At 47.7% G+C, this 57,671-nt stretch carries 52 protein-coding genes (2 of these 52 running past the window's edge); all 52 read left to right on the forward strand.

What is annotated here, in order from left to right; translation table 11 throughout:
• On the forward strand, window positions 1-673 hold the 3' portion of the coding sequence (gene flhB, locus HNR77_RS02055; RefSeq protein ID WP_184180278.1) for a flagellar biosynthesis protein FlhB. 437 nt of this gene lie to the left of the window's left edge; the window shows 673 of its 1,110 coding nt (coding positions 438-1,110); its start codon lies beyond the left edge, outside the window; its stop codon occupies window positions 671-673.
• Window positions 674-697: 24 nt separating this feature from the next.
• Window positions 698-2,731 carry a flagellar biosynthesis protein FlhA gene (gene flhA, locus HNR77_RS02060; RefSeq protein WP_184180280.1) on the forward strand — a complete coding sequence of 678 codons (2,034 nt, stop codon included), beginning with the start codon at window positions 698-700 and terminating at the stop codon, window positions 2,729-2,731.
• Window positions 2,728-4,092 carry a flagellar biosynthesis GTPase FlhF gene (flhF, locus tag HNR77_RS02065; protein ID WP_184180283.1) on the forward strand — a complete coding sequence of 455 codons (1,365 nt, stop codon included), beginning with the start codon at window positions 2,728-2,730 and terminating at the stop codon, window positions 4,090-4,092. Before flhA ends, flhF begins: the two co-directional genes overlap by 4 nt.
• The gene (locus HNR77_RS02070) at window positions 4,089-4,976 is read left to right on the forward strand and encodes a MinD/ParA family protein (protein ID WP_184180286.1); all 888 of its coding nucleotides are present in this window, start codon (window positions 4,089-4,091) and stop codon (window positions 4,974-4,976) included. The genes flhF and HNR77_RS02070 overlap by 4 nt, the downstream gene beginning before the upstream one ends.
• Before the next feature lie 32 nt (window positions 4,977-5,008).
• Window positions 5,009-6,448: a chemotaxis protein CheB gene (locus tag HNR77_RS02075; RefSeq protein ID WP_184180288.1), complete on the forward strand. Its 1,440-nt coding sequence runs from the start codon at window positions 5,009-5,011 to the stop codon at window positions 6,446-6,448.
• A 32-nt stretch (window positions 6,449-6,480) separates the two neighbouring features.
• Window positions 6,481-8,565, forward strand: a complete 2,085-nt coding sequence (locus HNR77_RS02080; RefSeq protein WP_184180290.1) for a chemotaxis protein CheA — start codon at window positions 6,481-6,483, stop codon at window positions 8,563-8,565.
• Between the two features lie 42 nt (window positions 8,566-8,607).
• Window positions 8,608-9,069 carry a chemotaxis protein CheW gene (locus HNR77_RS02085; RefSeq protein WP_184180292.1) on the forward strand — a complete coding sequence of 154 codons (462 nt, stop codon included), beginning with the start codon at window positions 8,608-8,610 and terminating at the stop codon, window positions 9,067-9,069.
• A 37-nt stretch (window positions 9,070-9,106) separates the two neighbouring features.
• Window positions 9,107-9,700: a chemotaxis protein CheC gene (locus tag HNR77_RS02090; protein WP_184180471.1), complete on the forward strand. Its 594-nt coding sequence runs from the start codon at window positions 9,107-9,109 to the stop codon at window positions 9,698-9,700.
• Entirely contained in the window at window positions 9,693-10,190 is a 498-nt protein-coding gene (locus HNR77_RS02095) for a chemotaxis protein CheD (protein WP_145402773.1), read from the forward strand. The genes HNR77_RS02090 and HNR77_RS02095 overlap by 8 nt, the downstream gene beginning before the upstream one ends.
• A gap of 3 nt (window positions 10,191-10,193) precedes the next feature.
• Window positions 10,194-10,634, forward strand: coding sequence for a hypothetical protein (locus HNR77_RS02100; protein WP_184180294.1), 441 nt, complete (start codon window positions 10,194-10,196; stop codon window positions 10,632-10,634).
• A gap of 15 nt (window positions 10,635-10,649) precedes the next feature.
• Window positions 10,650-11,438 (forward strand): FliA/WhiG family RNA polymerase sigma factor, encoded by a 789-nt coding sequence (locus HNR77_RS02105; RefSeq protein ID WP_111270027.1) that lies wholly within the window; start codon window positions 10,650-10,652, stop codon window positions 11,436-11,438.
• A 60-nt stretch (window positions 11,439-11,498) separates the two neighbouring features.
• Window positions 11,499-12,908 (forward strand): flagellar assembly protein A, encoded by a 1,410-nt coding sequence (locus HNR77_RS02110; protein WP_397365939.1) that lies wholly within the window; start codon window positions 11,499-11,501, stop codon window positions 12,906-12,908.
• Window positions 12,909-12,960: 52 nt separating this feature from the next.
• Entirely contained in the window at window positions 12,961-13,275 is a 315-nt protein-coding gene (locus HNR77_RS02115; protein WP_184180296.1) for a hypothetical protein, read from the forward strand.
• A gap of 66 nt (window positions 13,276-13,341) precedes the next feature.
• Complete coding sequence (locus HNR77_RS02120) at window positions 13,342-13,929, forward strand: DUF6115 domain-containing protein (protein WP_184180298.1); 588 nt, start codon at window positions 13,342-13,344, stop codon at window positions 13,927-13,929.
• A gap of 3 nt (window positions 13,930-13,932) precedes the next feature.
• Window positions 13,933-14,559: an endolytic transglycosylase MltG gene (locus HNR77_RS02125; protein WP_184180300.1), complete on the forward strand. Its 627-nt coding sequence runs from the start codon at window positions 13,933-13,935 to the stop codon at window positions 14,557-14,559.
• Between the two features lie 216 nt (window positions 14,560-14,775).
• A complete protein-coding gene (gene rpsB, locus HNR77_RS02130; RefSeq protein WP_024630243.1) occupies window positions 14,776-15,474 on the forward strand; it encodes a 30S ribosomal protein S2 in 699 nt (232 codons plus the stop codon).
• Between the two features lie 117 nt (window positions 15,475-15,591).
• Entirely contained in the window at window positions 15,592-16,242 is a 651-nt protein-coding gene (gene tsf, locus HNR77_RS02135; RefSeq protein ID WP_110893107.1) for a translation elongation factor Ts, read from the forward strand.
• A 232-nt stretch (window positions 16,243-16,474) separates the two neighbouring features.
• The gene (pyrH, locus tag HNR77_RS02140) at window positions 16,475-17,203 is read left to right on the forward strand and encodes a UMP kinase (RefSeq protein WP_111270032.1); all 729 of its coding nucleotides are present in this window, start codon (window positions 16,475-16,477) and stop codon (window positions 17,201-17,203) included.
• Window positions 17,203-17,757 (forward strand): ribosome recycling factor, encoded by a 555-nt coding sequence (gene frr, locus HNR77_RS02145; RefSeq protein WP_111270033.1) that lies wholly within the window; start codon window positions 17,203-17,205, stop codon window positions 17,755-17,757. The genes pyrH and frr overlap by 1 nt, the downstream gene beginning before the upstream one ends.
• An 89-nt stretch (window positions 17,758-17,846) precedes the next feature.
• The gene (locus HNR77_RS02150; protein WP_145402770.1) at window positions 17,847-18,614 is read left to right on the forward strand and encodes an undecaprenyl pyrophosphate synthase; all 768 of its coding nucleotides are present in this window, start codon (window positions 17,847-17,849) and stop codon (window positions 18,612-18,614) included.
• A 16-nt stretch (window positions 18,615-18,630) separates the two neighbouring features.
• Window positions 18,631-19,425, forward strand: coding sequence for a phosphatidate cytidylyltransferase (locus HNR77_RS02155; RefSeq protein ID WP_184180302.1), 795 nt, complete (start codon window positions 18,631-18,633; stop codon window positions 19,423-19,425).
• 90 nt (window positions 19,426-19,515) lie between these two features.
• Window positions 19,516-20,655: a 1-deoxy-D-xylulose-5-phosphate reductoisomerase gene (locus HNR77_RS02160; protein WP_184180304.1), complete on the forward strand. Its 1,140-nt coding sequence runs from the start codon at window positions 19,516-19,518 to the stop codon at window positions 20,653-20,655.
• A 114-nt stretch (window positions 20,656-20,769) separates the two neighbouring features.
• On the forward strand, window positions 20,770-22,041 hold the full coding sequence (gene rseP / locus HNR77_RS02165) for an RIP metalloprotease RseP (RefSeq protein ID WP_184180306.1): 1,272 nt from the start codon (window positions 20,770-20,772) through the stop codon (window positions 22,039-22,041).
• A gap of 62 nt (window positions 22,042-22,103) precedes the next feature.
• Entirely contained in the window at window positions 22,104-23,558 is a 1,455-nt protein-coding gene (proS, locus tag HNR77_RS02170) for a proline--tRNA ligase (RefSeq protein WP_184180308.1), read from the forward strand.
• Window positions 23,559-23,726: 168 nt separating this feature from the next.
• On the forward strand, window positions 23,727-28,049 hold the full coding sequence (locus HNR77_RS02175) for a PolC-type DNA polymerase III (protein WP_184180310.1): 4,323 nt from the start codon (window positions 23,727-23,729) through the stop codon (window positions 28,047-28,049).
• Window positions 28,050-28,308: 259 nt separating this feature from the next.
• Window positions 28,309-28,770, forward strand: coding sequence for a ribosome maturation factor RimP (gene rimP / locus HNR77_RS02180; protein WP_184180312.1), 462 nt, complete (start codon window positions 28,309-28,311; stop codon window positions 28,768-28,770).
• A gap of 123 nt (window positions 28,771-28,893) precedes the next feature.
• A complete protein-coding gene (nusA, locus tag HNR77_RS02185) occupies window positions 28,894-29,991 on the forward strand; it encodes a transcription termination factor NusA (protein WP_090923835.1) in 1,098 nt (365 codons plus the stop codon).
• Between the two features lie 25 nt (window positions 29,992-30,016).
• A complete protein-coding gene (rnpM, locus tag HNR77_RS02190) occupies window positions 30,017-30,325 on the forward strand; it encodes an RNase P modulator RnpM (protein WP_110893089.1) in 309 nt (102 codons plus the stop codon).
• A complete protein-coding gene (locus HNR77_RS02195; protein ID WP_184180475.1) occupies window positions 30,318-30,647 on the forward strand; it encodes a L7Ae/L30e/S12e/Gadd45 family ribosomal protein in 330 nt (109 codons plus the stop codon). Before rnpM ends, HNR77_RS02195 begins: the two co-directional genes overlap by 8 nt.
• Window positions 30,640-33,219: a translation initiation factor IF-2 gene (infB, locus tag HNR77_RS02200; protein WP_184180314.1), complete on the forward strand. Its 2,580-nt coding sequence runs from the start codon at window positions 30,640-30,642 to the stop codon at window positions 33,217-33,219. The genes HNR77_RS02195 and infB overlap by 8 nt, the downstream gene beginning before the upstream one ends.
• 25 nt (window positions 33,220-33,244) lie before the next feature.
• Window positions 33,245-33,610: a 30S ribosome-binding factor RbfA gene (gene rbfA / locus HNR77_RS02205; RefSeq protein WP_090923831.1), complete on the forward strand. Its 366-nt coding sequence runs from the start codon at window positions 33,245-33,247 to the stop codon at window positions 33,608-33,610.
• Between the two features lie 19 nt (window positions 33,611-33,629).
• Window positions 33,630-34,607, forward strand: coding sequence for a DHH family phosphoesterase (locus HNR77_RS02210; protein WP_184180316.1), 978 nt, complete (start codon window positions 33,630-33,632; stop codon window positions 34,605-34,607).
• Window positions 34,601-35,524: a tRNA pseudouridine(55) synthase TruB gene (truB, locus tag HNR77_RS02215; RefSeq protein ID WP_184180318.1), complete on the forward strand. Its 924-nt coding sequence runs from the start codon at window positions 34,601-34,603 to the stop codon at window positions 35,522-35,524. Before HNR77_RS02210 ends, truB begins: the two co-directional genes overlap by 7 nt.
• 70 nt (window positions 35,525-35,594) lie before the next feature.
• Window positions 35,595-36,533, forward strand: a complete 939-nt coding sequence (locus HNR77_RS02220) for a bifunctional riboflavin kinase/FAD synthetase (protein WP_397365946.1) — start codon at window positions 35,595-35,597, stop codon at window positions 36,531-36,533.
• A 185-nt stretch (window positions 36,534-36,718) separates the two neighbouring features.
• The gene (rpsO, locus tag HNR77_RS02225) at window positions 36,719-36,988 is read left to right on the forward strand and encodes a 30S ribosomal protein S15 (RefSeq protein ID WP_056700672.1); all 270 of its coding nucleotides are present in this window, start codon (window positions 36,719-36,721) and stop codon (window positions 36,986-36,988) included.
• Window positions 36,989-37,248: 260 nt separating this feature from the next.
• The gene (pnp, locus tag HNR77_RS02230; RefSeq protein ID WP_111270046.1) at window positions 37,249-39,351 is read left to right on the forward strand and encodes a polyribonucleotide nucleotidyltransferase; all 2,103 of its coding nucleotides are present in this window, start codon (window positions 37,249-37,251) and stop codon (window positions 39,349-39,351) included.
• 181 nt (window positions 39,352-39,532) lie between these two features.
• The gene (locus HNR77_RS02235; RefSeq protein ID WP_311768555.1) at window positions 39,533-40,528 is read left to right on the forward strand and encodes a polysaccharide deacetylase family protein; all 996 of its coding nucleotides are present in this window, start codon (window positions 39,533-39,535) and stop codon (window positions 40,526-40,528) included.
• 101 nt (window positions 40,529-40,629) lie between these two features.
• Window positions 40,630-41,910, forward strand: a complete 1,281-nt coding sequence (locus tag HNR77_RS02240) for a M16 family metallopeptidase (RefSeq protein ID WP_184180322.1) — start codon at window positions 40,630-40,632, stop codon at window positions 41,908-41,910.
• Window positions 41,867-42,319, forward strand: a complete 453-nt coding sequence (gene dut, locus HNR77_RS02245) for a dUTP diphosphatase (RefSeq protein ID WP_184180324.1) — start codon at window positions 41,867-41,869, stop codon at window positions 42,317-42,319. Before HNR77_RS02240 ends, dut begins: the two co-directional genes overlap by 44 nt.
• Before the next feature lie 150 nt (window positions 42,320-42,469).
• Window positions 42,470-43,369 (forward strand): dipicolinate synthase subunit DpsA, encoded by a 900-nt coding sequence (gene dpsA, locus HNR77_RS02250; protein WP_184180326.1) that lies wholly within the window; start codon window positions 42,470-42,472, stop codon window positions 43,367-43,369.
• Window positions 43,366-43,962: a dipicolinate synthase subunit B gene (locus HNR77_RS02255; RefSeq protein ID WP_110893066.1), complete on the forward strand. Its 597-nt coding sequence runs from the start codon at window positions 43,366-43,368 to the stop codon at window positions 43,960-43,962. Before dpsA ends, HNR77_RS02255 begins: the two co-directional genes overlap by 4 nt.
• 231 nt (window positions 43,963-44,193) lie before the next feature.
• On the forward strand, window positions 44,194-45,411 hold the full coding sequence (dapG, locus tag HNR77_RS02260; RefSeq protein ID WP_111270050.1) for an aspartate kinase: 1,218 nt from the start codon (window positions 44,194-44,196) through the stop codon (window positions 45,409-45,411).
• Window positions 45,412-45,459: 48 nt separating this feature from the next.
• Window positions 45,460-46,338: a 4-hydroxy-tetrahydrodipicolinate synthase gene (dapA, locus tag HNR77_RS02265; protein WP_184180328.1), complete on the forward strand. Its 879-nt coding sequence runs from the start codon at window positions 45,460-45,462 to the stop codon at window positions 46,336-46,338.
• Window positions 46,339-46,850: 512 nt separating this feature from the next.
• Window positions 46,851-48,500 carry a ribonuclease J gene (locus tag HNR77_RS02270; protein WP_397365979.1) on the forward strand — a complete coding sequence of 550 codons (1,650 nt, stop codon included), beginning with the start codon at window positions 46,851-46,853 and terminating at the stop codon, window positions 48,498-48,500.
• 226 nt (window positions 48,501-48,726) lie between these two features.
• Window positions 48,727-49,500 carry a ClpP family protease gene (locus tag HNR77_RS02275; RefSeq protein ID WP_311768556.1) on the forward strand — a complete coding sequence of 258 codons (774 nt, stop codon included), beginning with the start codon at window positions 48,727-48,729 and terminating at the stop codon, window positions 49,498-49,500.
• A complete protein-coding gene (locus HNR77_RS02280; RefSeq protein ID WP_111270053.1) occupies window positions 49,497-49,730 on the forward strand; it encodes a YlzJ-like family protein in 234 nt (77 codons plus the stop codon). The genes HNR77_RS02275 and HNR77_RS02280 overlap by 4 nt, the downstream gene beginning before the upstream one ends.
• 90 nt (window positions 49,731-49,820) lie before the next feature.
• Window positions 49,821-52,598 carry an FtsK/SpoIIIE family DNA translocase gene (locus tag HNR77_RS02285; protein WP_184180330.1) on the forward strand — a complete coding sequence of 926 codons (2,778 nt, stop codon included), beginning with the start codon at window positions 49,821-49,823 and terminating at the stop codon, window positions 52,596-52,598.
• A 368-nt stretch (window positions 52,599-52,966) separates the two neighbouring features.
• Window positions 52,967-53,797, forward strand: a complete 831-nt coding sequence (sleB, locus tag HNR77_RS02290; RefSeq protein ID WP_184180332.1) for a spore cortex-lytic enzyme — start codon at window positions 52,967-52,969, stop codon at window positions 53,795-53,797.
• 137 nt (window positions 53,798-53,934) lie between these two features.
• Window positions 53,935-55,215, forward strand: coding sequence for an EF-P 5-aminopentanol modification-associated protein YfmF (gene yfmF, locus HNR77_RS02295; RefSeq protein ID WP_184180334.1), 1,281 nt, complete (start codon window positions 53,935-53,937; stop codon window positions 55,213-55,215).
• Window positions 55,216-55,217: 2 nt separating this feature from the next.
• Window positions 55,218-56,498, forward strand: coding sequence for an EF-P 5-aminopentanol modification-associated protein YfmH (gene yfmH / locus HNR77_RS02300; RefSeq protein ID WP_184180336.1), 1,281 nt, complete (start codon window positions 55,218-55,220; stop codon window positions 56,496-56,498).
• Between the two features lie 103 nt (window positions 56,499-56,601).
• On the forward strand, window positions 56,602-57,366 hold the full coding sequence (gene ymfI / locus HNR77_RS02305; RefSeq protein ID WP_184180338.1) for an elongation factor P 5-aminopentanone reductase: 765 nt from the start codon (window positions 56,602-56,604) through the stop codon (window positions 57,364-57,366).
• Between the two features lie 194 nt (window positions 57,367-57,560).
• Window positions 57,561-57,671, forward strand: partial view of a DUF3243 domain-containing protein gene (locus HNR77_RS02310; RefSeq protein WP_145402751.1) — the 5' portion only. 153 nt of this gene lie beyond the right edge of the window; the window shows 111 of its 264 coding nt (coding positions 1-111); the start codon lies at window positions 57,561-57,563; the stop codon falls past the right edge of the window.

Consider the following 57,671-nt stretch of genomic DNA (forward strand, 5'->3'; position numbering starts at 1 on the left):
AGGGTTTAAAAACATATTTTCAATGCGTTCATTGGTGGAATTTGCTAAGTCAGTGTTGAAAATGACGATTATTGGTTATTTGGTTTACAGTACCATTATCCAATATAAGTCGGATATAGCGGCACTTTCTCATTTTTCCCTTGATGCTATTCTTCATTTCGCCGCTTCAATAACCTTGAACCTCGGTGTTAAAATTGCTGTTGCTTTAATGGTATTGGCTATTTTTGACTACATCTACCAAAAGTATGATCATGAAAAAAAACTACGTATGTCCAAGCAAGATATCAAGGACGAGTACAAGAAAATGGAAGGCGATCCGCTGATCAAAGGTAAAATCCGGGAGCGTCAGCGTCGTATGGCTATGCAGCGTATGATGCAGGAAGTACCGAATGCAGACGTAATCATCACGAACCCGACTCACTTTGCCGTAGCGCTGAAGTATGAAGGGTCTGAGATGGAGGCTCCGCAAATTATTGCGAAAGGTCAGGATTACGTTGCCCTGCGTATCAAAGAAATTGCTAAAGAGCACGGTGTGATTACGATGGAAAACAAACCGCTGGCACGGGCATTGTTCCAGAGAGCCGAGATTGGCGACGCCATACCGGCCGATTTGTTTCAAGCGGTAGCTGAAGTGCTGGCTTACGTATATAAATTAAAGGGCAGAGTGAAATAAAAGGGATCGGAGGCCGTACATTCATTGAAAACAAAAGATTTAGCTGTCCTTGCGGGTATTATCGGCATAGTGTTGATGATGATTCTTCCGATCCCGGCCTGGTTACTGGATATGCTGCTTGTTGTCAACATTTCCATTGCCTTGATGATACTGCTTGTTGCGATGAACAGCAAAGAAGCGTTGCAGTTTTCTATATTTCCGGCTTTACTGCTCATTACTACTTTATTCCGCCTAGCACTGAATATCTCGACTACCAAGCTGATATTGGGCAAGGGAGAAGCGGGAGCGGTTGTAGCAACCTTCGGAAGCTGGATTGCGGGTGGAGAAATTGCGATAGGGTTTATCGTATTTTTGATTCTGGTTGTGGTTCAGTTTATCGTTATCACCAAAGGGTCTGAGCGCGTTGCTGAAGTAGCAGCAAGATTTACCCTCGATGCCATGCCAGGGAAACAAATGAGTATCGATGCTGACTTGAATGCCGGACTGATCAATGAGCAGCAGGCTCGAGAGCGTCGATCCAAAATTGAACGCGAAGCCGACTTTTACGGAGCGATGGATGGTGCAAGTAAATTCGTCAAAGGGGATGCCATTGCAAGTATTATCATTCTCTTAATTAACCTGATTGGCGGCTTTGTTATCGGTATGACCGTACATGGTCTCGATTTTGCAACATCACTTTCTACGTATTCGGTACTGACAATCGGTGACGGATTGGTTAGCCAGATTCCTGCACTTCTTATTTCAACTGCGGCAGGGCTAATCGTTACCAGAGCTTCATCGGAAGGGAACTTGGCAGAAGATATTACCGGCCAGCTGTTTACATATCCGATATTGATCTATATTGTAGCTTTTGTTATCGCGATGCTTGGTTTCTTTACACCAATTCATGTAATTACAACGCTGCCGCTTGCCGGCATGCTCGCCTTTGCCGCCTGGAGGATGCAGAACAATCTGAATCTGAAACAGGAGGCGGAAGAGCAACTGGAGGAAGAGCAGCAGATTGAAGAGGTCAGAAGTCCTGAAAGTGTAATTAACTTGCTTCAGGTGGACCCTATTGAATTCGAGTTTGGATATGGGTTGATCCCGCTTGCTGATAATCAGCAGGGAGGGGACCTGCTTGATCGGATTATCATGATTCGGAGACAATGTGCGCTTGAGCTCGGGCTGGTCGTTCCTGTTATCCGGATTCGGGATAACATTCAGCTGAGGCCGAACGAATATGTAATCAAAATTAAGGGAAACGCGGTTGGCGGCGGCGAACTGCTTCTCAATCATTACTTGGCGATGAGTCCTGGTTACGATGAAGAATCTGTAACGGGAATCGAGACAACAGAGCCTGCGTTTGGACTGCCGGCATTATGGATTGATGAAGTAACCAAGGATCGGGCAGAGCTTGCTGGATATACGGTTGTTGATCCGCCGTCTGTAGTGGCGACACATCTGACAGAACTGATCAAGAAGCATGCACATGAGCTGCTTGGAAGACAAGAGACGAAGGCGCTTGTGGACAACCTCAGAGAGAATTATGCTGCGCTTGTGGATGAGTTGATTCCTTCTGTACTTTCAATTGGTGACGTGCAAAAGGTTCTTGCCAAGCTGCTTAGAGAAAAAATTTCCATACGTGATATGGTAACGATTTTTGAGACACTTGCAGACTACGGGACTTACACAAAGGACCCGGATGTGCTGACCGAGTATGTCAGACAGTCGTTGTCTCGCCAGATTACCCAGCAATATTCTCAAAAAGGCGAAACGCTTCGAGTCATTACCGTTGGACCTGGTCTTGAGAAGAAAATTGCTGAAAGTGTGCAGCAATCGGAACAAGGCAGCTATCTGGCGCTGGACCCGGTGTCCACTCAAAGTGTTTACCAAAAGCTGAGCGAGCAAGTGAATCGTTTAATTCAATCGGGCCAACAGCCCATCGTTTTAACTTCTCCAACGATTCGAATGTATCTGCGTCAGGTTATTGAACGTACGATGCAGGATATTCCGGTGCTTTCCTACAGCGAACTGGAGCCGAATGTTGAAATTCAAAGTATCGGGGTGGTGAACTTATGAGAGTAAAACAATACGTTGTTGAGACCATGCCCGAAGCTATGCTTCAGATTCGCAAAGACCTGGGGAGCGACGCCGTCATTCTGTCCACAAAAGAAATCAAGGTGGGCGGAGTGCTGGGGATGTTTCGCAAGAAACGGATCGAGGTTGTTGCAGCAGTAGATAACGAACAAAAGAAACAAGCAAAGAAAACTGCTGCATCACCGGTTCAAAATTCATTTACACCAGTGCCTCGTGCGTTGGTGCCTGAAGCTTATGCTCAAACTGCGCGTTCGTTTGTCACTGCTTCCGATGAGGAAGCAGCAACAAGCACGGTTGATCATATTCCACAGGAGAAGTCGGCAATGGTTCCAGTTGTGTCCAGATCCAATCATGAGGATGCAAAGATGGATAATGGCTCTATTTCTTTGAGCAGTGAGCATAAACCGCGACCGCAAGGGGCGGATTTTTCGGGTTCAACATCTACTAAGTCAGAGTCTGGTTCGGAACAACAGCAGGACAAGCTGCTCAGTGAGCTCCAGGATTTGAAGCAGATGATGACCAAACTTTCCAGGCAGGGGACAGTGGTTGAAACTTTTCCTGAGGCATTGTTGAGCTGGCGCCAGCATTTGACAGAACAGGAGATTTGGCCGGAAGTGTGGGAGTCCTGGCTTGAACCCATTCAGGAGAGGTTAACTGAGGGTGAGATGCAAGAGCAGGATATAGAGCTGGCATTGCAATCACAGGTCATCCGTTTTCTGAACGAGCGCATCCAGGAGGGCATCTTGCCAACGACACGTATTGTGTACGTAGCTGGCCCGACAGGGGTTGGTAAAACAACAACGATTGCCAAGCTTGCTGCGGAACAGATGTTTAAAAAACAACGCAAGGTCGGATTTATTACCTCCGACACATATCGAATCTCAGCAGTGGAGCAGCTCAGAACGTATGCGTCGATCTTGAATGTGCCGTTGGAAGTGGTGCAGTCTCCAGGCGATACACAGCGTGCCATTTCCCGTTTAGCTCACTGTGATCTGATCTTTATGGATACAGCGGGCAGAAATTATAGAAATGAGCTGCTTGTGTCCGAGCTGCAAAGTTTGCTCGCTCCAGTGGAGAACAGCGAAACTTTTCTGGTGATGAGCATGACCGCCAAAAGCGCAGATATGGTGCAAATTACAGAACACTTCAGCAAATACGGATTAGACAAATTGATTTTCACAAAAATGGATGAAACAGGAACATGCGGTCCGCTCTTCAACCTGCTTCATCGTTTTCCTCTCAAGCTTGCTTATGTGGCCAACGGTCAGAACGTCCCGGATGATCTGCTGAAGCCTGATGCAGAATGGCTGTGTAAGGCGCTGCTGGGAGAAGGGAAACAATGAAGGATCAGGCTGCGGCACTTCGAAGTTTGGTCTCTGCACCTCAGGGAGGCAGTGAAGGCAGGGGAAGCCCTCGTTCTTCCAAAATCATTACAGTGGCAAGCGGCAAGGGAGGGGTAGGCAAGTCCAACTTTACGTTGAACTTTGCACTTACACTTCACTCCCTGGGTAAGAAGGTGCTGGTTTTTGATGCAGATATTGGTATGGCTAATATCGATGTTTTGATGGGAACGACGTCTTCCTATAATCTGTATCATCTTTTATACCGACATAAAACTATAAGGGAAATCATACAACTTGGTGCAGACGGGCTTCCTTACATTGCAGGGGGGTCGGGAATGAAAGAGCTGTTCTCTTTGTCTGATCGTGATCTGGAGTTTTTCGCCAGTCAAGTGGAGGACATTGCACAGGAGATGGATTATGTCATTTTCGACACTGGGGCGGGTCTGTCCAAGGAGAATATGAGATTCATCGGTGCTGCCGATGAGTGCCTGATTGTAACTACACCTGAACCGACTTCAATAACTGATGCTTATGCCTTAGTCAAAGTAATGCACAGCCAGGAGCAATCAACTCCCTTCCGTATGATCGTAAATCGGGTCGAAGACGAAAGGGAGGCGGAGCGTGTGGCAGACAAAATAGCTGGAGTAGCAAGCAGGTTTTTGCAGACCGATATTCCACTCTTGGGATATATTTCGGAGGATGCACAGGTGGTTGCAGCGGTGAAGAAACAGATGCCCTATCGCCTGGCTTATCCAAACTGCAAAGCTTCCAAAGATATACAGAAGCTTGCCCTTCGTTATTTGGCTGTACCTGCGGCTCCGGAATCCGAAACCTTGTCAGGAATCAGGGGATTTATGAAAAAGTGGCTTAGACGAACAACATGATTTCTGAATAAAGGAAACAGAGGTGACACAATATGGCGGTCTATCAAGTATTGGTTGTCGATGATTCCGCTTTTATGCGCAAAATTGTGACGGATTTAATTGAAGCGGACTCAGAGTTTAAAGTTACGGCAACAGCGTCAAACGGGAAAGAGGCCATCCAAAAAACGTTAGAGCTTAAGCCTGATATTATCACGATGGATGTTGAAATGCCCGAGATGAACGGGCTGGATGCACTAAAAACAATTATGGACCAATCCTCCATTCCTGTAATTATGCTTTCTGGCATTAATGAACAAGGAATGAAAGAAACCATTATGGCTCTGGAAGCAGGTGCATTTGATTTTATCCGTAAACCATCTGTCGTGCATGATCAGGATATTGCTCAGGTTGGCAAAGCACTCGTTGAACGAATGCGAGCTGCCATGCAAGAAGTCAAGCGAAAAGCTGAACGTAAAGAAGCGATCCAAAAGATGGATGCTTCCCGCAACGCCGGAATGCCTCCAGCCCAGACGCTGAAGAAGGAGATACCGTCCAAAGACATCAGTGAACCGAGCAGTAAAACGGCTTTGCCTGATGTTCCGAAGGTTCAGCCTTCATTAGAGGGGCGTAAAGATGGGGCTCAGGCCAAAAAGCTAACCAGCGCGCCTTTATCTCCTTCCAAGCCTGATCGTGCGTTCAGTAAAAAAGAAAACTTGGTGAAGCCGGGTCAATCTGCTCGCAAGCAGACAGCAGACCAGCCGCCTGTCAGTCCGCTGCAAGCTCGCAAGGAGGCGAAGACGGTTAACACGTCACGTCTTACGTCAGATCAGCCGGTAGCAAGTAAGGCTTCCGTACCTGCGAAGGAGATAACGAAACCAAATACGGTTTATAAAGTCCCGGCAGGCATGGAGGGATCATTCAACAAGCTTGTAGCAATCGGATCTTCAACTGGCGGTCCAAGAGCGCTTAAAACCTTATTGGAGCAACTGCCTGCTGATCTGCCAGCACCAGTAATTATTGTGCAGCATATGCCGCCTAACTTTACGCGTTCGCTGGCTCAACGGTTGAATTCATTCAGTCCACTACATGTGGTGGAGGCTGAAGATGGTATGCAGCTGAAAAGAGGAACAGCATACATTGCCCCTGGTGGTTTTCATATGAGAGTTCACAAGGCAGCGGACGGCAGATTCATTCTGAAATTGAGTGAAGATCAACAGGTGAATGGGCACAGACCTTCGGTGGATACCATGTTTGAATCGCTTCTGCCGTTTACATCTTTACAGCGACATCTTGTTCTTCTGACAGGTATGGGAAGTGACGGAGCACGTATGATGAAAAAGTTATACGAAACGGGAGTAACTTCTACTTTTGCCGAAAATGAAGAAACTTGTGTTGTCTATGGTATGCCGCGTTCAGCTGTTGAGCTGCAATGCGTGCGTCATCTTCTGCCATTGCAGGAGATTGCGCCAAGACTTGTTCAAGCAGTGAAATAACGGAGTGTAACTTACGGAGGAGGTGCCTCACAATGGACATGAACCAATATTTATCCATGTTTATTGATGAGTCTAATGATCATCTGCAATCCCTTAACGAAAACATGCTACAACTTGAAGCAAATCCGGAGGATCTGGGCATAGTGCAGGTTATCTTCCGTTCTGCTCATACTCTCAAGGGTATGGCGGCAACTATGGGATTTGAAGACCTGGCTTCACTGACACATAAAATGGAAAATGTGCTCGATATGGTACGTAACGAGAAGCTGAAAATGCAAGATTATATTTTTGATACCATGTTCAAAGGCCTTGATGCCTTGGAAACTATGGTTCAGGATATTACGAGTGGCGGGGAAGGTAAAGCGGATGTTTCCTCCATCGTGGCTTCGCTCCAAGCTATCGAAAGCGGTGAATGGAAAGGCGGAAGTGCTCCTGCGGCCAAAGCGGACACAAAAACGGATGCCTCGCTCTCCAATGCGGTTGAACTGGACGAATACCAATATTCAGTGCTTGATCAGTCTATCGCAGAAGGACACCGTGTGTTCTATGTTGACGTGCTTGTGAGTGAGCACAGCCAGTTAAAAGGTGTTCGGGCGTACATGGTGTTTGATATGCTTGAGCGTTCGGGTGAAGTGGTTAAGGCATATCCTTCTGTTCAGGATATCGAGCAAGAAAAGTTTGAGCGCAGTTTCTCGTTGTATTACATAACGACTAAAGAGGCGCAAGAACTGGAAAAGGGCATCATGAGCATCTCCGAGATCGAGAGTGCCAAATTGATTCAGCTGGATCAAGAGACGCTGCAGCAAATGGCAAATCAGGTAACGAAACAGGTAGCCGCTACGGCCGAGGCCCCCGCTGCGCCAGTTTCTGTGGCTGTCTTGGAGGCCCCCGTTGCAAATTCTGCACCTCAAGAAGAAGTCAAAGCGGCTTCAGCAAAGGCCGCAGCGCCTAAACAGGCAGCTGCACCTTCACGTACCATTCGTGTTGACATTGAACGGCTGGATGTATTGATGAACTTGTTCAGCGAATTGCTGATTGACCGTTCCCGCCTTGAACAGCTGGCAAGTGAGACAGGGAACAATGATCTGTCTGACACCGTAGCACACTTGAGCCGAGTGAGCACAGACTTGCAAAATATCGTCCTGAAGCTGCGGATGGTACCGGTAGACACCGTATTCAACCGCTTCCCGCGGATGATTCGCGACCTGGCCAAAACGCTGGATAAAAAGATTGATCTCGTTATCACTGGTGCTGAAACGGAGCTAGATCGAACCGTTATCGATGAAATTGGCGACCCGCTGGTGCATTTGCTGCGTAATGCGGTTGACCATGGCGTAGAATCTATTTCGGAGCGTGTGGCTGCCGGCAAGCCGGAGATGGGTACCGTTAATTTGCGTGCCTTCCACAGCGGCAATCATGTATTTATCGAGATTGAAGATGATGGTAAAGGGATTTATCGTGACAAGCTCCTGCAAACTGCGATTAAACGCGGCGTTGTAACAGAGGAGCAGGGTGCGAAGATGAGTGATGATGAAGTCAATCAATTGTTATTCGCTCCTGGCTTTAGTACGGCTGATAAAATCTCTGATATCTCCGGCCGGGGTGTAGGTCTGGACGTTGTAAAATCCAAAATCACTTCACTTGGCGGTAATGTAACGATTACGTCCACGCCGGGCAAAGGCACCAACTTCTCCGTACAGCTTCCACTGACGTTGTCCATTATTGCGGCAATGCTTGTGAGACTGGGTTCAGAGAAGTATGCAGTACCACTGTCCTCCATTGTTGAAACAGCGATTGTGCAGCGTGAACAAGTTCGCAACATCCATGGCAATAAAATGATTACGTTCCGCGAGTCCCTGATTCCATATTTGTCATTAAGCGAAGTGTTCGGCGTGCCGGATTTCAACGATGCGAACGAGAAAGAAACCGAAATCGTCGTTATTCGCAAAGGAGATCGTCTGGCAGCTGTTGCTGTAGAAGAGTTCATCGGCCAAAGCGAGATCGTTCTCAAGTCTATGGGAACCTATCTCCCAGCTATTGAAGGAATCTCCGGTGCAACGATACTTGGAGATGGACAAGTAGCTCTGATTCTTGATCCTAACGCATTTATTAAATAAACAAAGCGTTTGCGTCTTACATTTAATAGGGAGGTTTTTAACATGGAAGAAGAGTTGAAAGTCATCGTCTTTAGATTAGGTTCCGAGGAATACGGTATTGAGGTAGACAAGGTTGAAACGATTGAGCGCATGATGCCGATTACCCGTGTTCCCAAAACCCTTTCTTTTGTAAAAGGAGTTATCAACCTGCGCGGAGTCGTGATTCCGGTCATCGATCTTCGCGGTCGTTTCGCCCTTCCTGAAACCGAGTATACCGATCAAACGCGGATTGTAATCGTAGGTGTAGATGATATGCAGGTTGGTTTTATTGTAGATTCCGCCAACGATGTTATCGATATCAAAAGCAGTTCTATCGACACTCCGCCAGAAGTGGTCGGGGGCGTTAAGGCCAGATATCTGCGTGGTGTTGCCAAACTCGAAGATGGCCGCTTGTTGATCATGCTTAACCTCAACGAAGTATTGAATAAAAGCGAGATTGTACAGCTGGAAAGTGTTGAGGGCTAGCACCGTGGATATATTCAACCGATTTGAGGGTTTCCAGATGGATGTGCTCAAAGAGGTCGGTAATATTGGAGCAGGCAACGCCGCTACGGCGTTGTCTCAGCTCCTTAACAGACCGATTGATATGGGTGTACCTACCGTTCAGATGCTCCCGTTTGAGGAGATTTCGGAAAAAGTGGGTGGCGACGAGCGCATTGTAGTTACCATATTTCTTCGCGTAGAGGGTGAAGCGCCTGGCAATCTTTTCTTTATGATGACGCCAGAGGCTGCCAAGATGCTGTTGAACCGTCTTGCGGGCTTTGAGTTAAAAGAAGGTTTGACTTTTACTGAGATGGAGCATTCAGCTCTGTCTGAGATCGGAAATATTCTGGCGGGATCATACTTGTCTTCCTTGGCTGATTTCACTAAGCTATCGATGTATCCAACGGTTCCCGGGCTGGCTATTGACATGGCTGGTGCAATTTTAAGTTATGGGCTGCTGCAATTTGGAGAAATGGGCGATGCTGCATTATTAATTGATACTTCTTTCTTTGAAGGTGAAGATCAGGTCGAAGGACAGTTTTTCCTGATTCCCGATCCGTCCTCATTTGCAAAGATTTTTGAATCGCTAGGGGTGCCATTGGACCATGATTGAGGACAAAAGCATCGTTAAAGTCGGTATGGCGGATTTGAATATCGCTCAGCTTCCTGGCGTAATCCGTACAACTGGCTTGGGGTCGTGCGTGGGACTGACGATGTATGACCCGCAATTAAAGCTGGCAGGGATGGCACATGTGATGTTGCCCAGCTCTGATATTGCCCGCGAAGGCAAACTGAATACCGCTAAATATGCAGATACAGCACTGCCTGAACTACTTGAGAAGATGTTGAAAATGGGCGCATCACAATCTCGGATTGTATCCAAGATGGCAGGGGGTTCACAGATGTTTGCATTTTCGGGTGCTGGCGATACGATGCGTATTGGACCACGTAATGCCGATTCATGCCGAGAAATGTTGGAACAACTCAAAATTCCTCTACTGGCGGAAGATACAGGAGGAAATTACGGTCGCACTATCGAAATGAATTGTGAGACGGGACTTTTAACTATTCGTAGCGTACAAATGGGTGTAAAGGAACTATAATAAATGATAGGAAACTACCGCATTAATCTTGGAGCAGGCATAGTCGGATTCGTTCTGACTTTTTTTGTAGCATTCAGCAGCAATGTGCTGACTACCAGTTTAATACGCGGATTGATTGGATTCGCAGCCTGGTATGTCCTTGCATATGGTCTGCGTTGGGGATTGGGAATACTGCTTAGCCCTCGTATAGAACATGGATCAACTTACGATTCAGCGAGTGCTCAAGATCTAAGAGGTTCACAGGTGGACATCAAACTCGAAGACGATGGACAAGAGCTGAATGATTTGCTCAAGAATGGACAGAGCGACTCCACTGGAGAGGGTCTACCGCCATCTGAGACGAAAGCTCCAACGGGATTTGCCCCTTTGGATCCGCCTAAACTCGTCCGGACCAAAGACCCGGAGGAATTGGCGCAGGCCGTTCGTCACCTGACAGAAAAATAAGGAGGGTGAAAGCAGTTGAACGAGCGTAAAGCTTCACATTTGAACCATTCTGATCTGTGGGAAAAGTGGAAAGAACACGGAGATCTTGAAGCAAAAAAGATGTTGATCGAAAAATATCTTCATATTGTTAATTATGTATCAGGCCGCTTGGCCGTTGGTTTACCCAAAAATGTTCCGAAAGATGATCTAGAGAGCAATGGGGTAATGGGTCTTATTGATGCGCTGGAGAAATTCGACTATGAACGAGGTCTGCAATTTGAGACTTATGCTTCATGGAGGGTACGCGGAGCTATCCTTGATGGATTGCGTCAGGGAGACTGGGTTCCCAGATCGGTACGAGAGAAAGCAAAACGGATTGAAGATGCTTATCAGCAGCTGGAGCAGACCTATCTGCGTTCTGTCAGCGATGAAGAAATGAGTCAGTATCTGGACGTGTCAACAAAGGATTTTCAACATATGCTCCAGGAGGTGGCCGTGATGTCACTCTGCTCGCTGGAAGATCCAATTCGTGAAGAAGAGTCTGAAACCCGTCTGTCATTAATGATCGATGAAAAGGCTAAAAATCCGGATTATAAAGTGAATGAGTTTTACCTGAAAGAAGCGCTGGTGCAGGGGCTAGAGAAGTTAACAGTTAAAGAACGAACGGTAGTTTCACTTCTGTATTATGAAGATCTTTCTCTGAGTGAAATCGCAGAGGTCATGTCTCTTTCGCCGTCTCGTATCTCCCAATTACATTCCAAAGCCATTTTGCGTCTGCGCGGCACATTGGATAAACAAAAAGATTTGCTGATGCGTAAAGACTAGAGAGCAGAAGTTAACCATACAAACAGGGAGTGGACAGGCTAATAAGGAGGAAGATCTGCGTTGACTCAAATGACTGTTATGGAAAAATGTCTGAACGTCGTTTTATCAGATGATAAATGCACGGCTTACCTTGAATTTTACAACGAAGAAGAGGGATTCTCCTGCACCATAGAAGAGCTTGAGCAATTTGTTGAGAGCAAGGGCATTAAATATGGTCTGGCTCGGGAAGCTTTGTTGCTCTTTGTGAGTAATCCATCTGCCTACCTCAAGGATAAATGCAAGATCGCCGAAGGCAATCCTCCCGTTCATGGAACGGATGGATACATACATGTTCTCATTGGCAAGGACGAGGATCAGGAGCAGCGTCCTCTGGAGGCGGAAGACGGAAGCGTTGATTACAAAGAGCTGATTCGATTAGACAATGTACGCACAGGCCAGATCATCGCAGAACGGATTGCCCCTGTTGACGGTGTGCCAGGCAAAGCAGTGACAGGTGAAGAAGTCCCTTTTCGTCCCGGTAAAGAAGCGAGATTCAAAGTTGGAAAAAATGTCGTAGTCAATCCTGAAGGTTCTGCAATGTATGCCGCATTGGACGGACTGGTTAGCAGAACAGAAGGCAATAAACTCAATGTTTTTCCCGTATATGAAGTCAATGGCGATGTGGATTACAAGCATGGAAATATTGATTTTGTAGGTAATGTTGTCATCCGCGGGAATGTACTTACCGGTTTTAAAGTTAAAGCGGCAGGTGATATTCGCGTTAACGGTGGTGTCGAAGGAGCGGAGCTGGAAGCAGGCGGCTCGATTGAAATTACTGGTGGAATTATCGGATACAACAAAGGTTTGGTGCATGCTGAACATCATGTGAAATGCTCTTTTATTCAGGAAGGCAACGTTGATGCAGGTGAGGATGTGCTTGTATCCCAGAGTATTATGCATTCCAATGTTCGTGCGGGTCACGCTGTGATCTGTGCCGGAACAAAAGGTCTTATTGTTGGTGGTTCAACACAGGCTGGAGAACTTGTATCTGCCCGTGTGGTGGGCAATACGATGTCTACAGTAACCTCTATTGAAGTTGGCGTGTTGCCGAAACTGCGAAACGAAATGAATGAATTGCGCAAGGGACTCCGGGAGCAGATGGATTCCTTGGACAAAACCAAGAAAGCGTTGACTTTGCTGGATCAACTGGCTGCAGCCGGACAACTGACTCCAAATAAGACAGCGATGAGAATCCAATTAATCGCAACCCAAAAATCAGCTCTCCGTCAGAGTGAAGAAATGAAAACACGTATCCTGGAAATTGAAAAGATACTTGAAGATACAAGCCGAGCTCGTGTGGATGTCCTGAAGATGATCTACGGAGGCTCTAAAATAGTTATCGGCAGATATACGAAATTTATTAAAGATCCGGTCAGTCGAATGTCATTTTATTATCAGGACGGGGATATCACGATGGTTCCGTGCACATAAAATGCAGCAGCAGGCTTGTGAGGAAATCCATTCGAAACCGTGAGGTGAGCGTATGAGTTTCAAAGCAGTGGAGCTTCAGATTGCCGTGCCGCGTACAAGCGAGGCGGGGCGTTATCAGAGTGAAGCCCAGCAGAGGCCCGTGACCGATCAGAATCTGCTTGCGGATCAGATGAACAAAGAAGCGAATGAGGCTAGGCAGCGCAGTGAGGCCATGGCTGAGACGGCGCATACTTCGGTACGTGATGGTCATGCAGGCGGCGGGAAGCACCACAGCGGATCAGGCGGGCATGATGGAACCGAGGATCAAGAGAATATCAAGCCTGCGGAGCATCCTTACAAGGGCAAACATATTGATTTGTCGATGTAGGAGTGCTTAAACAAGTAGCAGCATGATTTGCATCCTCGGCCGTCGTATCAAAAGGAGAGAAGCAATTTGGCACCATGGATCATTATTGTCATATTAGGAGCTTGCGCTATCGCTTACGCATTGATTATGCCACGCAAAGACAAGGCGCAGGAATCATCGCATCAACTGGTGCAGGAGATGGAGTCAACGCTTGAACATTATATGACGGAGATTGAGCAGGATAACGATGCTTTGATCCAGCGTGTAGCCGAACTTAAAGGCGAGGCGGCTGCAACAGACCAGCGTATGATGTCACAGCTTCAGGAATTGCAGCAGCGCCTGGATCAACTGGAACGGGAAAAAGCAAGAATGCCTGAGCCTGATCAAAGCCCTGCCATGATTGTTAATGCCAGACAGACTGCAGAAGGGCTTCAGGCGCAGGGACTTATGGACAGTGTGAAAGCTGAGGCGGATCAACAAGCAACAGCAACGTCAGACTTGCAAGTTGAGCAAGAGTCTCAAGAGCCACGGCGTGAATCTATTAAAGATCGTTACACAGAGCTATTCAGACTCCATGATGAAGGCAAGTCTATGGACGCTATCGCAAAACAAACAGGCATACAGCTGGGTGAGGTGCAGTTAATACTTCAGCTGGCAGAGCAGGAGGAGAGCTAAGCCATGGACAAGCGATCTTTATGGATCGGGATAGGTAGTGGCATGATGATTGGCGCCATTATGCTTCAACTTGCAACAGTAGGACAAAAGGCATTGTTGGACACGAATCTGGAACCAGCTCTGCCTGAGAATTGGACGAAAGAACAACTTGAGTCAGCAGCGAAGAGCATGGATATGAAGATGGTCAGTGCAAAGGACGAGCTGTATACGGAAGCAGAATGGGTGCAGAAGAAAAAGCAGGAAAGCAGCCAGATGCAGGGCAAAACAGCTTCAACCCCTGATCAGACAAGCTCTGCTGTACAACCTGCTCAGCCCGAACAGCCACAGCAACCAAAGTCAGACAATGTCAAGGCACAATCAGAGATCAAACAACCAAGTACGACCGAGCCTGAAGAACCGTCACAGCCTAAAGGGGCAAGCGTAACATTCAAGGTGAGATCAGGGAACAGTCTGGCTATGGTTGCCGAGAATCTGAAGCAAGCCGGTATTGTGAACGATGCAGCAGCTTTTATTAAAGCTGGTAGAGCAGAAGGAATTAACCGCAAGATTCAAGTCGGCACATATTCTCTCGAAAAAGGTGAGAGCTTTAAATCCATTATTGCCAAGATCACTAAAGAACCGTCAAGCTGAGCATGCTCGGACCAGGCGGTTCTTTTTGATTCCTTGTGCTTGAAAATTTAGTTTATATAATGTTGCAACAGGCTTTCACTTATGCTATATTAAATAACGGTGTTAAAACACACGCTGTGCTAATTTTGTTGAGGGTGCTTTCCTGATGGAGAGTCTTGGCGAAAAATGATGCTGGCGGAGGACACAATAAAAAACCATATTAGGAGGTGTGTGAAGATGGCAGTAATCTCCATGAAGCAGCTTCTTGAAGCTGGGGTACACTTCGGTCACCAGACTCGTCGTTGGAACCCAAAAATGGATCGTTATATCTTCACTGAAAGAAACGGAATTTACATCATCGATTTGCAAAAAACGGTGAAAAAAGTCGAAGAGGCTTACAACTTCGTTAAAGGAATCGCAGGCGAGAACGGTACTATCCTTTTCGTTGGTACTAAAAAGCAAGCACAAGATTCCGTTAAAGAAGAAGCTGAACGCGCTGGTCAATTCTACATTAACCAACGTTGGCTCGGCGGTACCCTGACTAACTTCTCTACTATTCAAAAACGTATTGATCGTTTGAAACAGTTGGAAGCTTGGGAAGAAGACGGTACTTTCGCTGTTCTGCCTAAAAAAGAAGTTATCTTGCTTCGCAAAGAAAAAGATCGTCTCGAGAAATTCTTGGGCGGTATTAAAAATATGAAAGGCCTGCCTAGCGCCCTGTTCATCATCGATCCACGCAAAGAGCGTATCGCTGTTGCGGAAGCTCGCAAATTGGGTATTCCAATCGTTGGTATCGTTGATACAAACTGCGATCCGGACGAGATCGATTATGTTATCCCGGGTAATGACGACGCGATCCGCGCTGTTAAATTGCTGACAGGTAAAATGGCTGACGCTGTTATCGAAGCTAACCAAGGCGAAGAAACTTCCGCTTAATAGTTTTCGAACATATCATTCATGAATTAAATGAAAAGGGTGGTTGGTAGGTGGATAACCTCTCACTGCCCTTTTTTTAGAGTGTACGTACTATACTTAATCTGGAGGGAATTTATAATGGCAGTTAATGCGAGTGCAGTAAAAGAACTTCGCGAAAAAACGGGCGCAGGTATGCTCGATTGCAAAAAAGCACTGGAAGAAGCAAACGGTGATATCACGAAAGCAGCTGAATTGTTGCGTGAGAAAGGTCTTTCCGCAGCAGCTAGCAAAGCAGGACGTGCAGCTACTGAGGGTGTTGTAGAATCCTATATCCACGCTGGTGGCCGTATCGGCGTTCTGGTTGAAGTTAACTGCGAAACAGACTTCGTTGGTAAAACAGACCAGTTCAAAGACTTCGTTAAAGATGTAGCAATGCAAATCGCAGCTGCTAACCCTAAATTCGTTACACGCGAAGAAGTTCCTACAGACGAGCTTGAGAAAGAAAAAGAAATTTTGAAAGCTCAAGCGCTGAACGAAGGTAAACCAGAAAAAATCGTTGAGAAAATGGTTGAAGGCCGTATCGGTAAATACTACGAAGAATACTGCCTGATGGAGCAATCTTTCGTTAAAGATCCAGACAAAACAATCGCTCAATTGCTGAATGAAAAAATCAGCCAAATCGGTGAAAACATCTCTATCCGTCGCTTTGTTCGTTACGAACTGGGTGAAGGTCTGGAGAAAAAAGTGGATAACTTCGTAGAAGAAGTTATGTCCCAAGTAAACAAATAAGACGGTTATCAAACCGACAAGCAGGAATGATTTTCGAAGATATAAGAATGATGAAACTTCGAAGCGCAAACTCCCTTATATCTCAGGAAAACAGTGACTGATCGGTTGAACGTTTTTCCTAAAAAGAACGGAACACTGTTGTGTTCCTTTCTTTTTAAGCAGGAGTCCATGCGCGAGAAGTTTTGTTGGTTGAACACTGGGAGGTGTTCAATTCAAAGTGGAGGGTGAACAATTGGAACAGCCAGTATTTAAACGTGTTGTCTTAAAGGTGAGCGGAGAGTCTCTTTCCGGTCAAAACGGCTATGGCATTGATGCAGCAACGATCTCATCCATTGCTCAGCAGGTAAAGGATGTAGTTGCACTTGGAGTACAGGTTGCGATCGTATGTGGCGGCGGAAACATCTGGCGCGGTATTGCTGGTAGTGAAAACGGCATTGATCGTGCGACTGCTGACTATATGGGGATGCTCGCGACGGTAATGAACTCTCTGGCGCTGCAAGACGCACTAGAGCAGATTGAAGTGCCTACGCGTGTACAGACATCAATTGCTATGCAGCAAATTGCAGAGCCTTACATTCGTCGTAAAGCCATTCGTCATCTGGAGAAAGGCCGTGTCGTTATTTTTGCAGCAGGTACAGGTAATCCGTTCTTCTCCACGGATACAACAGCAGCACTGCGCGCAGCGGAGATTGAAGCAGAAGTGATCTTGATGGCGAAAAATAAAGTGGATGGTGTCTATTCGGCAGATCCATTTAAAGATAGCACAGCTGAGAAATTCGAACAGTTGACTTACCTGGATGTACTTAACAAAAACCTTGGCGTAATGGACTCAACGGCGTCCTCACTTTGCATGGACAACAACATTCCGTTGATTGTATTCAACATTACAGAGCAAGGCAACATCAAACGCGTTGTTCTCGGTGAGCGCATCGGGACAATCGTTAAAGGGAGTGTAGATTAATGCCACAAGCAGTGAAACAACATGCCGAAGAGCGTATGGAAAAAGCAATTCAAGCGCTGCGCCGTGACCTGGCTACCTTGCGTGCAGGCCGTGCAACACCTGCTCTTCTGGATCGTGTACAAGTTGAGTATTATGGTGCTATGACACCTTTGAACCAGTTGGCTAACATTAGTACACCGGATTCCCGTACACTGATGATTCAGCCTTGGGACAAATCGGCAATGAACGATATTGAACGTGCAATCATGAAATCTGATCTGGGACTCACCCCGGCTAATGATGGCAGCATGATTCGTTTGTCTATTCCTCCGCTGACGGAAGAACGTAGAGCTGAGCTTGTCAAACTGACTAAAAAGTTTGGCGAAGAAGGTAAAGTTGCCATCCGTAACATTCGCCGTGATGCGAATGATGATATTAAGAAAATGGAAAAGTCCGAGATCTCTGAGGATGAATCCCGCAGACATCAGGATGACATCCAAAAGTCGACCGATAAATATATCGCTGAAGTCGATAAGGTACTTGCTGCCAAAGAAAAAGAAATCATGGAAGTGTAAGACAAGCGCAGCCCCTCCATTACGGTGGGGTTTTGTCTCTTTTTTCAAGCTTCAGACAAAGAAACTTCAGGGATTTTGGAGGAACAGGAATGATCAAACGGGTTCGGTCGTGGTGGAATGGGGCTGACAAGCAGGAAACGCTGACTATATCCGAGGATAATATCCCGCAGCACGTCGCCATCATCATGGACGGCAATGGACGATGGGCCAAACGTTTGGGGCTTCCGCGCATCGCCGGACACCAGAACGGCATGAAGGCAGTTAAACGTGCAACCATCGCGGCGGATGAACTGGGCATCAAATATCTGACGATGTACGCTTTTTCGACAGAAAACTGGACGCGTCCAAAAGAAGAAGTGGATTTTCTGATGAGACTTCCGCAAGAGTTTTTGGCTATTGAGCTGGATGAATTGATAGAAAAAAATGTACGCATTCGCATGATGGGACATGAAGAGCATTTGCCTTCGCATACCGTCAATGCTTTGCGCGAAGCCATTCGTCTTACGGAACATAATACTGGTCTTGTGTTGAATTTTGCGATGAACTATGGAAGCCGCCGAGAGATGACGGAATGTGTCAAAGATATCGCGCTTCAAGTACAGTCAGGTGAACTTGCGGTTGAAGATATCACACCTGAACTCATTGATAAACATATGCTGACCGCAGATATGCCCGATCCTGATTTATTGATTCGAACGAGCGGCGAACTGCGCCTGAGCAATTTCATGTTATGGCAGCTTGCATATAGTGAATTATGGTTTACGGATATATACTGGCCCGAATTTGGCAAACAGCATCTGCTTGAAGCAGTAGCCGAATATCAGCGCAGATCAAGGCGTTACGGCGGTTTGAAATAGATGGAGGATGAAGCCGTTGAAACAGCGAATAACGACAGGAATTATAGCAGGTGTGTTGTTTTTGGGGTTTTGCATGTTAGGGGGACCTTGGTATCACGGGTTGGTTCTGCTTATGGCTCTCATCGGTTATTACGAGTTTATTAAAATGACCGGGGTGAAGCCTTTTTCAGGTGTAGCCCTGATCGGATATGCGGGAATCATCTCCATCGTATTTCCTTGGGAAATGGTATGGGAGCTAAGGCCGTTATCCTTGTTTCAAGTGACATGGATTGTCATGCTGCTTCTAATGACAGTGTCCGTTGTCACCAAGAACAGACTTCCAATTCATACGATCGCGATGCTCTTTATAGGCGTGTTGTATATTGGAACCGGATTTTATTACATTGCAGAATCCAGACATTTGCATCATGGTTTGTTCTGGACATTTCTGCTGCTCGGCTCGATCTGGGCGAGCGACGCGGGAGCTTATTTTGTAGGAAAGTGGATTGGAAAAAACAAGCTTTGGCCTTCCATCAGTCCTAATAAAACCGTCGAAGGGGCTCTGGGTGGGATTGCTATCGCTGTGGTTACATCGGTGGTGTTCGCGCTTGTTTCTGACGGGCTGATTTCCTGGCCCAGAGCTATTGTGATCGGGATTGCCTGTGCAGTGGTCGGTCAGATGGGGGATTTGATCCAGTCTGCCTACAAACGTGTATACAACATCAAGGATTCAGGCAATCTTCTTCCTGGGCATGGCGGTATTTTAGATCGGTGCGACAGCTGGATTGTTGTGTTTCCATTTGTACATATACTGATGCTATTGCCTTATTAAGAGGAGATGGATTTACTTGGGAAGCAGCGGCCTGAGCAGTCAGGAATGACTGCCGGCAGGCGTTGGATTCATTAGAAGTGAGGTGCAGCAATGAAAAAAATAGCGATACTCGGTTCGACAGGTTCAATTGGAACGCAGACACTAGATGTTGTCGATATGCATCCAGAGCATTTTCAAGTGGAAGCCCTGGCTGCCGGAGGCAATACGGATTTGCTGATTGAACAGGCGAAACGTTACCAGCCGAAGAAAATCTCGGTAGGCTCTAAGGAATTAGCTGAAAAGGTAATGCCTTATATGCCAGCGGGCACCAAAGTGTATTATGGTGCAGAGGGTCTCATTGAGATTGCGGCAGGAACAGACGCAGACACTGTAGTTACGGCTGTTGTCGGAAGTGTTGGTCTTGAGTCTACGCTTGCTGCCATAGATGCAGGTAAACAGATTGGACTAGCCAACAAAGAAACACTGGTTACAGCCGGGCATATCGTTACAGCAAGAGCTGCGGCGAAGGGTGTTTCCATCCTGCCCGTGGACAGTGAACATTCAGCTATCTTTCAGTGTTTAAACGGTGAGAATCGCTCAACTGTGGCGGGTATCACATTGACTGCGTCCGGGGGCTCGTTCCGGGATTTGACACGTGAACAGCTGCAGCAGGTGACCGTAGAGGATGCACTCAAACATCCAAACTGGTCCATGGGCTCCAAAATCACGATCGACTCCGCGACAATGGTTAACAAAGGTCTTGAGGTTATCGAAGCACATTGGTTGTTTGGACTGGCATATGACCAGATTGATGTGCTTCTCCATCCTGAGAGCATTATTCATTCTTATGTTGAATTTGAAGACACAAGCATCATTGCACAGCTCGGAACTCCGGATATGCGGGTTCCAATTCAATACGCACTGACTTACCCTGATCGTATGTCTTCTCCGGCGAAGCGGCTGTCTCTTGCGCAGATTGGAAAGCTTCATTTTAAAGAGATGGACATGGGGCGTTACCCGTGTTTAAGAATGGCATATGAGTGTGGTAAAATGGGGGGGACGGCAACAACGGCGTATAACGCAGCCAATGAGGTTGCCGTAGCCCGTTTCTTGCGGAAGGAGATTTCATTCCTTAAAATAGAAGATATCATTGCTTCAGTGCTGGAGGCACACAGCAATGTGGAACAGCCTGATCTAGAGCAAATTGCTGCTTGTGATCAGAACAGCCGAGAGCTGGCATCCATGTTGTAATCTCTTTTTTTCATACGAAGTAGGAAGAAGTGATTCTCTTGTGCGGCATTAGAGAATAATGATAATCTAGAGGGACAGACTGCGGTACGTGCCGTGAAGGAGGATGGATAGGGATTGGAAACCATACAAGTGGTATTTCTAACGGTGCTCATGTTCTTTGTCATCGTGACGGTGCATGAATGGGGGCATTATTATTTTGCCAAACGCGCCGGCATTCTTGTACGGGAATTTGCGATCGGTTTTGGTCCCAAATTATTCTCATATAAAAGAAATGAGACGCAGTTTACACTGCGCTTGTTGCCCTTTGGCGGATATGCTCGGATGGCGGGAGAAGACCCGGAACTGATTGAAATTCAGGAAGGACAGACGATTGCGGTTCGAGCAGTGGATGATGAGGTCAAATGGATCTATCTGGATCAGCTGGACAATCGCAAAAATGTTATTCGCGGAGAAGTGATTTCCATTGATATGGAGAATGCGCTCAAGCTTCAGCTGGATGTAGACGGTGAAATGCAGCACTATCGCATTCATCCGCAAGCGATGCTGGTGAGCCGTGGCAAACAGACGCAGATTGCTCCAAAGGATCGGCAGTTTGGCAGCAAAACAGTAGCTCAACGCGCGATGGCTATTTTTGCAGGGCCTTTGATGAATTTCATTCTCGCTTTTGTATTGTTTGCTGTCTATGCCCAGATGGCAGGAGTTCCGGTAGAAAATCCGAAAAACCTGCAAATTGGTGAAGTATTGAAGGGCGGAGCTGCAGATCAGGCGAATTTGCAAAAGGGCGATATCATTGAAACGATTAACGGTACAGTGATCGGTACAGATTCAAAGAAAATGGTGGAGATGATTGCCGAATCTAAAGACAAGCCTATGGAGTGGACACTGCGTCGAGGTAATGAGACGTTTAATATTACGATTACACCTCGGGCGGTGGAAGGACAGGAAGGCGGCAAGGTTGGCATTGTGCCTACACTGCCTACACGCTCTGTGGGATTCGTGGAAACCTTCAAAGTTTCAGGAGTGGCCATGGTGGATACTACCAAAGTCATTTTCGAAGGATTCAGACATCTCATCAATCAATTCAGCATGGACGATATCGGTGGTCCTGTGCGTACGTTTGAAGTTACAGGACAGATTGCGAAGCAGGGAATTGAGCAATTAACAAGATGGGCAGCCATTCTCAGCCTCTATCTCGGTATCTTTAATTTGCTTCCGATTCCTGCGCTTGACGGCAGTCGTCTCGTATTCTTGGGTATTGAAGCGCTTCGCGGTCGTCCGGTTGATCCAAACCGGGAGGGCATGGTGCATTTTGTTGGATTTGCAATGCTCTTTGTGCTGATGCTGGCGGTAACATATAATGATATACTACGTTTAATTAACGGATAATTACGGTTTGACTACGCTCTGAATATTCAGTGCTGGTCTTTATGGGAGGACGCTGGAGTCTTATGTCAAAGGAAAACGATAAACAATTCGTGACTGAAATTACACCTCAGAGTGAGGATTTCTCACGCTGGTATATTGATGTGATCAAAAAGGCAGATCTCATGGACTATTCACCGGTTCGTGGCTGTATCGTGTTTAAACCGGACGGTTTCGAAATCTGGGAACATATCAAAGATGAGATGGATCGCCGCTTCCGTGAAACAGGCCATCGCAATGCGTATTTCCCGATGTTCATTCCGGAGAGCTTTTTCCAGAAGGAAAAGGAACATGTGGAAGGTTTTAATCCGGAGCTGCCTTGGGTCACTGAAGCTGGCGGAGAAAAGCTGGAGGAACGTTTGGCGATTCGCCCGACATCCGAAACGATTATTGGACACATGTATTCCAAGTGGATTCAGTCCTATCGCGATTTGCCAGTATTGATTAACCAATGGGCTAACGTGGTTCGTTGGGAAAAGAGAACACTGCCGTTTCTGCGTACAAGTGAATTCCTGTGGCAAGAGGGACACACAGCCCATGAGACCGAAGAGGAAGCACGCGAAGAAACGATGAAAATGCTGGAGATTTATCGTGAGGTTGTAGAAGAGTATCTTGCGATTCCGGTTATTACAGGTCAGAAAACCAAATCAGAGAAGTTTGCCGGAGCGGTGGACACGTTCTCGATTGAAGCGATGATGAAGGATGGACGCGCCGTACAAGCGGGTACTTCTCACTACATGGGCACAAACTTTGCCAAAGCTTTTGAAATTCAATACTTAAGCCGGGAAAATGTACTGGAGCTGGCTCATACAACCTCCTGGGGAACGAGCACACGTTTGATCGGTGCTTTGATCATGGTTCATGGGGATGACCGTGGTCTTGTGCTGCCGCCAAAAGTGGCACCAACTCAAGTGGTCATGATTCCAATCGGACCGCCTAAAACACGTGATGCGGTTGTAGGTCGTGCCGATGAGCTGTTTGCAGAGATGAAAAAAGCTGGTATTCGTGTGAAGATGGATGATCGCAGCGATGTTCGTCCAGGCTGGAAGTTTAATGAATACGAGATGCGCGGTGTACCGATTCGCCTGGAGATTGGCCCACGTGATATGGAGAACGGCGTATGCGTGCTTGTATCCCGGATCACGGGTGAGAAAAAGGTTGTCGAGCAGGCCAATCTGGTAGAAGAAATTCAGGCGATGTTAACGCAAGTGCAGTCGGATATGCTTGACCGTGCCCGCCAGTTTATGTCAGACAATTTCTATTCCGTAGATACACTGGATGAAATGAAAGAGCTGATGGAGAACAAACGTGGATTTACACTTGCTGGCTGGTGTGGTTCGGAAGCTTGTGAGGATAAAGTGAGAGAAGTTACCGGGGCAACAAGTCGGAACATTCCGTTCCAGCCTGCGGAAGAAAAGCACACATGTTTGGCTTGTGGTGAAAAAGCGCAGCACACGGTTGTGTTTGCAAGAGCATACTAGGGCGTATTTTGACCCTGGTCAGAATAGTTTGACCAAGAGAGCTTATTCACCGGTTTAGTCATGAATGAAGAGCTTCTGTCGGATAAAATGGATCGGTGCGGGTTCGGATCGGGAACATTTTTGAATACAGAGGCTTTTCATGTTTTAAGGGGGTACAGGAGGAACACGATGAGTGGATTTGAGGAGAAGAGAAAGCGGTTTGAGTTGTTGATGAAACAGGCAGAGCTTCCGGCGGGTTTGACTGATCCTTATTTCCTGGATGGATGGATTGAACAGGTCGAGACCAATCGTACCAATCGCGAATGGCATATTCAGATCGGGAAGGACACATTGGTGCCTGCGCCGATCTATCGAACGTTCAGTCTGCATATTCAGGAGAAAATGAATCATATCGCAAAGATTACGTTTGGCTTTAAATATACGGATAAAGTGCTGTCCGGTGATATCGTGAATGAATACTGGAATTTGTTTCTCGAGTGGGTCACCCGCGAGATTCCGTCAGTTAATGGCTGGATGAATCGTGCAATTGTTGAATGCGAAGCTGATTTGCTGCAGCTGACCATGAGTGACTCCACGTCAATGGAACTGGCACGCAAGAAACAGATTGATCAGGCCATCGCTACTTTCTATGAAAAGTATTTTCACCTGCCGCTGCGCATCAAGATACAGGTTGGTGAAGCGGGAAGCAACAAAGAAGCGATGGAGCAGTTTCAGGCGCAGAAGAAGGTAGAAGAGCGACAGGTTATTGAGAAGATGATGAGCGAAGTCGTTGAGACCGAATTGCCGGAGGAAGAAGATCAGGGCGACGTTCGTCTGCAAATGGGTTATGAAATCAAAGAGCCGGCTGTGCCTATGCAGGAGGTTCAGGATGAGGAGAAAAAAATTACTCTTCAAGGAACAATCTTTGGTCTGGACCGTAAGGAACTGCGCAATGGCAATACGCTGTTTACATTCTATCTGACGGATTTTACGGACTCCATGCAAATGAAGATGTTCGCCAAAACGAAAGAGGATGTCAAAATTCTCAGCCTGCTGGCTAATGGAAAATGGGTAAAAGTGCGCGGACGTGTAGAATACGACCGGTTTATGCAAATTCCTGAGCTGGCGATGATTCCATCCGATCTGACCGAAATTAAAGCACCGCCATCCCGCAAGGATACGGCGGAGGAGAAGCGGGTAGAATTCCATCTGCACACGACGATGAGCACGATGGATGCCGTGACATCCATTGATAAATACGTGAAGACAGCCGCTGACTGGGGGCATAAAGCCATCGCTGTTACGGATCATGGCGGCGTGCAGGTGTACCCGGAGGCAGCAAAGGCGGCAAAGAAAAACGGGATTAAAATGATTTATGGTCTTGAGGCCAACGTTGTAAATGATTCTGTTGCTGTCGTTATGGCACCGCAGCCGATTGAATTGAAAACAGCCACCTATATTGTCTTTGATATCGAGACTACAGGTCTTTCTGTTACACAGAACAAAATTATCGAGATCGCGGCGGTCAAAGTGCAAGAGGGTAAAGAGATCGACCGATTTGCAACGTTTGTGAATCCACATGAACGAATTCCATATAACATTCAGCAGCTGACCAATATTACCGATGAGATGGTCAAAGATGCACCTGAACTGGAGCCCGTCATTCGTGACTTTGTTGCTTTTGCAGGGGATGGAGTGCTGGTGGCACACAATGCACGGTTTGATATGGGCTTTATTCAGGCGTCACTCAAAAACCTCGGTATGCCCGAGATGCCAAACCCGGTGCTTGACACATTGGAGCTGGCTCGGCTTTTATATCCAAAAATGAAAAATCACCGCCTGAATACGCTGGCGGACAAGTATAAAGTTGCACTGGAAAGCCATCACCGGGCGATTGATGATACGATTGCACTCGCGGGAATCCTGAACGGACTTCTCAATGACGCTGCACAGTTAAAAGGTCTGACGATGCTGGATCGTTTGAATGATTACGTTGGGGTGGACCTTTCCAATACACGACCATTTCACTGTGGCATCTATGCGTTGAATGATGTGGGCAAGAAGAACCTGTACAAGCTGGTTTCCCTGTCTCATACGGAATATTTCAAACGTGTTGCGTGTATACCGAAATCCAAGCTGGTAAGCTTGCGGGAAGGCTTGGTCGTTATATCCGGCTGCGAAAAGGGAGAGTTTTTCGAGGCTGTCCTGAACAAATCCGTGGAAGAAGCGGAGGAAATCGCAGAGTTCTATGACATTCTGGAGATTCAACCGCTTACCATGTATATGCATTTGGTTGACAAGGGGCTTGTAGCCACGCCAGAGGAGCTTAAAATTGCGGTTCGTAAAGTGGTGGACATCGGAGCCAAATTAAACAAACCTGTCATTGCGACGGGGAACGTGCACTATTTGGAGCCAAGGGATAAAATTTACCGCGATATTACGATTCATGGTATTACCGGCTTCAGCCCGCTTAAAGATCAGCGTAAACCGGATGCTCACTTTAGAACCACGGCAGAGATGCTGGAGGAGTTCCAGTTCCTGGGACAGGATAAGGCGTATGAGGTAGTTGTTACCAACACCATAGAGCTTGCGGACCGTTTTGAAGAGATCAAGCTGTTCCCGGATAAACTGTTCACGCCAATTCTGGAAGGTGCGGATGAAGAGATTCGGAATACCTGCTATAACACAGCCAAATCCATTTATGGAGAAGATTTGCCGGAGGTCATCGTAGCGCGGCTCGAGAAGGAGCTTCAGCCAATTATCAAATACGGTTTCTCAGCCAACTATCTGATCTCGGAGCGTCTGGTGAAAAAGTCAAATCAGGACGGCTATCTCGTAGGTTCTCGGGGATCGGTTGGTTCATCCGTTGTGGCAACGTTCCTGGGAATTTCCGAGGTTAACCCGCTTCCGGCTCATTACATCTGTGTGAATCCTGAATGTAAATACAGCGAGTGGTTTCTGGACGGAAGTGTGCCGAGTGGATTCGACCTTCCAGAGAAACCTTGTCCGAAATGCGGAGGTAATCTGAAAGGGGAAGGGCAGGATATTCCGTTTGAAACCTTCCTTGGATTCAAAGGGGACAAGGTTCCCGATATCGACTTGAACTTTTCGGGTGATTATCAGCCGCATGCCCACAACTATACAAAAGTGCTGTTTAGTGAGAAGAGTGTATTCCGTGCAGGCACCATTGGTACGGTTGCCGAGAAGACAGCATTTGGTTTTGCCAAGAAATATGAAGAGGAACATCACAAAAAATGGCGCGGGGCAGAGCTTAATCGTCTGGCATCCGGCTGTACGGGTGTGAAACGAAGCACGGGACAGCACCCCGGCGGTATTGTCGTTGTTCCTGATTATATTGAAGTGGAAGATGTCACTCCGGTGCAGTACCCGGCAGATGATGTTACGGCAGAGTGGAAAACAACCCACTTTGACTATCACGCTTTTGAAGAAAATCTGCTGAAGCTTGATATTCTGGGGCACGATGATCCGACCATGATGCGTATGCTGCAGGATCTGACAGGAGTTGACCCGACGACCATTCCAATGAATGATCCCAAGGTTATGAGCATGTTCAACTCCACGGATGCGCTTGGGGTAACGCCGGAGCAGATTCGATCTCCTGTTGCAACCTTCGGTGTACCGGAGATGGGAACCAAATTCGTGCGTCAGATGCTTGTCGAATCCCAGCCGTCGTCTTTTGCCGACTTGCTGCAGATCTCGGGGTTATCTCACGGTACGGGAGTATGGCTAGGCAATGCACAGGACCTGATCAAAAATGGTACATGTAACATCAAGACGGTAATTGGCTGCCGGGATGACATCATGCTGTTCCTGATCTACAAGGCGGGAATGGATGCAAGTCTGGCGTTTAAAATTACAGAAAGTGTGCGTAAAGGGCGGGGACTGCCGCAGGAATGGATTGATGAGATGAAAAAGTGCAAGGTACCGCAATGGTACATTGACTCCTGTCTCAAAATCCAGTACATGTTTCCGAAGGCCCACGCGGCCGCTTACGTTATTTCCGCAGTGCGCACTGCATTTTTCAAGCTGTATCATCCGATCGAATATTATGCGACATATTTTACCGTTCGCGCAGACGAGCTGGATATCGAGCTGGTGTGTCAGGGCTATGATGCAATCTATCGCAAAATTGTAGAGATTGAACAGCTTGGATTCCAGGCTCCGCCAAAAGAAAAGAACATGCTGCCTGTTCTCGAAATGGCGCTGGAAATGACGGCGCGCGGCTTCTCGCTTAAACCGATCGATCTGTATCGTTCCGAAGCGACAAAGTTCATTGTGGACGGAAAATCCTTGATTCCTCCGTTCTCTGCACTGGCAGGCATCGGGGATAACGCGGCTCGTAACATTGCGGCGGCACGTGAACACGGTGAGTTCCTGTCGATTGAGGATTTCCAGCAGAAGTCAAAAGCGACCAAAACGATCGTGGAGCTGCTGACCAACATGGGATGTTTCCGCGGGCTGCCTGAGAGCAACCAGCTTTCGTTGTTCTAAGCCAGGCCGGATCAGCTTGTTTTCCAATGGGTGATGCAGAAGGATCCGATTTTTTCTTCATTAGTGCGGCTGGTCCGCAAAGGATGGCTTACTTGTCACTATTACCAGACTATGTTATAATTTTTGAAGTGAACGAGATAGTACGAATTTCTGAAGAGTGGGGAAACCCACTCTTTAGTCTTTGGTATACAAGAATCTTGGGTATTTAATCATCTGCCAGCGATACAGATGGTGTAACCTAAGTTGGAGGTTATCGGTTTTGAGCACAACGAATATTAAATCTACCGTGGAAGAAATGATCCAACCCTACTTGAACGAACAAGGCTTCGAGCTGGTTGACATCGAATACGTCAAAGAAGGCAGCAACTGGTTTTTACGGGTGTATGTCGACAAAGAAGGTGGAATTGACATCGACGATTGTGTCTTGATCAGCGAAAAGCTGAGCGCCAAGCTGGATGAGAACGATCCGATTCCATCTGTCTATTTCCTTGAAGTGTCTTCTCCCGGTGCGGAACGTCCACTGAAGAAAGCGGAGGATGTTGCCAAAGCTGTAGGTAAAAATGTGTTTGTCACAACCTACGAGCCGGTGAATGGAATGAAGGAGTTCGAAGGCAAGCTGGTTTCCTTTGATAACGGGGAGCTTGTCATTGAAGCAGGCAAGAAGCAGCATACCGTTTCTTATGAAAAGGTTGCCAGTGCGCGCCTGGCTATTTTGTTTTAAGTGCCTTGTTCACTTGATTAATGAAAAAGACACATCTCACGATAACGGCAAGGTGCTCACAAGTTTCGAGCCTTTCGCCGTTTTACGTATGAGATGCCATGTTTGAAAGGGGGATCAACATTCATGAGTATGGATTTTATTGAAGCAATGAATGAATTGGAACGGGAAAAAGGGATTAGCAAGGATGTGCTGTTTGAAGCAATCGAAGCTGCACTTATCTCCAGCTACAAGCGTAATTTTAACACGGCCCAGAACGTACGTGTTGACATGAACCGCAATACGGGGGTAATTCGGGTGTATGCCCGCAAGCTGATCGTAGAAGAAGTTCTGGATTCGCGCACGGAAATTTCGTTGCCTGCTGCACGGGAAATCAACCCACACTTCCAGCTGGAAGATATTGCGGAGATTGAAGTTACGCCGCGCGACTTTGGACGTATCGCCGCACAGACGGCCAAACAGGTTGTTACCCAGCGAATTCGTGAAGCCGAACGCGGCCTGATCTACAATGCTTTCGTAGATAAGGAAGAAGATATCGTTACGGGAGTAGTGCAGCGTCAGGATTTGCGCAATATCTACATCGATCTGGGCAAAATCGAAGCGGCACTGCCTCTTACCGAGCTAATGCCGAACGAAAAGTTTGTTCACGGTGATCGCATCAAGGCGTACATCACCAAGGTAGAAAATACGACCAAAGGGCCGCAAATCATCTTGTCACGTACTCACCCGGGACTGCTGAAACGTCTCTTTGAACTGGAAGTGCCTGAAATTTTTGACGGCGTAGTGGAGATTCGCTCCGTTGCTCGTGAAGCTGGATTCCGTTCCAAGATTGCAGTTCACTCCCGCAACGAGGAAGTTGATCCGGTGGGCTCCTGCGTAGGTCCTAAAGGAATGCGCGTGCAGACCATTGTGGGTGAGCTGCGCGGTGAGAAAATCGACATCGTTCGTTATTCCGAACAAGTGGATGAATATGTGGCTAATGCCCTGAGTCCATCCAAGGTCTTGGAGGTTCACGTGTTCGAGGAGGAAAAGATGGCTCGAGTGATCGTTCCTGACTATCAACTGTCCCTTGCCATTGGCATCAAAGGCCAAAATGCCAGATTGGCAGCCAAACTGACAGGCTGGAAGATCGACATTAAGAGTGAGAGCCAGGCGGAGCAGGAATTCGGTAGAGAAAAAGATTCTTCTTCAGAAATGCACCAGGATTCCGTCTCCGTCGACTAAAGGAAAGCACGGGGGGCGCTGACGTATGAAACCAAAAAAAGTGCCGATGCGCAAATGTGTCGCTTGTCAGGAAATGATGCCTAAAAAGCAGCTGATTCGCATCGTTAAAACGCCTGAGGATGAAGTGCTGATTGATTTGACGGGTAAAAAGTCTGGACGTGGCGCATATTTGTGTGGCAAAGAGTCCTGCTTCAAGCTTGCACTTAAAAATCGGGCGCTGGACCGGGCGCTGAAAAGCAAAGTTTCACCCGAGATATATGAACAGCTTGCTGCTGACTTCATTGCAGTAGAGGATGAATTTATTGCTGCACAGGGGCGTGAAGAGGATGAGTGATGCAAAAGTATTATCTTACCTCGGGCTTTCTATGCGTGCTGGCAAGCTTGTCACAGGTGAAGAAATTGTACTGAAAGCGATCCGTTCAGGTGACGCCAGGATGGTTATAGTTGCAGGCGACGCTTCGGCGAATACACAAAAGAAATTTCGCGACAAATGTGGTACTTACAAGGTTCCGCTTCTTATCGGATGGGATCGCGACCGTATTGGGTCAAGCATCGGTAAAGATACGCGGGTGGTTCTTGCAGTAACAGACCTTGGGTTTGCAAAAATGATCTCCAAGCAAGTCGGTATAATGTCGGAGGTGGAGTATATTGAGTAAACAGGAAAACAAGGAAAAATTGCGAGTTTATGAATATGCGAAGTCCCTTAACATGAGCAGCAAGGAAATTATAACCATTCTTAAAAAGCTGGATATTCCCGTTAACAATCATATGAGCGTGATGGAGAATGGTTCAGTCAGCAAGGTGGAACAATTTTTTAAAGATATCAAATCCACTGCCGCATCCAAACAGGGTGGCGAAGCCAAATCGGTAGCCACTTCGTCTGTGCGCAGTGACAAACCAGTGGACAGCAACAAGCCGGGCGGCGGAGTGAACACGCCGAAGAGCAGCAGTACAACCGGTAGTCCCGTACAAACAAAAATACAACAGGAAAAGCAGGTAGGTATGAACAATAGACCAAATTCCAACAATAACAATGGCGCACAAAGATCAAGCGGCCAAGACAGCCGTAACAGAACAACAACTTCCCAGGGCTCAAACCAGGGAGGACAATCAGGAAATCGTCCAAGACCAGCTTCGAGTGGTCAAGGAAACACGGGTTCCCGTCCGCAAGGCACGGGTCAACGTCCGAACAATAGCGGCGGTCCTGGCAGAACTTCAGGACCTAACAGTGGTGGTAACGCTGGCAACAGCGGCAACCGTAGCGGTGGCCAAGGACAAGGGCAAGGACAAGGTGGCCAACGCAGAGGCAGTCAAGGTAACGCAGGCAGCAACAATGGAAATCGCTCCAACAATAGTGGCGGTGGACGTCGCTTTGACGACAACCGCGGCGGCGGCAATTTCCGCAATAACCGTGGCGGCAAGAACAACCGCAACAGAAATCAGCAGCAGTATGTACAGCGTGAAAAAATTGATAACACACCGAAGAAAATCATCGTTCGTGGTGATATGACGGTTGGTGAAACAGCGAAGCTGCTTCATAAAGATGCTTCCGAAGTTATCAAAAAGCTGATTGGTATGGGTGTGATGGCAACCATTAACCAGGAGCTTGATATTGACACGATTCTTCTGCTTGCAGGTGAGTTCGGTGTTGAAGTTGAAGTGAAGATTGTGCTTGAAGATGACCGTTTCGAAAATGTCGAGGAGAATGACGATCCTGCAGACCTGCAGTCCCGTCCTCCGGTTGTAACGATCATGGGTCACGTTGACCATGGTAAAACAACATTGCTCGATGCGATTCGTTCCACGAATGTAACGGGCGGCGAAGCTGGCGGTATCACACAGCACATTGGTGCATATCAAGTTGAGATTAACCATAAGAAAATTACGTTCCTGGATACACCGGGTCACGAAGCGTTTACAGCAATGCGTGCTCGTGGAGCACAGGTTACGGATATTACCATTATTGTGGTAGCAGCCGATGATGGCGTTATGCCGCAAACGGTTGAAGCGATTAACCACGCAAAGGCAGCGGGTCTGCCAATCATCGTGGCGGTTAACAAAATCGATAAGCCAGGCGCTGATCCGGACAGAGTGAAGCAGGAACTTACGAACTACGAGCTCGTACCGGAAGAGTGGGGCGGAGACACGATCTTTGTTAACGTATCTGCGAAGCAGAAGATGGGTCTCGAAGGTCTTCTTGAGATGATTTTGCTCGTTGCTGAAGTGAACGAGTACAAAGCTAATCCGGATAAACGTGCCCGTGGTACGGTTATTGAAGCCGAACTGGATAAAGGCCGTGGTCCGGTTGCACGTATTCTGGTGCAGCATGGTACGCTCAAAGTCGGCGATGCTTTCGTTGCAGGGAACTGCTTCGGACGTGTACGTGCGATGGTGAATGATAAAGGTCGTCGCTTGAAAGAAGCTGGACCTTCTACACCTGTTGAGATTACAGGTCTGACAGAAGTGCCGGGTGCGGGAGATCCATTCATGGTGTTTGAGGATGAGCGTAAAGCTCGTTCGATCGCTGAGAAACGTGCGATCACACAGCGCGAATCCGATCTCGGCTCGAATACAAGGGTTACGCTGGATGATCTGTTCCAGCACATCAAAGATGGTGAGATCAAGGATCTGAACGTAATCATTAAAGGTGACGTACAAGGTTCGGTTGAAGCATTGAAAGGTTCCCTTGCGAAAATCGAAGTTGAAGGCGTGCGCGTGAAAATTATTCACAGTGGTGCCGGTGCGATTACAGAATCCGATATCATTTTGGCAGCAGCATCCAACGCCATCGTGATTGGTTTCAACGTTCGTCCGGACAGTCAGGCCAAATTGACTGCTGATCAAGAGCAAGTAGACATCCGTCTGCACCGCGTTATCTACAGCGTGATCGAAGAGATTGAACAAGCGATGAAAGGTATGCTTGATCCGATCTACAAAGAAAATGTGATTGGTCATGCGGAGGTTCGCAGCACGTTCAAAATCAGCAAGGTGGGTACGATTGCAGGATGTATGGTTACTTCCGGTAAAATTACCCGTGCAGCAGAAGCTCGCTTGATTCGTGATGGCATTGTGCTGTATGAAGGCAAGCTGGATTCCCTGAAACGTTACAAAGATGATGCCAAAGAAGTAGCTCAAGGCTACGAGTGTGGTATTACACTGGATAATTACAACGATCTCAAAGAAGGCGACGTTATCGAAGCCTTTATTATGGAGACCGTACAACGATAAGCAAGGAAGTATGAGGTGAACAACAATGGCTAAGATTCGTACAGGTAGAGTGGGCGAGCAGATCAAGAAAGAATTGAGTTTGCTTATCCAGTCAGAACTGAAAGATCCACGTATCGGCTTTATTACCGTTACGGGTGTTGAAGTGACTGGTGACTTGTCGCAAGCCAAAGTTTATCTGAGTGTCTTCGGTGAACAGGAGCAGAAGGATAACTCGCTTAAAGCACTTGCGAAAGCAAACGGCTTTCTGCGCACGGAACTGGGCAAGCGTATCCGGTTCCGTCATGTTCCCGAATTGATATTCAAGATCGACGAATCTATTGCATACGGCAGCCGGATTGAAAAGCTGCTTGGCGATATTGGTTCCGACAACGACAAAAACGAATCCCAGTAACAGAATAGAGGAGACGGCAATGCACACTTATGAACAGGCGCTTCAGGCAGGGAAACAATTCCTGCTGGAGCATGACGATTACCTGGTCGTGTCGCATGTACAGCCGGACGGTGACGCAGTCAGCTCGACGGTAACGGTGGGCTGGCTGCTGTCATGTCTGGGAAAGACATTCACCATGATAAATGAAGGTGAAATTCCGCAGCGCATGCGTTTTTTATGGCAGGCCGATGCCATTGTGAACATGACCGAACAACCCCCGGAGCGTAAGTATAAAGCGATCATCTGTGTTGATTGTGCTGATTTTGCCAGAGTGGGTCTTACCCGTCAATATTTTGAAGAAGACGCCATAATTTTGAATATTGATCATCACCCGACGAACAACGGTTATGGTGCAGTAAATATAATCAAATCAGATGCAGCGGCAACAGCCGAAATTTTGTTTGATTTTCTACAGCTTTTCGATATTAAGTGGAACAAGGACATTGCTACGGCGGTATACACAGGTCTGTTGACAGATACGGGCGGGTTCCGATATGCCAATACAAGCCCGAATGTAATGGCCGTAGCTTCGCGTTTGCTGGAACATGGTGTGGATGGTCCTCATCTTGCGCAAATGCTGCTGGAGGAAGTTACGCTTCCCCAGGTTCGCATTCTGAACAAAGCGCTCTCTTCTTTGCAGATGACGGAAGATGGCAGAGTGGCCTGGGTTGTTATTACACCAGATGACATGCAGGCATGCGGAGCAGTTAATGAGGATTTGGAAGGCATTGTAAACTTCGCTCGCAACATTCGCGGTGTGGAAGTGGGTATCTTTTTCAAAGTCATCAATGACAATGCAGTGAAGGCATCCATGCGCTCAGCTGGTAAAGTAGATGTTGCAGCGTTAGCACAGACCTTCGGTGGCGGCGGACATGTGCTCGCAGCTGGCTGCCGGTTGGAAGGCAAGCTGGAGGAAGTCGTGGAAAAAGTGCTGAAGCAGGTGAACTTACAATGGTAAAGCCGTTTGAAGGTGTGTTGCCAGTGTATAAGCCAGCCGGTTTTACTTCTCATGATGTCGTAGCCAAAATGCGCCGGATCCTGAAGATGAAACGTATCGGTCATACGGGTACGCTTGATCCTCAGGTGACCGGGGTTCTCCCGCTCTGCCTGGGGCGGGCTACACGAGTGGTCGAGTATATGCAGGAGCTTCCCAAGGAATATCTGGCAACGCTCAGGCTGGGACTTGCTACAGACACAGAGGATCTGACCGGTGAAGTCACTGAACGTTCATCGTCAGCTGTAGAAGTAACACAGGATCAGGTACAGCAGGTACTGGAGCAGTTTCTTGGTACCATCTCACAGGTTCCGCCTATGTATTCTGCTGTAAAGGTTGATGGGAAACGATTATATGAACTTGCACGTGAAGGCAAAACGGTAGAACGCAAGAGTCGTGAAGTTACCATCTATGAGCTGGAGCTGACCGGAATAGAGAGTAATGATGGCACAACCGACATATCTTTTCGTGCCTTATGCTCGAAAGGAACGTATATCCGTACATTATGTGTAGATATCGGGCGCAAGCTTGGGTTCCCCTCTACAATGGTGAAGCTGGAACGTACCATATCTGCAGGAATATCTGCAGAGCATTGTCTCCATATAGAAGAAGTTGAAAAGCGCATGGCTGAAGGCACGCTGGCTGAGGCACTGATCCCGGTAGATGAAGCGATTCCTTCCATTCCTGCCCACAAGGTCGGAGAAGAGCAGATGAAAGGGGCCCTTCAGGGGCAAAAGCTTTCCGCTCGCCTACTGGAGCCGCCAGTGGAGCAGCCTGGACTGCTTCGTCTCTATGCTCAGGATGGCACGTTTCTGGGGATATTTGAGCGGGATGAATTGAAACCAACCGTGAGGGCTGTTAAAGTTTTCTTACCGGAATAAAAAGGAACCAGGCTTGGAGTGATGACGAGGTTCAAGCTTGGCCCATCAAGTGAAATGCAGGTGAATGATTGTGAAAACCGTAATGTTAACCTATCCGCAGACATTACAATCCGCGGAACTGAGTACACATCCCCAAGTGCTGGCAATTGGTCAATTCGACGGGCTGCATCTCGGACATGCAAGCGTCATTCTATCCGCTGTTCGCATTGCGCGGGAATCGGGTAAGAAGGCAGCTGTCATGACCTTTCATCCACACCCGAAGGAAGTTATGCGCAAAGGGGATTACGAGGGATACCTTACCCCGCTGAGAGACAAAGAAGAGATTTTGGCTGGTATGGGAGTGGATATTCTCTACGTGGTTGAATTTAATGAATCTTTTTCAAAGTTATCTCCAGAGCAATTTGTGCATGAATTGTTACTTCCTCTTCAGACACAAACTGCCGTTGTCGGATTTGATTTTCGTTTCGGTCATAAAGGAGCAGGCGATGAACAGTTGCTGCGTACCTTGGGTGGAAGCGAGATGACGGTAGAGACAGTTCCTCCGTTTCTGCTTGGCGGGGAGAAAGTGAGCAGTTCACTCATCCGTGCGCTGCTGAAACGTGGCGAAATGGATGAGGCCAGTCAGTGGCTTGGCCGTCCATACAGCATTAGAGGCACTGTTATTCATGGAGAAAAACGCGGGCGTACCATTGGTTTTCCGACCGCTAACCTTGAGCTTGTCGATCATTACGTTACGCCAGCCAAAGGGGTATATGCTGTGCGGGTGAAGGTCGGCGATCAAGAGCTTGCTGGTGTGATGAACCTGGGTGTCAAACCGACTTTTCACGAGAATGGCATGAAACCGACCTACGAAGTGCATCTGCTTGATTTTGACGGTCAAATCTATGATCAGGAACTGAAAGTGGAACTGGTGCATTACATACGAAATGAGCAAAAATTTGGATCGATTGATGCCTTGATTGCTCAGATTCGCCAAGATGCATTGACCGCCGCTCGTCTGTTATCCTGAAAATAGAATAAAACAAAGGATGTTTACATTTTTCATTTAAATTGATGTTTACATTTACTTTGTCCGGGCAACTATGATATAATGTACTACGTTGTCGATTGAGACGACATTAACCTTAGCTTGGTTGCAGGCTCTCACCGGCGGTGACGAGGCTAACGGCGATTATAATGAAGGAGGTGAATAGGATGGCATTGACTCAAGAACGCAAACAACAACTGATCGACGAGCACAAAACTCATGAGTCCGATACTGGATCACCTGAGGTGCAAGTTGCTATCCTTACGGAAAACATCAGAAGTTTGACAGACCACTTGCGCACGCATAAGAAAGACCACCACTCCCGTCGTGGACTTTTGAAAATGGTAGGTCAACGTCGTAAGCTTTTGGCTTACGTGAAAAACAAAGATGTTAAACGTTACAGCGCACTGATCGAAAAACTCGGATTGCGTCGTTAATTATCGTACATGTTTTCAAACTCAACCTGGCTGTTATCCGCCTTTTCTTTTGTCTAAAAGGACAAGCGGACCTCACAGCCGGGTTGTTTTGTAGATGAACATGTTGCCATATATTTGTAGCTGAGGGCTCCGCAAGGAGCTTTTGTTTTGCAGGTATGCCTTTGTTTGGCATAACCATTGCTAATGAACGCCGGACAAGCAGGAAATACTGTGAATATGCAGAATCCATTGTGATAGGAACGAATTAAAGGAGGGATTTCATGGAACAGCGTGTTGAAATGCAGCTTGGTGGAAGAAAGCTTACGCTTGAAACCGGGCGTTTGGCCAAGCAGGCGAATGCTGCCGTTAAGGTGACATACGGAGATACCGTCGTATTATGTACCGTGACAGCATCAAGTGAGCCGAAAGATCTGGACTTTTTCCCACTGACGGTGAACTATGAAGAAAGATTGTATGCTGTAGGTAAAATCCCGGGTGGATTTATCAAGCGTGAGGGAAGACCATCAGAGAAAGCGATTCTGGCAAGTCGTCTGACTGACCGGCCGATTCGTCCATTGTTCCCGGAAGGTTTCCGTAACGATGTACAAGTTCTGAATATTGTAATGAGTGTGGATCAGGACTGCGAGCCACAAATCGCTGCAATGATCGGTACTTCGGCAGCACTGAGCATTTCCGATGTTCCGTTCAGCGGGCCGATTGGCGGTGTGAAGGTTGGTCGTATTGATGGTGAGTTTATCATTAATCCTACCATTGCTCAGCTGGAAGTGAGCGATATTGAACTGGTTGTAGCCGGAACAAGAGACGCGATTATGATGGTTGAGGCCGAAGCGAACGAAGTACCTGAAGAAGTGATGCTTGAGGCAATCATGTTCGGGCATGACGAGATCAAAAACATTGTAACGGTGATTGAACAGCTGGTACAGGTTGCAGGTAAAGAAAAAATGGAAGTGAAGCTCCACGCTGTAAACGCAGAAGTGAACAGCAGTGTGCGTGAGTTTGCAAGCGCACGTCTGGTGGAAGCTGTTAAAATTGCGGAGAAACACGCTCGTCAGGATGCGATTGACGCTGTGAACGACGAAACGGTTGCTCATTTTGAGGAGAAATACCTTGAAACACCGGAATTGCTGAAAGATGTGAAAGAAGTGCTGCACGATATCGTCAAAGAAGAAGTGCGCCGTCTGATCACACATGATAAAGTACGTCCGGATGGACGCGGCCTTGCCGAGATTCGTCCAATCGAATGTGACACTTCCCTGCTGCCGCGTACACACGGTTCAGGTCTGTTCACACGTGGACAAACACAAGCACTGAGCGTTTGTACTCTGGGTGCACTGGGTGACGTTCAAATTCTGGACGGCATTAGTCTGGAAGAAACCAAACGTTTCATGCATCATTACAACTTCCCGCCGTTTAGCGTAGGTGAAGCTCGTCCGCTTCGTGCGCCAGGACGTCGTGAAATCGGACATGGTGCGCTGGGTGAGCGTGCGTTGTCCAAGGTGATTCCTTCGGAAACGGACTTCCCGTACACGATCCGTCTGGTGTCTGAGGTATTGGAATCCAACGGTTCTACATCCCAGGCAAGTATTTGCGCAAGCACACTTGCGATGATGGATGCAGGCGTGCCAATTAAAGCTCCGGTAGCTGGTGTAGCGATGGGTCTGATCAAAGATGGAGAGCATGTATCCATTCTGAGTGATATTCAAGGTATGGAAGATCACCTGGGTGACATGGACTTCAAAGTAGCGGGAACACCTGATGGGGTAACTGCTATTCAAATGGATATCAAAATCGATGGTATTGACCGTCAAATTTTGTCCGAAGCGCTGGCACAGGCGAAAGAAGGACGTATGCACATTTTGGGCAAAATGACCGAAGTGATGAAAACTCCGCGTGAGCAGCTGTCTCAGTATGCGCCTAAAATTACAACGATGCACATCAATCCGGATAAAATCCGTGATGTTATCGGTGCTGGTGGTAAAATTATCAATAAAATCATCGAAGAAACCGGTGTTAAAATTGATATTGAGCAGGATGGCCGTGTCTTTATTGCTTCTTCCAATCAGGAAATGAATGATAAAGCCAAAGCAATTATTGAAGGCATTGTACGCGAAGTGCTGGTTGGCGAAATTTATGTCGGCAAAGTAAAACGCGTTGAAAAATTCGGTGCATTCGTTGAAGTGCTGCCAAACAAAGAAGGTCTGGTACACATTTCACAGCTTTCTACAGAGCGTGTTGCGAAAGTGGAAGATGTTGTGGCAATCGGTGATTCGATTACGGTAAAAGTAACCGAGATTGACCCGCAGGGCCGAATCAACCTGTCCCGCAAGGCTGTATTAACAGCGGAAGCTCCTGCGCAATCCTAGGCAGCTGACGTTTGAATAACCATTGAACGATTGAATGAAGAGACAGAATGCGAATTTCTGGCTCTTTTTTTAACGTTTAAATTGCAGCGTATGCAGCAGGCGCAGACGGATTGCGGGATTTAATCATAATCCTGCCCTTGTCCTCATATGATGGGGACAAAGACGGCGGGAGGATGGAGCTGTGAGAAACCAATCCAAAAAACTGGCGGTTGTTCTCGCGGGTGTGGCATCGGTCATGCTAATCGGACAAGTCGGCAGTGTACGTACATACATTACGGAAATCCGCGACGGACCAGGGACACAGAATGCGTTTGATATGTTTAAAGAAGCGACCGGGGAAGAATCACTATTATCTGCGATCAAGGATAAGGCAGCCGAAACCCGGATTGCTCCGGTGAATGCCAGGGTTGATCGTGTGTGGAAAGCGATTCCTGGTTACAACGGTCTGGAAATTGACGTGGAGGCGACCTATCGCAAGGCGCTGAGCGGCACGTGGAATACCAAAATTCCATATGTGTATCGTCAGATCGAGCCGGATATCCAGCTGAAAGACCTGGGTGCACATCCGATCTATCGAGGCAATGCCAATAAACCGATGGTTTCTTTTATGATCAATGTGGCCTGGGGCAATGAATTTCTCGTTCCGATGCTGGACACGCTGGATGCCGAAAAGGTGAAGGCTACTTTTTTTCTGGATGGCAGCTGGCTGAGCAAAAATGCGGAACTGGCCAAGGAAATTCAAAAGCGTGGGCATGAAATATCCAACCATGCGTATTCACACCCGAATATGAGCCGATTGAGTGCGGAGCGGGCAAAACTGGAGATTAGTAAAACGCAGGACCTGCTGCACCAAACGCTTGGGGTGGAAAATCGCTGGTTCGCACCCCCTTCGGGTGATTTTAATCAAAAGACGGTAGATATCGCAGCTTCAATGGGCCTGCAAACGGTATTATGGACGGTAGATACCGTGGACTGGCGGAAACCAAGTCCGGATTCCATTATTGCCAAAATAGCTAACAAAACCGAAGCCGGTTCATTAATCCTGATGCATCCTACAGCTTCCTCGGCAGGAGCGATGAAAGGCATGATTGATTCAATTCGGGCCAAGGGACTGGTGCTTGGAACAGTCAGTGAAACGTTGTCTTCGGAACGGGTGAAAGGCAACGCGGTTGAGTGAATGCTGTTTTTTTGTTAATATCAAAAAGTTGGAACCAAATGTCGATTGCAATCTGCAAGGATTGAGATCACGGCAATTATAGAGATGTAGGAGGGCCAACCGTGAAAAAAATTCAGCTGGGCAATGGCCTCAGAGTTGTAATGGAGCAAATTCCGACCTGTCGTTCCGTGTCATTTGGAATATGGGTCAAAACAGGTTCGCGGAACGAGCGTACCGAAAATAACGGGGTATCCCATTTTATTGAACATATGCTGTTTAAGGGGACAGAGCGTTTCGATGCCAAAGCGATTGCGGAGCAGTTTGACGCCATTGGCGGCAATGTAAATGCATTTACGTCCAAGGAGTATACCTGCTATTATGCGAAGGTGCTTGATGAACATCTGCCGATTGCAGTTGATGTATTATCTGATATGTTCTTCCGTTCCAAGATGGATGAGGGTGAATTGGCCAAAGAGAAAAATGTCATTTTGGAAGAAATCTCGATGTACGAGGATACGCCTGATGACATGGTTCATGATCTGATGGCTCTAGCCGCATATGGAGAGCACCCGCTCGCATATCCGATTCTGGGTACAGAAGAACGCCTCAAGGCGATGGACTCCAGTCATTTGCGTGCTTATATGAAAGAACATTATACGATCGAAAACACCGTTATCAGCATTGCGGGCAACATTGATGACAGAGTAATTGATCTGATGGAGAAGCATTTTGGCGCATTTGACGTTAAAGGGTTGTCCGAGGAAGTAAAAGTTCCAGCTTTCCAAAGCGGACAGCTTTTCCACAAAAAGAAAACGGAGCAGAACCACATTTGCATCTCGTTCCCTGGGTGTAAAATTGGTGATCCGCTGCAGTACGCCATGGTGGTGTTGAATAACGCGATTGGCGGAGGCATGAGCTCCAGACTGTTTCAGGAGATTCGTGAAAAGCGCGGACTCGCTTATTCCGTATATTCGTATCACAGCTCTCATGCGGACAGTGGACTGTTCACGATCTATGCGGGTACTGCTCCGAAGCAGACGAAGGAAGTGCTCGACTTGACCAAAGAGGTGCTGAGTGACTTGGCTGTCAATGGTTTATCTGAGGATGAACTGCGTAAGGGCAAGGAGCAGCTGAAGGGCAGTCTGATTCTGAGTCTGGAGAGCACAGGCAGCCGTATGAACCGACTGGGGAAAAACGAATTGATGCTTGGCAGACATCTTACGCTGGATGAGATGATTGCCAAAATTGAGCAAGTTACGATGAAGGATATCGATGCTGTACTTGATCTGATGTTTGCAGAGCCGTTTGCACTTGCAATGGTAGGCGCTTCAGACAAGACGATTGCTGGATTGAGAAGGGATGATTTGGTTGCATTACGTTCAAATAAAGAAGTTACCGGGTAACGAGGATATCAGGCTGCCGCAAAAAATGTCTGAGCTGGCTGCCGGCTTTGATGTTGTGGCTGCCTTGGAAGAAGAGGTTGTTCTGCAGCCGGGACAGCGTACGCTGATCCCGACCGGGCTTGCGATGGCGATGCCAGCCGGACTGGAAGCTCAGATTCGTCCGCGCAGCGGCCTGGCCTTCAAACACGGTATTACTTGTCTGAATACACCGGGAACAATTGACGCGGATTATCGTGGCGAGGTGAAAGTGCTGCTTATTAATCTGGGGCAGGAGCCGTTTACGATTGTACGCGGTGAACGGATAGCCCAGATTGTGTTCCAGACGGTGCCTGCGATCGAACTGACGGAGGTTGCTGAACTTTCGGAGACGGTGCGAGGAGAAGGCGGCTTCGGTCATACAGGCAAGTAATATACTGGAAATGAAATGTCGTCCCTTTGGGACGGCTTTTTTTATGTTCTGCCATCCTCTAATTCAGTTCGGATTCATTTATTGTTTTCACCCACCTGTGGGCCGCTGCATACGATAAGGCATACATGTGGTGAAAGGAGTGACGTCCCGATGCTGACCGGAGTCCGGATTGTCGTTCTGGGCGGAGATGCAAGGCAGCTTGAAGTCATTCGAAAGTGCGCCGAACTGGATGCAACGGTAAGTGTGGTAGGCTTCGACCAACTGGAACAGGTTATTCCGGGTATTGAGCACCGCGAACTTGAGGATGATGTGTTTGCTTCCGCAGATGTGCTGGTACTGCCTGTGGTGAGCTGTGATGATCAAGGGAAAGTAAGTTCTTCGTTTAGTGATACTGCAATTGTTTTGAAAAAAGAACATGTGGCTGCTTTGCCGGAGCACTGCACCGTGTTTACAGGGATGGCAAAGCCGTTTTTGCGTGAGCTTTGCCAGGAGAACGGTCTTCGGCTGATCGAGGTGCTGGATCGTGATGATATCGCACTTTGCAACTCTATTCCGACAGCGGAGGGAGCCATCGCCATTGCAATCAAGGAAACCGATATTACGATTCACGGCTCTGAATGTATTGTGCTGGGCATCGGTAGAACAGGGTTCACGCTGGCCAAAACACTGCAGGGGCTTGGAGCCAATGTACGGGTGGGAATCAGGCGGAATGAAGATGCAGTCCGGGCAGCCATCATGGGCTGGAAGCCTTTCATGACAACGGATTTGGCCGCTCAAACCGGGGAAGTTGACTTGCTTTTTAATACGATACCGACTATGATAATCACAGCACAAATCCTGTCCAGAATGCCTCAAAAAGCAGTCATTATTGACCTTGCATCCGCTCCCGGCGGCTGTGATTTCAGGTATGCCGACAAGCGCGGCATCAAGGCACTGCTCGCACCAGGCCTCCCCGGTATTGTTGCTCCCAAAACGGCTGGCGGCATTATTGCCGACGCGTTAATCCGTTTGCTTTTGGAAGAACAGAACGCACGGGAGGTTAAATCATGAACTGGCAGGGTAAAACGGTTGGTTACGCAATTACGGGGTCTCATTGTACGTTTGAAGAGGTTATGCCGGTCATTAGCCGCTTTGTTGCTGAGGGAGCCAACGTCATTCCAATTATTTCGAACTCGGTACTGACGACGGATACACGCTTCGGCACAGCGCAGAATTGGCAAAAACAATTGAAAGATATAACGGGTAATGATATCATTTCTACAATTGTTGAGGCGGAGCCTTTAGGGCCCTCTAAGCTGCTAGATGTGCTGGTCATTGCGCCATGCACGGGCAATACAACGAGCAAATTGGCTAATGCAATGACCGATAGCCCGGTGCTTATGGCTGCCAAAGCGCAGATGCGTAATCAGCGTCCGCTTGTGCTGGCTATATCGACGAATGACGGGCTTGGATTGAATGCAGCGAATATTGCAAAACTATTAGTGGCCAAATATTTGTATTTTGTGCCGTTTGGCCAAGATGATCCAGTGAAAAAACCGAATTCGTTAGTTGCCAAAATGGAGCTGATCCCCGAAGCTTGCTGGAGTGCACTGGAGGGCAAGCAGCTGCAGCCTATGATTGTGGAGCGTGCTTCACAGGCATAGAAGAGAGCTGTAGTCAGGGCAATAACGGTTATGCGCTCGAAGAATTGAAGAAGGGTTCGAGAGACAAAGAAAATCATGGTGCACGATAGCTGGCGTGAACAGCTACCTCTAACCACGTTCCTGTTTGTTAGGGCATTCCTGCATTATCGCATCGGAACGGTCCTTAGGGTGATCCATTTGTTGATCTGACTCGTGTCCAGTCTTCTTGCGTACACAAATGGAGGAATAAAGATGCGCATTATGGTACAAAAATTCGGAGGCACGTCTCTCTCTACCGTTCAGGCAAGAGAGCACGTGCTCCGGCATGTTAAACGTGAGCTTGAGGCAGGATTCAATCTGGTTATTGTAGTATCAGCTATGGGACGCCGCGGTGAGCCGTATGCGACAGATACACTTCTGGACTGGGCAGCGCAGAATGGGAACGCACTATCCGCACGTGAGAAGGATTTATTGCTGTGCTGCGGTGAAATTATCTCTGCAACAACGCTCAGCAGCCTGCTCGAACATGAAGGCATTCCAACATCAGTGCTCACCGGTGCACAAGCAGGGTTTGTGACGGACGACAATTTCGGGAACGCCCGGATATTGGATGTCCGTCCTGTTCGTGTGCTGGAACAGTTGCAGGAGGGTCGTGTTGTTATTGTAACAGGATTCCAGGGACAGACAGAGAAAGGTGACTTCACCACGCTGGGCCGTGGAGGCAGTGATACATCCGCAACAGCTTTGGGTGCTGCACTGCGTGCCGAAATGGTGGATATCTATACCGATGTAAATGGTATTTTGACGGCTGATCCCCGGATTGTTGAGGATGCACGTCCATTAACCGTAGTCAGCTATGCGGAGATTTGCAACATGGCTCACCATGGAGCCAAAGTTATTCACCCGCGGGCGGTTGAGATCGCCATGCAGTCTCAAATTCCGGTACGGGTAAGATCAACCTTTGCAGATACAGAGGGAACACTTGTAACGCATCCGGAAGGATTCAAGGACGTACAGACAGGGATTATAGATCGTTATGTGACAGGTATTGCTTATGTCAGCAATGTCACTCAAATTACGGTGGACGTTCCTGGCGGGGCGGATCGCTTGCAATTGAAAGTGTTCAAAACGATGGCCGAGAACTCAATCAGTGTCGACTTTATTAATGTTACCCCTTCGGGAGTTGTCTATACCGTGTTTGATAGTGATTCCGAGAAGGCGATACGTGTCCTGCAGGAGATTGGCCTGAAGCCACAAAGCTTGTCTGGCTGTGCCAAGGTCTCTGTCATTGGCGGGGGAATCAATGGTGTACCCGGCATTATGGCGCGCATCGTGGAATCCTTGACCCTGGCAGATATTCAGATTCTGCAATCGGCGGATTCCAATACAACGATCTGGGTGCTTGTCAAAAAAGAAGATATGGTTCAGGCCCTGAGGGCTCTTCATGCCTCATTTGAACTTCACTTATAAATCACCGGAGTTAGCGGAGCCAGACCTGTTTTAAGGGAGGAAATCGAATTGGACTTTGGAAGATTGATTACAGCAATGGTTACCCCGTTTAATGCAGCAGGCGAGATTCATTGGGAGGAAACGGCACGTCTTATTGATTATCTGATCGAAGATCAGAAGTCGGAGACTCTCGTGGTTTCGGGTACGACTGGGGAGTCGCCAACACTTAGTGATACAGAGAAAGTTCAATTATTCGAGTTTGCCGTGAAACATGCGGCTGGACGATGCAAAATTATTGCGGGAACGGGAAGCAACAATACGGCTCATTCTATCCATCTCACAAAGGAAGCTGAGCGTGTAGGGGCAGACGGTGTCTTGTTAGTTGTCCCATACTACAATAAACCGAGCCAGGAAGGCATGTACAGACATTTTGAAGCCATTGCTGCGGCAACATCACTTCCGGTAATGCTGTACAATGTGCCGGGGCGTACGGTAGCTAATTTGTCTGCAGCAACAACGTTACGTCTGGCACAAATTCCGAATATCGTGGCAACAAAGGAATGTGCTTCTATGGAGCAGGTGACATTGATTGCTGCCGGTGCGCCTGACCATTTCAGAGTATATTCGGGAGATGATGCTGCGGGACTGCCGGCTATTGCTGTGGGAGCTCACGGTATCGTTAGTGTGGCGAGTCATGTTGCAGGCGCTGAGATGAAACAAATGATAGAAGCCTTCTATGGCGGAGATCCTCTGCGGGCTACGCAGATCCATCAGAAGCTCTTTCCACTGTTCAAGGGACTCTTTGAGTGCCCTCAGCCGCTGCCGAATCCGGTAGCCGTAAAATATGCACTGACATTACGTGGTCTGAATGTCGGTTCGGTTCGTCTGCCACTTATTCCGCCAACAGAAGAAGAGCAGGTCTATATTAAAAATCTGCTTGATATGTAAATAAAAGTTGGGATTCTGCCATCGTTTATTAATTATTAGCATGAAAGCTTTGTTTAGCGAAGAGCCGCACCTCTTAACCCGAGGCAGCGGTTCTTTTTTTTACGACCGCTGTAAGGTTTCTTTTCTTACATGAGGGGGAAACCTACAGGTTAACGAGAGAGTGACTTGTTTTTTCTGTTTTTAATCATGTATAATGATGTCAAGTGACTGGGTGCGGTATTTTTTTGAAATTGAAAGCGACATCGTTTCAGTGGTGTGGCTTTGCGGTGAAAAGGGAAGGAACGGCTAAGAGGGGCAATTCAGATCCAACGTGTTGGTGATGGGGAATAACTTCGAAGAACTTCTTCCAAATATCGTGAATAAAGGTGTTCTTTTGCATTCATGCCTATATACGGGGATGTAATGTTTGAACTACTTTTCTTAACTTACAATAAATAATAAGGTACGACGTCCAACTACCATAGGAGGTTCAGATTCATTTGTCTAAGAAAAATAATAATAACGAAAAGCTGATGATTTTTGCATTGGGCGGCGTAGGCGAGATTGGTAAAAATATGTATGTGATCCAATACGCTAACGACATTGTTGTCGTAGATGCCGGTCTTAAATTCCCGGAGGAAGACATGCTTGGTATTGATATTGTCATTCCTGACATTTCGTACTTGACGGAGAACCGTGATAAAGTAAGAGGTATCATTTTGACTCACGGTCACGAGGATCATATCGGCGGTTTGCCATATGTTCTCAAACACCTGAATGTTCCAGTATATGGAACAAGGCTTACACTGGGTCTTGTAGAGAACAAATTGAAAGAAGCAAATTTGCTGGGTGAGACGAAACGCATTCTCATTAATGCAGATTCTGAAATTGAACTGGGTACGACGCTGAAAGCATCCTTCTTTGCTACTAACCATAGTATTCCGGATTCCGTCGGGGTATGTGTAGAAACGCCGGAAGGTGCAGTTGTTCACACAGGCGACTTCAAGTTCGATCATACACCAGTTAACGGTCAGTACGCGGATCTTCAGCGTATGGCACAGATCGGAACAAACGGCGTACTTGCGTTGCTGTCTGACAGTACGAATGCAGAGAAGCCTGGTTTTACGCCATCGGAGAAAAACGTAGGCATCGTGCTGGAAGATATCTTCCGCAAAGCAAGCCAGCGTGTCGTTGTAGCAACCTTCGCCTCCAACGTACACCGGATTCAGCAAGTAATTAACGCAGCAGAGGTTACTGGACGTAAAGTTGCTGTCATCGGACGCAGCATGGTCAACGTGGTTGGCATTGCTTCCGATCTGGGATACCTGGATATTCCGGACGGCATGATCATTGAACCGGAAGAAGTAGGCAAGATGGCAGCGGATCGTGTTGTCATTCTGTGCACAGGAAGCCAGGGCGAGCCGATGTCCGCATTGACACGTATGGCACGTTCCACACATCGCAAAGTGGATATCCTGCCTGGTGATACGGTAATTATTGCAGCAACACCGGTTCCTGGTAACGAGAAGTATGTCGGCCGTACCATTGATGAACTGTTCCGTCTCGGAGCACACGTGCATTACAGCGGTGCCAACAGTGGCGTTCACGTATCTGGTCACGGTAGCCAGGAAGAGCTTAAGCTCATGCTTAACCTGATGAAACCGAAATATTTCCTGCCGATTCACGGTGAATTCCGTATGCAGCGTCGTCACGCTGTTCTTGCCGAATCTGTGGGTATTGATCCCGACAACATCTTCATTACAGATATCGGTGAAGTTGTAGAGATTCAAGGCGGTGCAGCACGCAAAGCTGGTAAAGTGACTGCAGGTAACGTATTGATTGATGGTCTGGGTGTAGGTGACGTAGGCAACATTGTATTGCGTGACCGTAAACTGTTATCGCAGGATGGTATCCTTGTAGTCGTGGTGACACTCAGCAAACAGGATGGCAAAATTGTCTCCGGGCCTGATATCATTTCTCGCGGATTCGTTTACGTACGTGAATCAGAAGGATTGCTGGATGAAGCTAACCGAATCGTTAGCAGCACGCTGCAGAAGCTGATGAGCGAGAATGTCAACGAGTGGGCTTCACTCAAAACGAATGTTAAAGATGCATTGGGACGCTTCCTGTATGAGCAAACTCGTCGTAGACCGATGATTTTGCCTATCATTATGGAAGTTTAACATAAGGGTACAAACATATATTCTGGCACACAGTCGCCCCTTCTCTACAAGTAATATTGGACGGTTCCTTGTAGAGAAGGGGCTTTTTTGCGTTTGTCCAGGTGGGGAGTGTTTCGGAAGTAATTAAAGAATTGATTAGGCGATGAAAGTATAAGCTTGTTGGTAGATTCCCCATACTAAGGAAAAGGAAAGCATCACACTTTTCAGGAGAAGGGGACTACATTTCATGAATGAGAAGATGAATGACAAGCAAATACCACGTTCGAATCAGCCGGAGACAGAAGCTCCAGAGATGCCGGCACAGGAGGAGAAGCAGGTTTCTCCAGTGACAGAGTCCATTCAGCAGTTTGGTCAGACACAGTCACCGGCTGCGGAATCCAACATTTTCTGTATGACCATTATCGGTCAAGTCGAGGGACATTTGATTTTACCTCCGCAAAATAAAACGACAAAGTATGAGCATATCATCCCGCAGCTCGTTGCAGCAGAACAAAATCCGAAAATTGAAGGCATCCTTATTATTCTCAACACGGTAGGTGGCGATGTAGAGGCTGGACTTGCGATTGCAGAGATGATTGCTTCCCTCAGCAAACCAACGGTAACGGTTGTTATTGGAGGAGGGCACAGCATAGGTGTGCCGATTGCGGTAGCCTCGACGTATTCGCTGATTGCGGGAAGTGCAACGATGACCATTCACCCGATTCGTATGAACGGACTTGTTATCGGTGTGCCGCAGACCTTTGAATATATGGAGAAGATGCAGGAGCGAGTTGTTCGATTTGTCACGTCACACTCCAACATCTCCGAAGAGATGTTCAAGGAGCTGATGTTCAAGACAGGAGAGCTGAATCGGGATATCGGTACGGCGGTAGGAAGTGCAGATGCGGTGAAATATGGACTTATGGATGCGGTAGGCGGTATCGGACAAGCGATTGCGCAATTAAATCAGCTTATGGGCGACAGGAAACAGACACTTCAGGCAGGAGGGTACACACAATGACAACGATGTATACAGTCATGCCCCCGGAGCAGCTTTGGTCGGGAATGTGGACAGAGGCCGGTGATACGAAAGAGATTCGCATGAATGGTTTGTTAATGCAGGTCAGACCTGTAAATGACACCGAAGCGGTGATCGTGCGTCTCCTGGACTGTCCGCTCGAAGCGTATCTGGACCCGGCTAATCAGCCGGGTTCCACCGTTCCCCTTTCCGGTAACGCGGGCCTGGCATAACGCGACGAAACCAGACAAAAGGTGCAGAAAAAGAACATATGTACGGAATATATTTGTATGGTATAATATTCTTCTGGGGGTGACCTGATCTTGGCCAGAAGAAAAAAGAGGAAAAAAAAGGGCGCCGGATTTAGTGGTGTCTTAAAATATGAAATTTACGGTATCGTGCTGATTACACTGGCAGTTATAGCACTATCGGGTGAAGCCACCGTTGGACGCTCGCTTTCCAAGATGTTTGGACTGCTGCTTGGCAAGTTCTATTTTGCAATCCCGCTGGTGGGTATTTATTATGGTCTGATGGTGATGATTCATCGAAAATGGCCGAGCGGCTGGACTACTCGCAAGACCGGCCTGGTGCTGCTGGTTTTCGCCTTAACTTTGATGAGTACAATCTCGGCGATGCACCAGAAGCTGATTCCGGTTGGTGCGCTTGAGCCGGGTGCTGTGCTGACCCAGGTACATAATGATATGCAAACAGAGCTGCTGACACCTGCCACGCCGGGGGGGCGTGACTCCATGCTGAATAAGGATATCAGCGGCGGATATATTGGTGCCGGGCAGTTTGCCTTATTTTTGTGGCTGTTCGGAAGTCTTGGCGCAAGATTGATCATGATTGTGATGTTTGTGATCAGCTTTATGCTGGTGACCAATCTGTCTTATGTTGATCTGATTCGTATATTCAGGACGAAGATATGGGATGCCGGAACTTCCATGTACAAAAAGCTGGAGTCCCGACCAGCCAGACGCTCCGCTTCCAGTGCTGCAGGGGCCAAGAAAGGCAATACACGCAAATTAACCCCTGTGCCCGTGCAGGATGACGACTACGATGATGATGAAGATGAGTTACAGGATGCTCATGAAGGGCAGCTGCCGAGACGCAAGGCTCCGATATTTTTTCAATTGTTCGGAAAATGGGGGGCAGACCGCCAGGCTGCCAAGCAGGATAACAGCCTCCAAGAGGGGGATGCACTGGAATCCGAACAGGTGGTGTACCGGGCCGGGCAGGATGTGGCAGCCGAAGCATGGTATGGTGAATCTGAGCCAGCAGAGCATGAAACAGGAGCTGCCGCTGTTGGTGCTGCGCAGGTTGTATCGTCCAAGGTGGACTCTGCGCCAATCATTCGTGACTTCTTTGAGCATGTCAGAACGGAAGGCTCCGATAAGGATGATGATCTCGATGACGCTTATCCGTTTCCAGACGATCTCGGCAGTAACGATGACAGCGCTGATCGGGTGGACAGAACCGATATCAAATTTACAGATGAGCTGGTCGAAGCCGAGTGGTCTGATGCAAATGGTAAAGAAGCACTGCTTCAAGGTGATCTTAATCATGAATTAACGAATACAGAAGGGAGCTCAGACGAAGCGGTGGACTCTGCAACGGGGCAGCCCGCTGCAGAAGGGGAACATACGCCGCCAGCTGTGCCGCCCCCTCCACCTCCAAAGCCATACAAACTGCCGTCATTCCGTCTTCTTGCGAAGCCTAACAATGGCGGCAAAGGTGGCGATCAGAAGGATTACATGCAGACTGCACGCAAGCTGGAGGCAACACTTGAAAGTTTCGGTGTGCGTGCGAAGGTACTTGAAGTGGTTCGCGGGCCAGCAGTGACGAGGTATGAAATTCAGCCTGATATCGGGGTGAAGGTCAGCCGAATTGTCAGTCTTACGGATGATATTGCTCTGGCCCTGGCTGCCAAGGATATTCGGATGGAGGCTCCAATTCCTGGGAAATCTGCAATAGGCATCGAGGTTCCGAATGGTGAGGTCTCGGTAGTGACGATGCGGGAAGTGATGGAGACGGCAACGTTCCAGGAAGCAGAATCCAAGGTAACGATTGCGTTTGGTCGAGACATATCGGGTCAGACGATTATCGGCAACCTGGCGAGGATGCCCCATCTGCTTGTAGCTGGTGCAACTGGATCAGGAAAGTCGGTATGTATCAACGGCATTATCACCAGCATATTGTACAAAGCGAAGCCGGATGAGGTTAAATTTTTGATGGTAGACCCCAAGATGGTTGAATTGAACGTATACAACGGTATCCCCCATCTGATGGCACCGGTTGTAACCGATCCGAAAAGGGCGTCGCTTGCACTCAAAAAGATCGTGGTTGAGATGGAGAAGCGATATGAATTGTTCTCCAAATCCGGCACACGTAACGTTGAGGGTTACAATAATCTGATGAAGGATAATCCGGCAGCAGTACTGCCTTATATCGTGGTCATCGTGGATGAACTGGCCGATCTGATGATGGTAGCAGCTGGAGATGTAGAGGATGCCATTGCTCGTCTGGCGCAGATGGCCCGTGCAGCGGGTATCCATCTGATTATTGCTACACAGCGTCCTTCTGTCGATGTCATTACGGGGGTAATTAAAGCAAACATTCCTTCGCGGATTGCGTTCGGCGTATCCTCACAGGTGGATTCACGTACGATTCTGGATATGGGTGGAGCGGAGAAGCTTTTGGGCCGCGGAGATATGCTGTTCATGCCGATGGGCGCTTCCAAGCCGATTCGTGTTCAAGGTGCGTTTATGAGTGATGAAGAGGTTGAAAATATCGTGAATTACGTTCGGGGGCAGGGTGAAGCGCAGTATGATGAAACCCTCGTTCCCGAGGTGGACGATTCCAGTCAGGCAGCAGAAGAAGTGCAGGACGAGCTGTACGAGCAGGCTGTGCAGATTATTCTGGAGGCGAAGCAGGCTTCGGTATCCCTTTTGCAGCGGCGAATGCGGGTAGGTTATACGCGTGCAGCGCGTTTAATTGATTCGATGGAAGCTCGAGGTGTAATTGGACCGTACGAAGGCAGTAAGCCGCGTGAAGTTCTGGTTTCGCTGGAACAGTATCAACAGAGCAAAATAAGCTCGTAAATGAAGTGACCAATATAAGTTAAACTATTCTTTTACACATGAACGGAGAGGACAGAAAAAACCTGAAAAAGCGAAGCGATCGCCTTTATCACCGGATTTTCCCTTTAGAAAGGGGGATCAAAAAAATCTGGGGATAACAGCGATTGGAAGGTTATTCTGTCATCCGAGTGGCTTGTGTAAATTCTTTAGTTCAGCTTATATAGAAGCCTTCAACCCTTAGGGTTGGAGGTTTTTTGCTATGTACGGGGCGCGGAGGTTGCCATTTGCTCCAGAGATCGGATGATTTGGTGCATAGGAAACAGGCAGGCTTGTCATAATAACGGTAGCGATTCTGTTAAATCCCACAAGAGAAAGGTAGAGCGTAGTCGATGCGAAAAATGAACCTATGGCTTTTCACTGCTATTTTGCTGATATCCGCGCTGGGAATCCGTTATTTGCTTCCTGAGCATACTGCCAGTCCAAGCACTGCTGAGAATAATGTACAGGCAGAGGAACAAGCACTGCCCACATTCAGCAGCAATACTGTGAAATACGGCAGTTACGGTCAAGATGTATACGAGCTTCAGGGACGTTTGAAGTACCTTGGATTCTACAACGGTAAAATCGACAGTAATTTTGGCAGCAGCACACTGAAATCGGTAAAGTGGTTTCAATCCGAGTTTGGCATGAAGGCTGACGGAGTGGTTGGTGCGAAAACAAAGCTGAAGCTTTACAATGCAACCGCCAAGTGGTCACCTACCGAACCTCCTTTGCATAAAGGAGGCGATGGCGGGGAGACGGGTGGAACTTCGAATGCTGGCAACAATGAGCAGGACAATATGGGATCCGCCAATGCGATGGGACTTTCCGAGAATGAGCTGAAAATTATGGCGAATGCCGTATACGGTGAAGCCCGCGGAGAACCATTTGAAGGTCAGGTAGCCGTAGCTGCTGTTATTTTGAATCGGGTCAAATCACCGAGTTTCCCATCTACGCCTTCCGGTGTAATTTTTCAGCCAGGGGCTTTTACAGCTGTAGCCGACGGACAGATCTATCTGGAACCCAATGCTCAGGCCAAAAAGGCTGTAGAGCAGGCATTAAACGGCTGGGACCCTTCCGGCGGCTGCCTGTATTATTTTAACCCCAAAACGGCCACATCCAAATGGATCTGGACACGACCTCAGGTAAAAACGATCGGGCAACATATATTCTGTATGTAAGCGGGCAGGGGAGCAACCAGAAGGCATGACTTCGGTTGCTTCTTGGCTTTTGAATCGTATAGTATAAATTGATGGTGTTACGTTTAAGCTCGACAAAGGCCTGTTATCTAAATGACGCCGTAAAGGAGTTTTGACATTTGAATACCGCAGAATTTGAACGGGGCAGCCGGAAACAGCTTCGCATTCACGTGCTTCCCACGACACGCTTCAAAACGTTCGCGATTTCCCTGTACGCCGGGGTTCCTTTACGGGAGGACACGGTGACTCAGACAGCGCTGATTCCGTTTGTGTTAAGACGAGGGACTGAATCGTATCCGGAAACAACGCAGTTTCGCGAGCAATTGGAGCATTTGTACGGAGCCGGTTTTGGTTTTGACGTCTATAAGCGCGGCGATTATCAGATTGTGCAGTTCCGAATGGATACGATTAACGACTCTTTTGTCGGAGGGGAAGAGCAGCTGCTGGATCGCTCGTTTGCTTTTCTTGGCGAGGTGCTGACCAGGCCTGCACAGGAAAATGGACTTTTCAGAGCAGCGTATGTTCATGCCGAACGCGAGACGGTCCGCAAAAAGCTGGAATCCATCGTGAACGACAAAATGCGTTATGCCGCTGAGCGCTGCATTGAAGAAATGTGCAAAAATGAGCCTTACAGGCTGCATCCGCTTGGTGAACGAAAGGTGCTGCCAGCCATAGAGCCTGCGGAGCTAACTATGGCTTATCAGAACTGGCTGGGCACAGCAAGCATGGATCTGTATGTGGTGGGTGATACGACACTTGAAGAAGTTGAAGAACTGGTAGAGCGGCATTTTAGTCTGGAGCGTACAGTTTCCTCGGATTATCAGGCTCAGAAGGCGGTGCGCGGGGATCAGGACGTGAACACGGTTATTGAGAAGTTAAATATCGGCCAGGGCAAACTGAATATGGGTCTTCGTACTTCGATTACGTATAGAGATGACAACTATGCAGCAGCATTGCTGTACAACGGCATCCTTGGCGGGTATCCGCATTCAAAGCTGTTTGTAAATGTTCGTGAAAAAGAAAGCCTCGCCTACTATGCGTCTTCCAGATATGACGGGCACAAAGGCATTGCTACCATACAATCCGGCATTGAAATTCCTCATTATGAGAAAGCAGTCGCTATTATCAAGCAGCAGCTTGAAGAAATGCGCAGTGGCAATATTACCGATCTGGAGATGTCCCAGACCAAAGCGATGATTCGTAATCTGCTGAAAGAGATGCAGGATGCTGCGTTTGAGATCATTGCCTATGATTTTAATCGCCAGTTATCGGGCAAGGAGAGAACACCAGAAGAATTGCTCGCGCAAATCGAGCAGGTCAGCAAGCAGGATGTTCGTGAAGCCGCAGAGCAGTTCCGTCTGGATACGATTTATTTCTTGCGGGACGAGAAGGAGGAATAGTCGTGGAGAGCATTCGTTATGAACAGCTGCAGGAGACGTTATATTACGAAGTGATGGACAACGGACTGCACGTCTATGTGCTGCCCAAATCGGGTTTTCAGAAAACGTATGCTACATTTGCAACCAAATATGGGTCTGTAGATAATCATTTTCAGGTGCAAGGACAGGCTGAAGTGAAGGTGCCGGACGGGATTGCTCATTTTCTGGAGCACAAAATGTTTGAGGAGCCTACGGGTGATATTTTTGCCACATTTGCTTCTCAGGGTGCCTCTGCAAACGCTTTTACGAGCTTCGATCAGACGGTTTATTTGTTCTCTGCCACAGAGAATATAAACGAAAATATACAAACATTAGTTGATTTTGTGCAAAATCCGTACTTCACTGATCAAAATGTGAACAAGGAAAAGGGCATCATTGAACAGGAGATCAACATGTATGCCGATAGTCCGGATTGGCGAGTTTATTTTGGCTTGATTGAAGCGATGTATCAAAAACATCCGGTGCATATTGATATTGCCGGAACCGTTCAATCCATTCACACCATTACCAAGGAAATGCTGTACACTTGTTACAATGCCTTTTACCATCCGAGCAACATGCTTCTGTTTGTTGTGGGCGGTGTGGACCCGGAGCAGGTGATCAGCATGATTCGAGAGAATCAGGCGCAGAAAAAGTACGAGGCGCAAGGACAGATTCAGCGTTTTTTTGAGCCTGAGCCCGCACAGGTAGGAGAGGCGAGACGTGAAGTTCAGTTGTCGGTTTCCCTTCCGAAGTGTCTGTTTGGCTTCAAAGAAACGGATGTTGGATTAACGGGGAAAGAACTTTTGCACAGGGACACCACGACACAGCTTATGATGGACCTTTTGTTTGGCTCCAGCACACGTCTGTTTCAGAAGCTATATGATGAAAACCTGATCTCGGACAGCTTCGGTCATGAGTACATCAGTTCACCTCAATATGCGTTTTCGGCTGTGGGCGGGGATACTCCAGATCCGGATCAGCTATTGAAACGGATACGTGAAGAAGTAGATGTCATTGTGCAAAAAGGATTCGAGTCTTCCGATTTTGAGCGTGCACGCAAAAAGAAAATGGGTGGATATTTACGCATGCTGAATTCACCGGAGAACATTGCGAGTGAATTCACACGTCAGCAGTTCCGCGGTGTTGACTTTTTCAGTATGCTCTCCTTGTACGAGACGATTACGCTGGAGGATGTAAATCAAAGATTGAAGCAGCATATCCGCTGGGATCAAATGGCTGTGTCACTCGTTGTGAGTCCTTGATGTGGAGAGGGATTTGGGATACTTTTAAGATGATAAAGAAGTAAGAGGAAAGCTTAATGAAATAAAGAGTAAAGTGCAATTAAGAAAGTGAGAGGAATGTGTAATGGGGGAAACGACAGTGAAGGCGATTGGGGAAATGACGGTACTCGTTACCGGTGCAAGCGGCGGCATTGGAGCGGCTATTGCAGAGCGGTTTGCCAGTGTGGGCATGAATGTAGTGCTGCACTATATGAAATCGCATGAGGCGGCCAATGAAGCAGCAAGACGTTGTATGGAAAAGGGCAGCGGGCGCATTATGACCGTGTCAGCCGATCTGCGCAGCCGAGAGCAGATTCAGCGCATGCGGGACAAACTGGCATCCCATGAGCTGCTGCCGGATATTCTGGTCAATAACGCAGGCATATCTCACTATGGTCTGCTGTCTGACGTAACAGAGGACATCTGGGATGAAGTGATGGCTATTAATCTGAAAGGCACTTTTCTGTGTACTCAAGAAATGATGCCGCATATGATCTCCCAACGGTATGGACGCATAATTAACGTATCGTCAATCTGGGGGTTATCCGGTGCATCCTGTGAGGTGCTCTATTCCACTACCAAGGGTGGCGTGAATGCCTTCACCAAGGCGCTCGCGAAAGAACTGGCGCCATCCGGCGTTACTGTTAACGCTGTTGCTCCGGGTGCAGTTCAGACCACGATGTTAGAACATCTGGACCAAAGTGAACTGCAGATGCTGGAGGACGAAATCCCGGCAGGGCGGCTTGGGCAGCCGGATGAGATTTCGTCACTCGTATATTTTCTCGCGCTGCCAGAGTCAGGATATATTAATGGTCAGATCATAAGTCCTAATGGGGGCTGGCTGACTTAGCTGGAGGCACTGCTGGCTGAACTGGTTGAATTCGACGATCTGAATTGGCTGGATTGAACCCCATGGTGCGCGGGCGCTCGTGCAAGAAAGCTGAATTGGAGTTTTATTTCAAAAGCTCGTATATAAAATGTTCAGGAAGCACATATTACAACTGTTGATTTTAAATCTCATGCGTCAGCTAAGGAGGATTTATCATGTCAACAGACAATACAGTAGTTTCCAACTTTGACACGTGGAAGAAGTTTCTGGGTGATCGCGTGCGGCAAGCCGAGAAGATGGGCATGAGTGAAGAGACCATCAACAAA

This window comes from Paenibacillus sp. JGP012, from assembly GCF_014203995.1.
In the GTDB taxonomy this organism is placed as follows: Bacteria; Bacillota; Bacilli; order Paenibacillales; family Paenibacillaceae; genus Paenibacillus; species Paenibacillus silvae.

Coding starts and splice junctions, on each gene's coding strand:
- dapG (WP_111270050.1), top strand. CDS start 44,194: ATGCGCATTATGGTACAAAAATTCGGAGGCACGTCTCTCTCTACCGTT.
- HNR77_RS02125 (WP_184180300.1), top strand. CDS start 13,933: ATGGACAAGCGATCTTTATGGATCGGGATAGGTAGTGGCATGATGATT.
- dut (WP_184180324.1), top strand. CDS start 41,867: ATGATTTGGTTGCATTACGTTCAAATAAAGAAGTTACCGGGTAACGAG.
- HNR77_RS02280 (WP_111270053.1), top strand. CDS start 49,497: ATGACAACGATGTATACAGTCATGCCCCCGGAGCAGCTTTGGTCGGGA.
- HNR77_RS02255 (WP_110893066.1), top strand. CDS start 43,366: ATGAACTGGCAGGGTAAAACGGTTGGTTACGCAATTACGGGGTCTCAT.
- frr (WP_111270033.1), top strand. CDS start 17,203: ATGCCACAAGCAGTGAAACAACATGCCGAAGAGCGTATGGAAAAAGCA.
- truB (WP_184180318.1), top strand. CDS start 34,601: ATGGTAAAGCCGTTTGAAGGTGTGTTGCCAGTGTATAAGCCAGCCGGT.
- HNR77_RS02160 (WP_184180304.1), top strand. CDS start 19,516: ATGAAAAAAATAGCGATACTCGGTTCGACAGGTTCAATTGGAACGCAG.
- HNR77_RS02075 (WP_184180288.1), top strand. CDS start 5,009: ATGGCGGTCTATCAAGTATTGGTTGTCGATGATTCCGCTTTTATGCGC.
- rpsO (WP_056700672.1), top strand. CDS start 36,719: ATGGCATTGACTCAAGAACGCAAACAACAACTGATCGACGAGCACAAA.
- HNR77_RS02100 (WP_184180294.1), top strand. CDS start 10,194: ATGATAGGAAACTACCGCATTAATCTTGGAGCAGGCATAGTCGGATTC.
- HNR77_RS02275 (WP_311768556.1), top strand. CDS start 48,727: ATGAATGAGAAGATGAATGACAAGCAAATACCACGTTCGAATCAGCCG.
- rnpM (WP_110893089.1), top strand. CDS start 30,017: ATGAAACCAAAAAAAGTGCCGATGCGCAAATGTGTCGCTTGTCAGGAA.
- HNR77_RS02210 (WP_184180316.1), top strand. CDS start 33,630: ATGCACACTTATGAACAGGCGCTTCAGGCAGGGAAACAATTCCTGCTG.
- dpsA (WP_184180326.1), top strand. CDS start 42,470: ATGCTGACCGGAGTCCGGATTGTCGTTCTGGGCGGAGATGCAAGGCAG.
- HNR77_RS02080 (WP_184180290.1), top strand. CDS start 6,481: ATGGACATGAACCAATATTTATCCATGTTTATTGATGAGTCTAATGAT.
- nusA (WP_090923835.1), top strand. CDS start 28,894: ATGAGTATGGATTTTATTGAAGCAATGAATGAATTGGAACGGGAAAAA.
- HNR77_RS02095 (WP_145402773.1), top strand. CDS start 9,693: ATGATTGAGGACAAAAGCATCGTTAAAGTCGGTATGGCGGATTTGAAT.
- HNR77_RS02070 (WP_184180286.1), top strand. CDS start 4,089: ATGAAGGATCAGGCTGCGGCACTTCGAAGTTTGGTCTCTGCACCTCAG.
- HNR77_RS02150 (WP_145402770.1), top strand. CDS start 17,847: ATGATCAAACGGGTTCGGTCGTGGTGGAATGGGGCTGACAAGCAGGAA.
- proS (WP_184180308.1), top strand. CDS start 22,104: ATGTCAAAGGAAAACGATAAACAATTCGTGACTGAAATTACACCTCAG.
- rpsB (WP_024630243.1), top strand. CDS start 14,776: ATGGCAGTAATCTCCATGAAGCAGCTTCTTGAAGCTGGGGTACACTTC.
- tsf (WP_110893107.1), top strand. CDS start 15,592: ATGGCAGTTAATGCGAGTGCAGTAAAAGAACTTCGCGAAAAAACGGGC.
- HNR77_RS02085 (WP_184180292.1), top strand. CDS start 8,608: ATGGAAGAAGAGTTGAAAGTCATCGTCTTTAGATTAGGTTCCGAGGAA.
- flhF (WP_184180283.1), top strand. CDS start 2,728: ATGAGAGTAAAACAATACGTTGTTGAGACCATGCCCGAAGCTATGCTT.
- HNR77_RS02090 (WP_184180471.1), top strand. CDS start 9,107: ATGGATGTGCTCAAAGAGGTCGGTAATATTGGAGCAGGCAACGCCGCT.
- HNR77_RS02175 (WP_184180310.1), top strand. CDS start 23,727: ATGAGTGGATTTGAGGAGAAGAGAAAGCGGTTTGAGTTGTTGATGAAA.
- sleB (WP_184180332.1), top strand. CDS start 52,967: ATGCGAAAAATGAACCTATGGCTTTTCACTGCTATTTTGCTGATATCC.
- ymfI (WP_184180338.1), top strand. CDS start 56,602: ATGGGGGAAACGACAGTGAAGGCGATTGGGGAAATGACGGTACTCGTT.
- rbfA (WP_090923831.1), top strand. CDS start 33,245: ATGGCTAAGATTCGTACAGGTAGAGTGGGCGAGCAGATCAAGAAAGAA.
- HNR77_RS02270 (WP_397365979.1), top strand. CDS start 46,851: ATGATTTTTGCATTGGGCGGCGTAGGCGAGATTGGTAAAAATATGTAT.
- HNR77_RS02195 (WP_184180475.1), top strand. CDS start 30,318: ATGAGTGATGCAAAAGTATTATCTTACCTCGGGCTTTCTATGCGTGCT.
- pnp (WP_111270046.1), top strand. CDS start 37,249: ATGGAACAGCGTGTTGAAATGCAGCTTGGTGGAAGAAAGCTTACGCTT.
- HNR77_RS02115 (WP_184180296.1), top strand. CDS start 12,961: ATGAGTTTCAAAGCAGTGGAGCTTCAGATTGCCGTGCCGCGTACAAGC.